Source organism: Paenibacillus sp. GCM10027626 (genome assembly GCF_042676285.1).
GTDB lineage: Bacteria > Bacillota > Bacilli > Paenibacillales > Paenibacillaceae > Paenibacillus_Z.
Map to the genome: position 1 here is coordinate 115,344 of NZ_JBHTHC010000017.1, position 57,671 is coordinate 173,014.

Consider the following 57,671-nt stretch of genomic DNA (forward strand, 5'->3'; position numbering starts at 1 on the left):
AGACGTTATAGAAGCTCATATAGACGGTTCGATACAGCGGATAAGCGACAAAGGCCAAAAACCCGATAATCCAAGGGCTGATAAACAGCACGCCGGTCCACGCTTGCTTGTTCCTCATAGTATCACAAACCCTTTTGCTTTAATTTTCACATTCCCGTCGCTGTACGACTCGTTATTGTAATTGATCACAATCGTTTTGCCGTTCGCATATTCGACCCGAACGACCCCCTCCGCCAAAATCGTGTGATGGATCATTTCGCTGTTGGACACTTCATGCAAAGCTTCGTTGACCCCGGCATACATATAGTCGATGCGATCCTGCAAATAAGGATATTCGGAGGCGTAGACGTCGTTCGATGCCGTCCGCTTAATGTCATAAGTCGATTCCCCCGTCAAAATGAAGGATGGAAATACCCCGAACTCGATCATTCTCAGCATGACGTCAGTGTCATTAGACGAAAAATTCATATACGGTGAGAACATGTCGACATAACCGCTTAGAATAAGCGGAATGAGCGGTACGGTCGCGTCGATAAAGATCAGATCCGAAGAAACGATCGGCGTATCGTAATACTCGCCGGCGTATTTATAAAGATAGGCGTCAGGCAAATAAATGCCCGTTCTGATGCCGTTATCGTTCAAATCCTGCAAAGCTTGTTCCATATAAGCCATTCCCTCGTTCGCATAACCGATCATTCCCTGATCGTAATGGGTAAACAACGTTTCCGTTAAGCCGCCCAAAGCAAGCGAGCCGATATTGTACTTTTTGAGCGCGTCCAAATCCCGCTCCGCCAAATACTGCACATATTTCGGATTGTTGGGGTAGTTGTACAACAATTTGCTGTCGTTCATCACCTGCATATCCTGCCGGTTCAATTTGCTTGCCGTATACTTCGTTTTTTCATAATACGATTGGGCATAGTCGATATAATAGCTGAACCTCACGTTGCGGGAATGGAAATCGGCGATCGCTTCTTTAAAAGCGTCTTCTCCCCCCAGCTGATCCATGACCTTGAACCGGTAGCCAGAATCTTCTTTCACAAATGTTTTAAAAGTAACGTTCAAATTCTGGTAGCCTTTCTCAATCAGCGTCTTGACCAGTTCCTGCGCCTGCCTGTACTTCGTCGCCGGCACATTTTCCGTACCGAGTGTTCCCATTGTCACTTCGTTATTGATAAAATCGATTTTCAGCGGAATTTGCTTACGGTCGGCTTCCGTTTTTTTGCTGAGGCCGTCTTTTTTGGCTAAATAATCGCGAAAGCCTTTGGCAACGCCAACGTAATCCGCTTTTGCGCCGCTCAAGAAAACATAACGCTGAACGAGATCGAATTGATTCGGAAGCTGCTGAAAACCGAGCACATATTGATCCTTATTGACCCGGCTTTGCATCTGGGCGTAGGCCTTGCGGTAATTGTAGGTAAAATACGACTGATAATCGCTTGTCTGCAAATTTTTCGACACATAATTGTAGGTCGCATAGCTGGCCCCGTCTTCCGCGATCACGAGCATGCCGACGCGGCCTTCATCATGAATCATGCCGTAAATCGGCAGGGATACCCTTTCCAGCGGTTTGACCGCCATATGCTTGGGGCCAAGCGCGCCGGTTGTTTCATAACCATAATCCTGGCCGTAAACGGGAGCCGAGTATCCGGTTGCATATTTCGGGGTTTCATCCAGCCTGACGATCGCTCCCGAGCCGTCAGGAATGACAATATAGCCGTTTTCCTTCTGCGGCACGCTTCCGAAAAAAGGGTAAACAATCATTTCGCTGAGCAGAATATCGTTGTTCCCCGGCTTCCACAAAGCCGGATTGTATTCCTGAATGCTCTCGCGGGGGATTTCGATGATTAAGTCCCCCTGCTTCAGCGTAACCACGACGTCGAACTTAAGCTGGACTTTCGTAAAGTCAATTGTCGCGGTAAAGCCGTCATCACGAAATTGAAACGTCTTTTTCGCTTGATCGCCCAGTATTGTACGCCGGCCTGGCTTGAATTTATCGTAGGTTACGATGGAAACCCCCGATTTGATGTACCCGATGATGTCTGGGCTGTACCCGGCCTTCTGCATATCCAAATCAACATTGTAGGAGAACCAGGCATAGCCGTTGCACTTGTCTTTGACCGCTATGGCGACGCTCTCTTCTTCCAGATAGAGCTCCAGCTGTCCGCTTTCGGCCGCCTTTTTGAACGAAGACGGTATCGCCGCCGTGCCGGCAGCCGGCTCGGTACATGGGCCCGATCCATCGTTCACGACGATATCTTTAGCGCTGCCTTGCGCTGCGGCCATGCTGAACTCCGCCTTCTCCGACTGATTGAACAACATATATAAGCCTAATGCGGCAAGGAGCAGCAAGCCAACTGCAATTTTCAATCTTTTTACGACCATCTTTTCCCCGCCTCCGTCACGACATCATACCCGAATCCAAGCAGCCCGGAGCCGATCGAATAGAGGACGAACAGGAACAACGCGATGATCAGCATCGTAAACACGCTTCTGACAATAACGCCAACCGTCTCGCCCACCTCGTAATTTTGGATGTCCTTGATTTTAAAAAACATTAAAACGGCGATCCAGAGCGCCATCGCCTGAACCGGCAAATGGTAAAACACCGCTTGCTCCAATGTTAGCGCGTTGCTGAATATGATAAGCGGCGGCATGATGACAATCATCGGGCTCAAGGAATAGGCTGTTGCGTTGTACACATCCCGGAACCTGCCTTCTCCGTCGGCGATGGAACAGACCAGGTAGTTGGACAGCACCCATAACACGGCGAATCCGACGATGATCGATAGTTCAAACAGAAAATATCCTTGCCCGGAAACAAACAGCCGGCTTGTGTATTCATATTGCAAGATCAGCATCACGACAACCAAAATATAGATGACCGTAGATGATAGCCTTGAAACCCGGTTCTCATACTGGATTTGATAAAAGCCCTCCAGCGGGCGCCGCAGAAAAGTAAACATATAAAGCAAATCGTCGATGATTTTAACCTTTCTGACGACAGCGAGCTTCCTTTTGACAATGACCCCGTATCCGAACTTTTCGCTCAGCCGCTTATACAAATAACCGATAACAATCAGCGCGAGGAAAACCGGAAAAATAATGTCCAAGTTGCCGGTCAGCCAGTTTTGGCGAATTTCCCAATAGGCTTCCGACATGCCGGATTTATAACGGGCATCCTTATACTCTTCATAAGCGTCCGCAGCGTCTCCGTCCCGTAGCAAGGCGTCGCCCAAACCGATATGCGCTTTGTCAAAGATCGAATTATATTTCAGCGTATATTCCCACAACTTTTGGCTTTTATCGTAATCGCCGTCCTGATACGCATCCATCGCCTGGTGAACCGTGTCCGCAAATTCGGTGGAACGGTACGTCTGGATCAGCTTCATCCCTTGATCGACGACGAGCAGCTCGTCAGCCGAGTTGGAGGCGATACTGACAGGACGGTTCAGCAGGCCGAGACGGCTGGAGTTGAAGTCTTTGCCCCCGAATAAAAACAATAAATTGCCATTCGCGTCGTACTCGAAGATCCAGCCGTCGGTATTGACGGCATACACATTGTTATGCTTCCCGCACCATACACTCTCCATGGCGAATGTCCCCACGATCGTGTCCGGGAAATAATTCGTCCCCGACACGTTAAACTTCTTGATCGGATTCGTCTCTACGGATGACGTCACGGTATAAATAAAGCCTTTTTTATCGATCGCGATATTGCTCGGGACATCGGGCATAACCTTCTCCATTTTCGCCTGCTGCGTCTCGGTCAAAAAAACGGAGCGCAATTGGTCGATCAACGGAACCTTCATCGGGTTGGCGCCAAAGAACGTAATAAATTCCCCTTCCCGGTTCAGCATGATCAAGCCGTTGATGGACCCCGTGCTGCGGACATACATGTTGCCCCGCACATCAACCGCAAGATGCGTCGGGCTAAATTCATAGCCTTCGGCAAAAATCGGCGCATCCGGCTTGCCGACCGTCTGTACCGGCTCGTAGGTCGATTTGTCAAAGACGTAAATCTCATTTTTGGACCCATCCGCTACATAAATAAATTGATCCGTGACAAACGTGCTTTTGATGGAGGAAAACTGGTCGCTCGCCAGCTCGTTCACAAAGCGGTAATTCCGGTCCAGCACAAAAACCTTGTTTAAGTCGCTGTCCGTAATGTACACGTAGTCCTGCTCATCGACGAAGACATGCTCGGGCGTACTTAGCTTTTGACCGTTAATCGCATTGATTTGCCCAGCCGGAATGTAAGAGGTTTGCGTCCTGATCGTCTTTCCTTCGCTGTCGCTCGTATAGGTGAAATAAGGCGTCTCAGCCTCCGCCACAGCGTGCGAAGCAAGGAAATACAGCAGCACCAAAGCCGCAAAACAGCGGAGCGGATTCGGTATTCCCCATTTTTTCATATCATTTGATCCCCGTATGAGCCATGGAGTCCATGACTTTATTTTGTAAAATAACAAATAAAATCAAATTTGGAACAAACATGATCAAGCCTACGACCGCGGATAATCCCGCTCCGGCTACAATGTTCCCCGATTGTCCGATGAGTGTATTCATGTAAAAAGGCAGCGTCCTGAGCGACTCGTCATCCATAAAGATGGAGGAGCTTTCGGTATTGCCCCAGCTGGCCTGAAACGTCAATATCGCAACCGTCGCGAGCGCCGGCCTGACGAGCGGCAGCATCACATTCCAATACACCCGCCAGTTGCCGCCTCCATCCATTTTCGACGCTTCGATCAAATCGTCCGGAATTTGGTCCATAAATTGCTTTAGCAGGAAGATACCGACCGGCATCGCCAGCATCGGAATAATATGGGCGAGATAGGTGTTGTAGATGCCCAACTGCTCAATAATGAGAAACCGCGGAATCATTACGGCGATCGGCACGAACATCAGGGCGAGTGTATTAATTTTATTGAAGGTATGCTTGCCCTTAAATTGCAATTTCGACAAGGCGAACGCCGCTAGTGAGCTAATGAACAGCATAAGCAAAATAACAGCGGTTGTTGTGAACAAGCTGTTAAACAAATATCTCGACATCGGAATTCCCGACTCCGAAGAAAATTGAAACAGCATGCGAAAATTTTCTAAAGTGGGCGTTTTCACGAAAAATGTCGGCGGATACGCAAACAGCTCCGTAAACGGCTTAAACGCATGGTTCACGATAAACAGGATTGGCAAGGTCAAAAACAGTGACATAATCAGCAATATGAGATGGAAACCGAGCTGATCCTTATGAAATTTCATCGGGTTGAATTTAACCAATCATCTCACCACACGGTATAAAAGTGCGGAGACTATTTGTCTCCGAATAATTTGTAGCTGATCTTGTTGAATAATACAACGACATACAACAGGACAACGGTTACCGCGGACGCATACCCCATTTCGTACCGGACAAACCCGAAATCGTTGGCATGGTCGACGATCAGCCAGCCGGCGTATTGGGGCGGAGGCGACCCTCCGCTGAGCGCAGCCGCCACGCCCGATGCATTAAAGGTGCCGATGATCGCCATGACGGCTCCGAACAGCATCTGGGGTTTCATGGAAGGGATCGTAATATAGAATATCTCCTGCCACCGGTTGCGAATGCCGTCGATACAGGCTGCCTCGTACATCGTCCGGTCAATGTTCAGCAGCCCCGCCAGCATCGCCAAAAACCCTACGCCCATGCTTCCCCACAATGCAATAAAGATCATAATCGGCACAAGCAGGCTTGGCGACTGCAGCCATTGCAGCGGCTCCTGGATAATGCCCATATTCATCAGCCAATAGTTTAAATAGCCTTTGCGGTCTCCGCTGAACAACACCTTCCACACGACAGTCATCATAATGGCTCCCGTTATCGAAGGCGAATAAATGATGACCGTGTAGATGGTTCTGATTTTATGGGGCACTTGCGACAGCATCCAGGCCAGGAAAAACGCGAGCATGTAGCCGATAGGCCCTACGGCGATCGCGTATAACAGCGTATTGGATACCGCGTACTGCAAAAACACGGCATCCCCCGTAAATAAATCGATATAATTTTGAAAGCCGATAAACCTCGGAAACTCAACCGTATTAAAGTAAGTAAAAGACAGCGCCATCGCGACCATGACCGGCAGTACGATTAATAAGGAAAACATCGCCGCATAAGGCAATATGAATAAATACGGAGAATCCGCCAACCTTTTCATTTTATGCTTCAGCTGCCGACTGCCTGTGCCGCTAGTTTCCATCCGTTTTCACCCAATTCTCCACATTTTCGATCGTTGGCACGACATACGGTTTGACCGGCTTCCCGTCCTTCACGTAACCGAACTCCTTTAACTTCCGTTCCAATTCCCTGTTCGTTGTTTTCACCGCATTTTCAATGGCAACCCGCGGATTTTCCTTGCCGAACACGACCTTGTTCCAAGCATTGCTGATTTCGCGCTCCAGCACGTAATCTCCGGGCACTCTTCCGCTTGCCTGAATCCATTTCCACTGCTCCAGAATGGCGTCTTTGGAATCGGAAGGCCAGGCGCTCTTCTTGAATCCTTCGAGATTTGCCGTCATGTACAAAAATTTGTCGCCCAAAGCCGCTTTAATATTGTACGAAAATACGCTTTGCGTCTCGGCGCTTGCCCACCACTTAATGAATGCCCACGCTTTGTCTTTTTTGGCGCTGTTCTTGAAGATGACGCTGGAGCTTCCGTAGGTCGGGTCCCACCGTTCGATGGTGCCGTCCTGATTGGCAACGCCGGGAATCGGAAGAATGCCCCATTGGCCGGCCAGTTCAGGCGCAGCGTATTTTAATTGGATATAGGTGTTGGCATCGCTGATCCCTACCGGCGTCGTGCCGTTGCGGAAGCTCTGGTAAAATTCCGAAGTCGTGATCGGCACATTATATACGGTGAAGAGATCAGTCATAAATTCGAACGCCTTGTATGCACCGTCGGTATTCACGACAGCCTTGGTTCCTGTCTCGTCGTATAACCGGCCGCCGAACTGGTAAATAAACGGCGTGGTGTTGTCAAAGCCTTTGAACGCATTGTTGGACCCGAGCGGTGTATAGAAATTCATGTCGTACCGCTGCAGCATCGGCACAAGGCCTATGACATCGTCCCACGTCTGCGGCGGGTCTTCCCCCAGAAACTTCAAAATGTCCTTGCGGTAAAACAGCAATTTGACGTCTTGCGTTTCCGGAAAGCCGTAGATGCCCTTGTCATAAATGACGGATATGAACGAACCGGGATTGTACTCTTTCGTGAGTTCATGGAACCCGTCGTACGGTTCAAGATTTTCAACGATTCCCCTAAGCGCAAGCTCAAACGGCTTGCCGTAGCCGATTCCCATGGCTGCATCCGGCGTACTGCCCGCTGCGTTCGATAACACAATTTTGTTTTCATCAGGCAGAACCGACAAATTGATTTTGATGCCCGTTGCCGGCGTAAACTTCTCATCGATCATCCGCTGCATCACATCGACATATAGCCGGGATTGATTCACCCACACCTCGACCGCATCCGAGTCCGTGTCATCTGACCGGCTGTATCTTTTATTGAAAAAGGAGTACATGAACGCCTTGGAGCTTTCTACGGCGCCCGTGATGAAGCCGGCTTTGGGGGCCGGCAGATCGCTGCCCTGGTGCACGTATATTTTGTCGAGATGCATCGGATTATAGATGAGCATCGGCAGCACCGATTTGATTTTCCCGTAGGCGGAATGCTCCCCTTCACTGAATTTGCTCCTATAGTGCGGCAATTTCTCCGGGTCTGCAATAAATTCGCGTACCAATTGCTCGGCTGCTTCCAGCTCGCCGATTGCCGGCAAATCTTCGTTCCGGGTTTGTACGATCAAGGCATTTTTCTGTTCCGCAAGCTTGCTGGCAATTCCGGATAAATAGACCTTGATGTCCGGGATATATTTTTCGATGCGCCACTTCCGTTTCTTGTCAACGAGACCGCCGGTCAGCTGGTTTATATCCTGAGCGATAGAATCGATTGCTTTCGTCGTCGCCAACAGCTCATGGTAAATATCCCGCATATTGGAATTGTCAACGGAAAGCGTGAGCGTGTGGCTGCCTTTCTCCAAATAAATCTCATATGGCACGCTGGCCGAATCGCCCAGCGTCTCATTCGTCCACCCGCCGGAGTAGTCGAAATTGTAGCACTCCATCTCCTGAAAAGGGACTTCCCCGTCGATTTCGATTCTCCGGTGCGTTGGCATGCCGTTATTGGTATCCTGCGAATATTTGAAAGTGAGGTGATAGAAGCCGCTTTCCGCGACGTCGAATGAATAGGAGACGCTGTCTCCGCTCTCCCCGAAGGAGTAACCGTCCAACACATTCAGCACCCTATGCTTGTAATCATACGGCGTTACTTGCGGATCCCTCATATATTTCGCGCGAATGCTTTGCCTGCTCTTCACAGAAACACGCTCGGCTTCAAGCGTAATGATCCGGCTGCCTGAGCCTGCTTGCGACGATCCCTTACTGTTCTTTCGGTAAGTCTCGTAAGGCAGAGCGGAGCTGGCGCTATTGGAAAGCCCGATCTTTCCGATCAGCACGGCGCCTTCACGCAGCGTGATGCGGACCTGGTTGTTTCCTTTCTTCATGTAAAACTTCAACGGGTCGGTAAAAAAGAAATTCGGATCGGTGAGGCCCGACTTCTTCCAGATAGACAGAATCTCCGATCTTTGCGCCAATTCGTCGCCAAAACGGTCCACCTTGCGGCCCTCCTCGACCTTCCAATCGACCGCAAGCCTTAATTCGTCCATTTCATTGTATTGCTTCGTACCGTTGATTTCGATGGCAAGCTCCGGGTTGATTGCCGATTGCGGCAAAACACAATAATCCAGCCAGATTTCATAGAGGCCCTCATCGTCGACGTTCAGCTCGAAGGAAAACGGGTCCTTCGGTTCCAGATAGATGACATCGCTTCCATAGCCGCCGCTTTGCAGCTGATCATAAACTTTGCCACCGTCAAGCTGCGCAAGCGGGATCGTATACTGCCGTTTCGGAACAGGTACCTTCGCCGCTTCCCACTTCTTCCTGACACGATAGTAGCTGCTGTCCTCGTCGTAGCTTTTCGTGTAAGCCTCCAGCTTCGCTATATGAAGCTCCTGCTCGGCTTTGGACAATGCCTGTACGGGGACGCTGCCCGGGCGCTGGCTTATGACGAGCAGGCAGGCAGCAGCCGCGATTGCGAAAATACCGGCAATTAGTTTCTTGTTTGCCGTCACTTGACCACAACCTTATATCTCCAAATTTCGCCCAACAATCAGCAGCATCCGGCTGCAAGCCGGCTGTTGATTGTTGGGCTTAAGATTTGTTTATTTTTTATTGTACTCGCGCATATAGTCATCGAGCGTTTTGTTCATGAGCGCATCCCATTCCGGCGCGATATCGCTATATTTTTTGCCTTCGTCCCGAATTTGATTGCGGATTTTCCACGGATCGAGCGTTTCATAAGCTTTGGCTACAGCCGGGATATTTCTCGGGAAAGGAACCGGGTTTGAGAGCATCTGCTGGAATTCAACGTTTTGGAACGCCGGGAAGTTAAAAATCGCCAGCTCGCTGTCTTCTTTAAATCCTTTCACAAGCGGATGGTTTTTGAGCACCTCGGGATCGGTCGTGACCGGCCAGCCTTGAATGAAGTCCATCAGCCGATCCTCTGCCCGTAACGGCGCGTCCTCCGGCAGTCCGGTATACTCGTCGATCAGCGCCCAGCGGGATTTCAGTCCTTCCACGCCGTAAGTCAGCCATTTCAGCAATTGAAACGCCGCTTCCGCTTTCACCGGATCATCGGACAATGCGCTCGACAAGCTTAACGTGTCATAATAACCGTGCAAGCTGGTCGTGCCGCCATCCGGCGCTTGCGGCATCGGGTAAATATCAATATTCATTTTCCGTTTTTTGATTAATTCATTGACGTCCGAGCTTAAAGCGTACATCCAAACATTGCTGACAGCCTCCAAGCCGTCGCCCCATGGCCATGCCAGGTTGCCGACTTTTTTCTTCCGGTCCCCTTCCTTCATGTCCCAGAAGTGCAGCCCTTCTTTCCCTTCTTTGGAAACAAGGTCAAGCCATTCGCCGAATTTTTTGCTGTCCGTGAAATCGAATTTGCGCGTATCGACGTTAAAGCCTTTCCAGCCGTTCGGGATACTGTCGAAATAATGCGGACCAAAATCAATAAATTCGATCATGCCTGGGAAAATCGGATTATTCGGCGTGAGCTTCGCCACTTCCTTGCGCAAATGCTCGTAATCTTCATACGTCCAGTTATACGGCGGGATCGCGATGTTGTTTTCCTTAAGCAGCCCCAGGTTCAGCGCCGGGAATTGCGATACGGACATCCACGGAATCCCGTAAATTTCTTTGCCGTCATACGTGGTCATAAAGCTTCTTGCATGTTCGGAAATCCATTTCGATTCCGGGTCAGCCTCGAGAAAAGGCGTCAAGTCGAGCGTCAATTCCCTATCGTAGGCTTCGGCCGATAACGGGGAATAGAAGATGTCCGGCAGTTTTCCTTCCATCGCCTTTGCCGTAAGAATTTCAAGCTCATCCGTATCGGATTGCTCAACGGCGAATTGGCGGTCGCGGACGACTTTAATATTCGGATACTTCTCCGTAAACTTTTTAATATTCAAATAGATCGGGTTCGTGTCGTCATTTTCGCCATAGAAGCGCAGTGCAAAAGTCAGCTCGATCGGCTTCGTCTGCCATTCGGGGACCTCGTTGCTCTCTGGATCAGTTCCTTTCTCCTCGGAAACCTGTCCGGGTTCATTCCTCGGCTCCGTATTGCCCGATTCTGTGGAGCATGCGGCAAGCAGCAGTGAAAGCAGCAACGAAATCGAAATGAGTAATGCAATCCTCTTTTTCATTTGACCCTCCATCGTCTTTTTCTAATTATAAGAAAGTATAAGTTTCACCTTATACACAGTCTATAGTATACAGGCAAACAGCATCCCGCCAAGATAGAAAGCGGTCTTCTCTTATGGGGGAGAAATGTTCGATGCCGGAATACATCTCTCCCCTTCATTGCCGGTCATTTGTACCCCCTTGGCAGAATCGACAGGGTCTCCCTAGTTTTGGTAGAGCTGGACATCGTCGATCTGCACGGACGTCGAGCCCGGGGAATCGACATAAAAGCCGATATCAAGCTGGCCGTTGGTTACTTCAATCGTTGAACTGTACTGCCTCCACACGCCATCGGCTATCATATCGCTATACATATCGGTACCGCCGAAATTGGTTGCTTCCATCCTGACCGTCTCGGGAACGCCGCCGTAAGCTGTCGCCTTCACCCAAGCCTTGATCGTGTATGAACCGTCCACAAGACCGGTTTTCGTCTGGCGCACCCTTTGCTGATATGCACTGTCGTTCCAGAAATAAAGCTTGTTGTACCCGCTGTGATTGTCATTATAATCTACGCCGTAGGAAGGCTCCTGATCCGCCGGATGCCATTCCGTCCATCCGTTGATGTTACCGCTCTCAAATCCCGGGTTTACCAGATCGATCAATGCGGGCGAAGCCACTTTGCCGATGTAAACCATATCCCAGTATGATAGTTTCGGGAGCGTAAACGATACGTAATTTCCGTCCGTATCCGAGCCTGTCGTATAGCTGAGCGGGAAGCTGCTGCCGTTCGCGTAGTCGGGAGAAGCCCATGTCACCGAGCTCACCTCGCCCTGATAGTAGTATTTTACGGCTATGTTGGTCTGCTCGAGCGGAGCCGGATAATCGGCGTTCGTATCCCGCCAGTTGTTCGAGCTTTCCCCCAGCAAATTGATGAGGTGAAGCACATCGAATCCGTTTCCTGTTTTGGCAAACGTCCACACTTTATCGGGCTCCGCCGCTTCACTCGCTTCAATGCCGACAAGCTCAGTCTTGTTCCAAATATTGTCCAGACCGCCGCGCAATAAATTTTCATAGGCAACGAGGAAGTCGTAATAGCTGCGCAGCTGTCTTTTTAATGCGCCGGTCATCACCAAATTGCGGTTCGGAAAATACTCCTGACTGAGCATGCGGACATCCTCGCCAAGCTCGATATGGGAGCCGCCGCCGGCAAAAATCGCCGCATTCGCCAGCAGCACGCCGGGCAGGTTAAAGCTGCCGGGAATCTGTGCGGACTTTGTTTTGGAGTAATCATAGTTCATGTAGCCCGCAAGGATGACAGGCTTTGTGCCGTTCGTGTTCGCAGCCCCGGCGTCAATCACCCTTTTGATATCGTAGTAGGTTCGCTGCCCGTTGCCTTCCCACATTTCGGTATACAAGCCGTCCGTATCGGCTCCCGCAGTCTCGATTTGCCCGTAATTTCCTACATTGTTGAACACGATTGTTTTGTTGAGCGCCGCCTTGGCGCTGTTCAGAAAACCGGCAAACGTATCTTTCACCTTTATTGCGGTGCCGTTATAATCGTACATTGTCCCCCAATCCCCAAGCTGGTCGATGTGCCAGCCGTCAAAAGGATATGCCGCGAATACGTCGCTTTCTTTGGCGTTGATATAATTTTGCCAGCCTGGATCACCGGGATTGAACATAAAAAGATTTGAGGCCGCCCAGCCCCATGGCAACCCGACATTCCACTGATGGCTATGATTGTTGTCGGTAAACAGCCCCCACTCGGGAGTTACGCCGCTGCCATCCTCGCCATAACCGTTATAGGCGCCGTACAGCAGGTTATAGTTCATGGCCACCATATTTTTGCCATGCCCTGCCGCAATATAGTCGAGTATGGTCTGACGGGAAACAGGCCTGGCCGCGATATCGTTCCATGAAGCAGCCGGGTTCTGCACCGTCCCTGCAAGAGGTACATGATGCTTCCACTGCCAGTCATAATATTGCATCGCATTGAGGTGGTACTTGCTTAGCTCGCCTATATTTTTGCCGGAGACTCCACTCGGCTGTTCTGGGAAATCGCCCAAATATCCGTAACGCGGAAACCTGGTCCAGGTCGAAGACACATCCACTGCGGTGTTCATATTGTCCAATGTAACGCCCGATGCGTCTTTGACTGCCGCTTCTACCATATATCCGGTGAAATCCGTTGCTGGCGGCGTCCATGTAAAGGTAAGCGTTGACTTGGCGCCTTTTTTTAGTGTGAAGGTTTGGGTTGAAGGCGCGCCGGCCGTTGTCGTCAAATACTTATAGGTCAAAGTGATCGTTGCTTTGTTCATGTTGAATGCCGTATTGTTCTCTAGCTCGGCATAGATCGTAACGGCCTCTCCCGGGCTGTACATGGCCTTATCCGTATACAAATCCGCGATGGCGACGCTGCCTTTGCCGGCGGCGTTGGCAGCTTGGGGCGTTATGGCGAGCGATGATAATAATAGCATCACTAGCGCAACCATAAGAAGTCTTCCTCTTCGCATAAAATTGCCTCCCTTCAATTATTCGGCCAGATCGATCATGACCATATCCCAATATTTCAACTTCGGAAGCTTGAAGGTCACTTTTCCGTCCTTCTGCTCCAGCGGCACGGACACCATAGAACCGTTGTAATAATCGGGAGAAGCGAACTGAATCCCGTTTACTTTCTGGTCCGTATGGAAAGAGACGGCGACGTCCTTAAGCTCCTGCGGCTCGGCCTGATTTCCTTCATTGTCGTTCCAGTTCATCGTCGTCGCATCAGTGAAATTAATAAAGTGAACGATATAGCTGTTATTTTTCTTTTTGGCAAAAGACCAAATATGCCCCTGTTTCGCCTCGGCTGAAATGCTTGGCCCGCCGGCCTCGGACTCCATCTTTAATTGCGCCGGCTGCAGACCATCCCGCAAAACATTCTGATAAGCGGCGAGGAAATCGTAGTAGCCAATCAGCTGTTTCTCCAAATCCGGCGAAACGGACAGCTTTTTATGCGGAAAATACTCTTTGGAGAGCATATTTTCCCCAAGCTCCAAATGGGCGCCGCCCGAGGCGAAGATGACCGCATCCGCCAGCAAAACGCCCGGCGCGTTAAACATGGCGCCGTAATTGGAGTAATCGTAATTGACATAAGCGGCGAGCACCGTATTGAGCCGGTTCCCGCTAAAGTCGCCGTTGCGGTCAATAATTTCCTTCAGGCTGCTGTACTCCGGAAAGTCCGACCATACTTCGGTATACAGGAAATCAAGCGGCGCCAGCGCTGCAAGCAATCCCTGCCCGAATTGACTGACCGCATTCATCACATAGTGGACGTCCAGCTGCTGTTTGGCGGACTTGAGAAACGAAACATAAGCTTGCGGCAGCTCCACAGCCTTCCCCGCTGCGTTCCATAGTGTCCCCCGGCCGCCCAGCTGATCGACATGCCACCCGTCGAAAGGCAGGTGCTGGAATACACCTTTTTCTTTCCCGATCAAGTAATTTTGCCAATCCGGGTTTGCCGGGTCGTACAGCATAATATCGCTGGCCCATCCCGGCAGCGGATGATTGTCCTGCTCTGTTTGATCGCGGTCCTTAAACAATCCCCACTCCTTGCTTACACCGTCTTTTTCCGCATCCGCATATGCGCCGAACAGAAGATTGTAATTCATCGCCTTCATATTTTTGCTGTGGGCCAGATCGATATAGCCCTTCACCGTATCAAACGACACCGGCCGATTGGCGATATCCGCCCACTCTGCCGCCGGCTTGCCGCCTTCCAGCTTTAACGGATCGTGATGCTTGTACTGCCAATCGTAAAATTGAATGCCATTAATATGGAACCGGTTCAGACGTTCAATCACGTTCTCCATTTGCTCCCGGCCCAGCTTCGGAAAATCGGCCAAATATCCGTAGCGGGGAAATTTACTCCAATCCGAGGAAACGTCGACGGCAATATTGAGGTGGTCCACGACGGTTTCCTTATTCGCTACAAACACTTCCGCCATATAACCTTTAAAATCGTCCGCAGGCGGCGTCCACTCCCATTCCGCTTTATCACCGGCCGCTTGCAATTGCTGATCTCCAATGACTTCGCCAAGATGCCGATATTGAACGCGTATGGTCATATCGCCTGCCGCTTCTTTTAACCGCAACGAAAATTTAACGGTTTCGCCTGGACGATATGCAGCTTTGTCGGTTGCAAGAAATTCCGCAACGCCAAGGCTTGTTACCTGATCCGCTTGTATCTCCTGTTTGTCTTGGCATCCGGCAGCAAAAACGGTCATCCAGCTGCTCAGCACAATGGCCATGCATTTCATTTTCGTCAGATGAATCCCCCCTCTGTGATTCGATGGCTGTAATAACAAACCTACAACGTTTGTACACCGGTTTGGGATAGGGAGCGGTTGCGAGTTTGGGTAGACATTTGACCTCTGTTGTATGCCAGAGACGACATTTCTCTCCGTCGCCCCCGTACAACTCTCTACCCTACACAAAAACAACCGGATCCCGAAACGGGAAACGGTTGTTTTTTCGGGAGGCTGAGCGGTTAGCTTCCGCTGCCAGTCTCCTTATTGAGTTGCTTCGTAACTTCAGCCGTAATTTGCTCGCCGCCTTGCTCTTTCCAGGAGACGACCCATTCATCAAAAGCTTCGATCGGTGCAATTCCCATGATGATTTGCGTAAAGACATCGTTTTCTGTGTCCTTCAGATGCTTCCATCCGCTTTCCATCGCGGGTGTAAATGAATGATAGAGGCTGTATATGCGATTAAGATGCGGATCGAGCAAATTCCTCCCGCCTACCATAAGCGAATAGGCCCTTTTGAAGTTTTTATCTCTTGCTTTCCAATACGTAATATCGGTGTTATCGTAGGGAGGCAGCTTCGCATCGCGAATGGCGGCCAGATCATTGGCGAGCAGCGGGTATTCATCCATACCGGAAAAATCTTCGAGCTTCCGGGTTCCTGCCAGCACGTCAACTATCGCTTTCGCCGAAACCGATATCTCATCCCGCGGAGCGAGCGGATTGCGCAACGGCTGAAATTCCGTCCCATATTTGTACTCGTCCCGCAAAATTAAATTCGCCACTTGAATGACGGCTTCCGGATGTTCATATCCTTTGCGGACGACAATAAACGATTGCGTTCGGTTAAAAACTTTGGCATTAAACTTGCCCTTCTCATCAAGCGGCAGCGCGTAAGCCTGCCAGTTGGCCCTTGGATTGTTCTTCAGCGCCTCCGGCACCGGCCAATATCCTCCGGAATACGGCGCGAAAAATATGCCGGCTTTTCCGTTGATTACGACTTCGGCGGCCGATTCACGAATCCCCATTTCCTGATCGATTAATCCTTTAGCATAAAGATCGCGAAGCTTCGCCAGCGCAGCTTTAACTTCCGGCTGGATGGAGCCATATACCGCTTTTCCATCGCTGCCCTTGAGCCAAAACCCCGGATAAGCGTCATAAGCGGAAAATATCGGATTAAAATTAAAGCTTCCGGGACCGGATTGAAAATCGTCATAAAGCGAGGCGTCCGCCGCTATACCGATCGTGTCCGCCCGGCCGTTGCCGTCGGGATCGCGTTCGACAAACGCCTTCGCCGTCAGCTCCAATTCCTCCATCGAAGCCGGCGGCCGCAAACCAAGCCGATCCAGCCAATCTTTGCGGATCCACATCATACTGACGTCCTCCGCACCAACCGACGGAAGCGCCAGCATTTTCCCATCGACAACAGCTTCCTCAAGCGCCTCTCCGTGCGTTCCTTCAATAATGCGTTTCATGACGGGCGATGCATAGTCGCGATACACGCCGGTCAAATCGGCAAGCTCATCTGCCCGGATCATTTGTTTCAGCTGGAACAGCGACACCACCATCGCATCGGGCAGCGTATTGCTCGTAATGGCCAAATCCATTTTTTGATCCATATTTTGGTTGGCGACAATCCAGGCAATCTTGATATCCACATTCAATTGCTCTTTTATCGCCTGTACCCAAGGATTATTCGCAGGGGTTTCGCCTGTATACGTCTTGAAATTGGGGTCCACTCCCATGCCGACTCTTAATGCGACTGGCTGCTTAAATTTGCCGAACGGAGCCGGTTCGTCCCGCTCCCGGGCGGAATCAGTATCAAGCATACTGACTCGCCAACCTGCGGCGATCAGAAGCAATACTGCGGCAATCGAAAGAATTATCCTTTTGTTCAACATGCCTTCTCCTCGTTTGATCGGCTATTATGATTGCTCTGTCCGTTTACGCAGCCGGTACTCACTGGGCAGTATACCGGTTTGGAGGCGAAACGTGCGGCTGAAGTACTTTTCATCCATATACCCGATATTTTCCGCAATCCATTGGATCGTCTTATTCGTACTGAGCAAGTATTGCTTTGCCTTGTCCATGCGAATTTTTCGGATATATTCGTTGAACGTGATGCCGATAATATCTTTGAAGCATTGGCTAAAGTAGCTTCGGCTCATATTCATCCTTGCCGCTACTTCAGCTGCCGTCAGCTGCCGTTCCATTTCGGCATGCATCAATTTTTCCGCTCGCAAAATGCAGTGAATGATTTCTTCTGAATATTGGGCTTTTTCAGCGGAAAGCCGCGCCATTCCGCGAACATCCTCCTTCATCCACCGCTCAATTTGAAACCATGAATATATGGGCTGGATCAGCTTGATTTCCCCCAGCATCGTTTGCGTGAAGATGTTGTTCCACTCATTGACAAAAGCATACAGCAACCCGAAAAGCCTTGTTTGCGGCATTCGCAGCCATTTTAATTCCCGGACAAGCCGTATAAACAATAAATCGTTATACAGCCACTCCGCGGACATCAAGAAATCTTTGAGCGGACCTATTTTTTCTTCGGCCGGCTCAAACGGGGCGTGATATTCCCGATGAATGCATACCGAGATGAATTTGTCGTCCGGCTGAAAATCATAAAACAACTCTCTTTCCATATAATCCCTCATCCACCGCCGTATGTCATTCAGCGTTAACCCTTCTAAATCCGACAGCTTGACCAGCACGCTGTTCGGCAATTCGTTCACTTTCCCGGTAAGCTCCTGCAGGAGATCGCTATCATCGTCGGCTTCGAAAAAAATTAAACAACCGCTGCGATCGACTTCAACGACTTCGACATATGCAGGCAGCTTTAAATTCCGACCCCAATCGCTATAGGAAGCCTCATCGAGGCATATGACGGCGTAGCCTTGCTTCAATTCAGTCGCATGATGCAGAGTGCGCTGAACCGGGTTTTCCTTCGTCCTCTCCCGAATCCGTGCGGCAATCCTTGCGAGCACTTCCTCCATCTGGTCTTTCTCAAGCTCCACCTTGGCGATATAGTCGATCGCTCCCAAGCGAAGCGCCTCCTGTATGTATGCAAAATCCTGGTGTAAAGTAAGAACGACAATATGAAGCTCCGGAAAGCGCTCGCGTGCAAGACGCATCAGTTCAATGCCGGACATGACCGGCATCGCGAGATCGGTAAGCAGCAAATCGACGTCATGCGCGGCCAGCAGCTCCAGCGCTTTTTCCCCATTGTTCGCTTCGCCGACAACCTGCATATCAAATTGCTGCCAAGGCAATACGGAAATAATGCCTTTCCTCACCAATTTATCATCATCGACGACAAGCACGTTAATCATCACTTGTTCCCTCCTCTTCGATCGGCAATGTTAAATATATGCTCGTCCCCTGTCCAATCTTGCTTTGGATTTCAAGCTTCGCCCTGTCGCCGTAACGCGATTCCAGCGTGCGCTTGACATAATTCATGCCGATGCCCATACCGATCTTCCGCTGGTCGCTCCCCTTGTTATGAAGCAGCTCCTGAATGGCTTCCTCCGAAATTCCGGAACCGTTGTCGTAAACCGCGATCTCGAGCCCCTGCTTCAATTTGACCTCCACCAAGATGTATCCTTCATCACTCAATCCGTGGTACAACGAGTTTTCTACTAGCGGCTGCAGAATGAAACGCGGGACCTCGCTTTTCAGTACACCATCATCAACATCAATTCGCACGTCAAAATGATAATCATAACGAATTTGCTGCAGGATCAAATATTGCCTTGTCGCTTCAATCTCTTCCTCAACAGTTGATGGACGGCCCAGTTTTCCCAAATTATAATACAATAATTTATTGAGCGATTGCACAAGACGGTCGATTTCGTGCTGTCCGTTCATGACAGCCAGCCAGTGCGCGGTATCGAGCGTATTCATCAGAAAGTGAGGGTTAATCTGGTACAGCAGCTTCTCCACCTCGAGATCGACCCGCTGCTTCTCCTTTTCGCTGATTTCGTCAAACAAGTCCCAAATTTGTTTTTTCATCTGCTGGAAACGAAACAGCAAATAATCAAATTCCGGAATGTTTGTCCGTTCCGGGTGCGCTTTCGTCTGCGTATTCGTAATCATTTTGATCTCGGTTTGGAACTGATTGAGAGGCTTGTACACCATCTTCCACAACAGCCACGCCAGCAGCAAGGTCAGGCCTACAAAAAATAAGGAAAAAAGCGAAATTTGCAGAAACCACTGGTTCTTTTCCTTGTTAAAATCCGCCTCCGCGATGACGGACACCATGCTCCATCCTTGGCTGCTCGTATGCTTGAACCAGTAATAGCCTGAAGTGTAGCCGGAGGTGGCCTCCCCCGAAAATTCGGCGGGAATTGCGCCGTTGCGGAAACGTGAAACTTCACTGTAGGCGATCCTGCCGTTATTGTCCAGTATGATATGGGAAAGGTTGCTTTCGGGTCGATCGCTGCCCAGCATATTTTGGACCAATTGAAATTCGGATTCCATATACACATATACATCGTCGCGGCCCGGAAAATTTACTTTTCGTAATGCTGAGAACACAAGCTTGTTGTCCAGACGGTTAAAGCTCTCATGCGGCCCATAATAGGAAATCCCATAATATTGCGCAAAAAGCGGAAGTTTATCGGGTGAAAAGCTGTATTTCACCGGCAAATTTTCGAAGCGGTACGTTTGATCTTTATTAAAATAATACAGCGTAAGTCCAATATCCGGGTTCGTAAAGGTGATTAGATTTAGCGTGCCTTTGAACTGATGCTGCAATTTCATCCGGCTAAACGGATCCTTGGCCTTCATAAGCTCATCGAGCTCTCTCACGATACTCCCTTCATATGCCAATTGTTGGGAAATGTGATTGAGATTGCTAATGGAATTTTCCAAAGAAAAATTGACTTGCTTGAGGTTGCTGCGAATGCCATTTTCGATTTTGTTGGACAAAATAGAGTTGATCGTATAGTACGATATAATGCCGATACAAGTAACTGGAACGAGCGAGCTAAATAAAAAGATAATAAATATTCTTTTTTTCAAAGTCATCGATAATTACCTCATGATTGTGTAACCGTTTTAATATATTCTATCTGTCCACAAGGTGAACCGCAATCAATAAAGATATTATAAGTGTAAACTTTATCACTCGATATATATTTTTTGTCCTGCTGTAATGACAATAATCCCATCCGCCGCGGCGCGCTAAAGCCCTGGTTTTTAGGAGTTTTCATCACCATGCTTTTGGAAATACATTGAATCCGATAGATCATTTAGTGCACTGCTCAACCTTAGAATCTGTGCTTGACTTCCTTTCCCCCAAAACTAACTGGATTTTATGTAGGTAAATACCCGGAACAGAACGATTTTTGCGGTCTAACTGGAAATCATCCAGCTAGTTGGGGCCAAATCGAGCCTATCCTTCTCTATCTCCCATTCTAACTGTAGGTTTTCCATCTAGTCCGACGATCTAGCGAACAAAACAAAAAATGAACTGTAGAAAATCCATTTAGTCGGCCAATATAAATATATTTCTAGCCAAATGGGGCTATTCTACAAGTTTCCGGTCCATATTGTGGTAAATCAACAGACCTACGTTCAGTGTATCTATTCATCACCTTAAAAAGCCCCCTTATAGGCAATTAAGCGAATATGCGTTAATATATTTGATGCCAAACGAAGCAAGTTATAGGCAAACACACCATCTTCCAGTTGCTCCAGTACACAGCTCCACCAATGGTTTGCTTGCGAAACAAGGTACTTGACGGTCAACTTGCCGCTGCGGATAATAGGAATAATCATTCCCATACAACGAAAATAAAGGAGAATCCTGTTGCTGAACGATCTATATCAAATGGAGACGATAGAACAATTGACCGCAAGTATTCAGGAAGAGCCTTCGCCGGACTTACTGCGTCAGACGTTGTTTGCAGAGTATGACCGCTATTTCCAATATGCGAACATAGAGGAATGGAACAAGCTGGTTCGTGTTTGTGAGGCGCTGCGCATTGTAGGGTGGGGGGATCGTGAGCCTGTGGAGGCGATTGCCGAAAAATGGATCAACGGCTCCTATTATTCCGGTTTGCGTACCCGAACCTTTACGACAGTGGAAGGCACATCCAAGGGCTGGAACAAGCGCGGCAATACGTTTGTCATAGACGGAGGAGACGATCGCGCTGACTATGGAATCGCTGCTTTGGCTACGCAACGCAATCCATTGCCCAAAAATCCTGTTCGCCTGGTCACATCGGGCAATTATCAGCGATCTGCACAACCGTTTGTAGACAGCTTGGAGGAGCTTAGAGAGCGGCTTGACTGCGATATGCGGCAGGACATGTACGGCGACGGTTTTGGCTATCTGGGCATTTGCTGCTGGTTTAGTCATCACGACGATCCTTCCCCCAGTGTACGTTACGAATATTTTCATGCGGAGCAGGACGTCCCGCCTGGTTTCGCTGGCGGTTTCTATATTCGTCCCCGGTTGGAGATCGGCAAACTGGCAAAACGCCGCGGAGAGCTGAAGCTGGAAATCACCCGGCATTTTACCCGGCAGGAGGGAGAGCTTCCACTTGAGACACAGAAGGAGATGTTTAAGCAGGACCTGCTGGAAATGGTCGCGATCTTAGACGAGAAACTGAAAAAGAAGAAGACGCCCTACCAGACAGATAGGTTAAAAGAAGATTTGGCGGCTGTCCTGGCAGAGTGGTGAACAGGAACCGGAGAGCACCGGCTCCAATACACGTCTCGGGATGCTAGCCCCTTACCCCGACCGGACTTTCACCGGCTAGAAGATTCGTACTTGGCTGGGTACGCGCTGCAGTAAGAAGAAACGGATGACGCCGTCCTTGGTGCGAGGCAAGTTTCTTCCCCTAAAATTTTATAGAATTTATCAGGTAAAACATATAAATGCTATAAAATCAAAAAAGAGGCGTGATGACACACGTCTCTTTTCAGTTCTGGCGTTTTGGCATGTTGCGGACGAATCGATCATCTCCTGGTCGAACCCTGCACAAGCATTAGCTGGAATAGAGCGAACAGTATGTACGGTCAAACCGTCCTGCCAGCAAATCTTCTTTACGAATAAAATAATGCAGAACGCCCGCATCCCACCAGCAAAATCCGACGTCGTTATCGGTATCGATCTCGAGCAGCATCACGATATCGCCGATCTCCTGCTTCGCCTTGTCCTTATCCCCGCCGAGCTTCTTCGCGATTTGGTTCAAAGCAGAGTCCATTTTGTAATCGTAGTTTTTTCCGGTGAGAAGCATCAAGGCCGCTTCGTATTCCGCATCGTCATGTTGGGATGTGGGATAGCCGAACAACTGCAAAATATCTTGTTCGCCCTCGTCCCGGATGTCCTGGTAAACCGCCTCAAATTCGTCGTAACCGACGTCATCCGTCTCGATCCGGTCATAATCGATATACGCATAGTTCGGCGGTTCCAGCGTTGCGCGTGCGCTCAACGCAAACCCTTCAAACGTTTCTTCCATCGTCGTCTCTTCCGGGGAGGGACGATGCACAGCTGCAGCAAGCTGCTCCGCCGTCATAACCAGCACCCGGTGCTCAATATGGTATGCTGGCTCATCCACACCTACGAAAAACGACAGCATCCCTTCCTTTGGCAGCAAGGAAGATTCGTCATGCTGTGCCAGCTCCTGCAAATTCAATTGGGCAAGAAACGTCATCGCTTCTCCATCGGAGGTCATCGGCCATTCCCAATCCGGCGGCAGATCCGGATCTCCTCCTACACGGGAGCGGCCAGGCTTGCTGTAATCTGCCGGACCTGTCTTGGCGCAGCGAATGCCAAATTTCGTCGTTTCCAACAAATACGGAATCGCATGTGCAAATTGGTTGTCACGCAGTTTCGTCTCCAAATCGTTTCGTTTCTGTCCGGTCCATTGCATCGTTGTTTCCTCCTTGAAATGCGCTGTCTCGATGACGAGTTTCGTTTGATAAAATTGGCCGTTGCTGTTCGTTATTTCTGGCCCCAATTTCTCTATCGGGTTTCGTACTCGACCCTTGCAAGAAGAATGGTCGAAGAACCTGTCGGTAAGTCTGCTTCGACGATTTGGAACAATTCATCGTTTATGGCTCCATAAGGTGAATCGTTACCGTACAGGAGAATAATCGAATTATAAGCTCGGATAGACTCATCGATCGTTGCCGGCAGTTGTTTAACGAACGAATCGTGCGGCGAATATTCCGACCTCAAATATTGTATAAAGGCTATATGTTCTTCCGCATTGTTGAAAAAATGCATCTCTAAAAAATCTTCATCGATCCAGGAATACCCTGTGCTTACTAGAAAGGCAGAAGGCAGTGCACCTCCGTCATCGTCGTAAACGGTCTCGACAAACGCTTCCAGTTCTTCTTCGGAAGAGAAGTTGGCCCCCCATATCCTTACGATATGTTTCATCGTAAACTCACCTACCCTATTCAGCTTCAGAGATAAGGCACCATAATGATCACGTCTTATTTGCCATGTATTTACGGAGCAGACGAAAGGAAACTAACATATTTTTCTTATTCGACATTGTATTCTCATATTCCTTGCTGTCGAAATGGCGAAGCGCACCAAAAACTGCCGACAATGACTATGTCGACAGTCTGTAAACCCGAATTCTCAAGCTCATGAGGTGGCACATTTGTTCGTCATTAATGTCATGTAGGCAGCTACCGTTCAGCTTTAATTACCTTCAGTAAGCTGCCGCAGGTCGAGAGATGCAGCCCTTCATGAATAAGTCCGAAGTTGAACAATTCGCCCGCAAGATTGAAAGTAAAGGGCCCAAATTGCTGCGGCGGTGTGAGAGGATTTTTCAGGCTATGAGGATCAATCTTGTCAAAAAGCCCCATCTGCCGGGTGAGCTCCCCAATTAATTCTTCTTTGGACGGCGGTGCTTCTGTCCAGTCTGACGGCTTTGTCCCCGAATCGAAGAATGCTTTAAACGATGCTGGAATTGCAGATTCCATCTGGAAGCAAAGCGACATATAGGCATCCATCCAAAAAACGATATGGCCGACATTCCAGCGAATGGTATTGTTGAACGCATCCGGCTTTATGTCGTACAGCTCCTCAGGGATCGCTTGAACCTGTTGCAAAACGATTTGACGCAAAGTTTGCGCAGTGTGGATGATGATCTCGGACATGGAAAACTCCTCCTTTTCATAGGGAAACCTTGATATGTGTCCAGAATAAGCCGATCGGAAGTTCCGGTCAATGCAACGTTCATTACCATTACGTTAAGTGTGACTTAACAATAACACTTGTTTTGAGGGGGCTTCCCAGTATAATAAAGCTTGAGAGAAGAATCGTCCAAAATGGAGGTGCGTGATGGAACTGAAACAGTTACAGTATTTCTTGGCGATATGCGAGGAGCTTCATTTCTCTAGAGCTGCCAATAAGATGGGGGTCAGTGCGCCCAACATCAGTCAGCAAATGAGAGGATTGGAGGAAGAGCTTGGGGTTCTACTCTTTGATCGGAGCGGAAAAAAAATCACGCTCACCGATGCAGGGGAAATCCTCCGCGCGCACGCTGCGGCCGTATTTGGACATCTTCAGCAAGCAAACGACGCCATCTCTGACCTAAAAAAGACGAAAGGCGGATCGTTCTCCATCGGCGTTCTGCCTGGAGACGCTGACCTATTGTTTAATTTGTTGATATTAAGATTTCACCAGACCTATCCGCAAATTGCCCTCTCCCTTTTGGAAACGACCAAAGTGACAGAACAGGTTCTGGATCGCAGCATCGATGTCGGCGTGACAATTGAGCCGATCTCCGATGAACGGCTTACGAAAATCCCACTATTTCACGAGGAATTTTCATTAGCGGTAAACGTTCACGATCCAGTTTCAAAGGAGTCTTCCGTTTCATTGAGGATGTTGCAGAACATGAAGACCGTCCTATTTCCGCCAGACCACCACTGTCGCAAAGTAATCGACCAATTTTGCATGGAACAGGGCTTCCGTTTGAAGCCACAGATGGAAGCCACGACGCTGTCCTCACTCATTCACATGGTTGAAAGTGGAGTCGGTGTCAGTATACTTCCACGTATGTTACTGGATAATTTGGGCAGTAAAGAAATTAGGACAATACCCCTGATCAATCCCATACCCAGTCAAGACATTTGCCTTATCTACCGCAGTGACAGATTTGTCGGATACGCCATACGCGCATTCATCAGGATGCTTCGAGAATATATCGAGGCAGCTACCCTGAACGTGAAGTCTCCCAGCCACGGCCATTCTTGAAGACACCTCCAGCTATCGGCCAACACTCGTCAACACAATGGTTGGAAGGCGGCATGGGCCAAGTCCCACCGGCCGCCCGCGGCGGGGCACCCCCTCAACCTCATCGCTGCCAGCGATGCGCTCTACCGCCGCGGTCGGTTTCAATGCCGTTTTGCTTTTTTCCAGCGGCAGACGAGCATCAACTTTTCACCGTTCAGTTCGGCCGTCAGCGTGCCGCCCATGTTGTTCATCAGGCTTTTGGCGATAGGAAGGCCAAGCCCGGATGTTTGGGAGGATCGAGCACGGTCTGCCGTGTAGAACCGATCAAACAAAAGGTTAACGTCACTTCCGGCCAGTTCCCTCGCATCGTTATTAATGGTCAAGTCTACTGTCTCCTGCTGCTGTTCCAACCAGATTTCAACCTGACCGGAAGCATACTTTACCGTGTTGACAAGCAAGTTCTCAACTACTCTCCGCACAGCCGATTCGTCGGCGTATACGGACACATTTTCCTCCGGCAGCCGTATGTCAGGTATGATGCCGCGTTCGTTGAACGAATCGTAAAATTCGACCACAATGTCGGAGATTAAGGCGGTCAATCCAAGCTTTTCGGTTGTAAGCGGGTAATCTGGCGATTCGATCACGGATAGCTCGAAAAAATCGTTCAATAATGCCTGCAAGCGTTTGGTTCGATTTTTCACGACAGCGATGTATTCTTGTTTCTCTACAGGCGTTATGTTCTCCGCCTCCAACAACTGGATATAACCGAAGATAGAGGTTAACGGAGTACGGATATCATGGGAAATGTTCGCGGCCGCCTGCCGAAATTCGTTTTCGATTCGTTTTCGATGTGCTTCCGCTTCGACGATTAAATGAGACTGACGATTGATTTGCCCAGCAAGCGCTTCGAGCTTCGGATCGAATAGGGAGATGTCGATTTTTTTGCCCGTTACTCCTTCGTTGTAGCTTCGCAATTGCTCCGTCATCCGTCCTAATTCCCGCCTCAGCATCAGTAGATGGACAAGCAGGAAAGCTGCTGCCGCCATTGATAAGATCGTCAGGACAAGCAACACTTTCCTCGCTCCCATCATTATTTAATATCTTTTCGCCGGAATACGAAAATGCCTGGCATAGCACATAAGACAATTGTCAACAACGGCACAAGCAGGAGCGCTGGCCAATCTCCGCTATCGATGCTCGGTTTGCTGATATCCCCAACTAGCTTGAAAATGGAATAATCGTACAGCTTGCCAAAGAATTCAACCTTCGAACCTATGCCGGCCAAAACGATATCAATCATCAGAAAGAAAATGATCGAAACCCCGATCGTTTTGCCGCTGTCAGTCAGGATTACAGCAAACAGCGCCCCAATGGCTGCGTAGGCCGCCGTATACAGCATCGTCAGACCCAGCACTCTAGGTATGAAAAACCCGCTACTTTCCGCCGGCAAATGACCAAAGCCCGACAGAAACGTAACTTCCACCGTGCTGACGATTGGAAAAACAAGAGAAACCAACATGGCACCGACTGCGAATCCGATTAGCTTGGCCGCATACAGCCGCCCTCTTGTGTTGCCTGACGAAGCGATCGTTTTCATAATACCTGTAGCATACTCGTTGCAAATGAAGAACCCGGCTAACACAGCTACGCCGAATTTGATAGCGTAGGAATTGCTTGCAATAAAGGTGCTCAGAAACTGTGCTCCCGTGAATTGCGGCTCTCCACTGGATTGATGATCAAAATAATATAACAAGGGGTAAGCAAGCGAGACTGCTGCAAATGCAATCAGCAATGTCCAGAACGATCTGTTCTTGCGAAGCTTGAAAAACTCGGCTCTGATCAGATTATACATGCGGATTACCCCCAATCCGCTTTGTGAAATAACTTTCCAAGTCTTCCCCCATAGGCATAAACTTCTCAACTTCCAGGCCCGCGGAGAAAAGCGCAGAAGAAATTTTACTTGGCTGCTCAATACGGTTATACAATTTGATGGCTCCATCCTGCATCACTTCGAAATCGGTTGTGCCCAACTCGTTCTGAATAACGGCTGTGGCCGTGCCAGGATCATTTACTTTAATATACACATACTGCCGGCATTTTCCGTCCAACTCTTCGGCAGTAAGCTGCTCCAGCAGCTGGCCGCCATGAATGATGCCATAATGACTTGCCATCAAATGCAACTCGCTTAAAATATGGCTTGAGATTAGGATCGTAATGCCGAGCTCCCGATTTAATTTCTTGAGCAGCTCCCGCATTTCAATAACGCCCATCGGATCCAATCCATTGGTCGGCTCATCCAAAATGAGGAATTCCGGATCGCCCAGCAAGGCGATTGCCAGACCCAGCCTCTGCTTCATGCCGAGTGAAAAATTTTTCGCTTTTTTCTTCCCGGTTCCTTCCAGCCCCACCTGCTTGAGCATTCTGGGAACACAATCTTTACCGGGAATACCGCGCAGAATCCGGTTCGCTTCCAGATTCTCGCTGGCGGTCATATGAAGAAATAAAGCAGGGTTCTCAATGCTAGAGCCGATTCGTTTGCGAGCCTGGATTAATGCCTTCTCTTCGCTGGCTCCGAAAAGCTCAATCGACCCCTCGGTCGGAAAGGCAAGTCCCGTCACAAGGCGGATCAACGTTGATTTTCCCGCTCCGTTTTGCCCAATGAATCCATAAATTGAGCCTTTGCGGATGGACAAATTGACTTTGTCCAGCGCTCTATGGCCTTTGAACTTTTTGGAGAGCTGATTAGTTTTTAATACATACTCCTGCATCTTCTTGGCCTCCTTTATGTGATAGACCAAGTATAGAAATCAAAGCATAAGTAGAACTTAAGCCAAAACTTAAGAATGTCTTAAGGCTTTAGCCGATAGCCCATGCCCCATACCGTCTCGATAAAATCGCTTTCTGGAGCGGCTTTTGACAGCTTGCTTCGCAAATTGCTCATATGAACATTGATGATGTTATCGTCGCCATAGAATGGTTCCTGCCAAACTCTTTCGTACAGATTGGATTTCGTGAATACCTTCTTCGGTGCCGACAATAGCAACGAAAGAATCTCAAATTCTCGAGCTGTGAGAGTCAGTTCAGCCCCATCTGCTGTAACCGACATGGCGTCTCGATCAAGTACAATCCCTTTATGCTGCAGCATATTAGGAAAAACCGGTTGTGCAATTCGCGCATACATGCGTAGATGGGAATCGATTCGCGCAGATACTTCCTCAACATCGAATGGTTTCGTAATGAAATCGTCCGCTCCCCCGCGCAGTGCAGATACTTTGGTCTTTGGCTCACCTTTGGCCGAAATGATAATAACCGGCATATCGTCACGTCTGTCGATCCGATCGAGCAGTTCTTCTCCTGTCATACCCGGCAGCATCAAATCGAGAAGCAACATGCTCCACTCACGCTGCGCCAGGTAGAGAAGCGCCTCTGTTCCAGAGTAAGCTGGCTGGGGGATATAACCGCTTTTCTTAATAATGCTGCAAAGCAATCGATTGATATCATTATCATCCTCGGCAACGAGAATATGAATCGGATTGTTCATTGATTACTCCTTTGCTATCTATGAAAAAAAATCGGTCAGCCTCATGTTTTTATTGTATGAATCGATATTACCATCAGATCTCCACTAGTTCCAGAATATTTATAAATTAAAAGCAAACAAACGGCATCTCTGCCGTTTGTGTTAGATTTTGGTGGATCCAAGGGAATGTATGAATCTTCATCTTTTATAGATAGTGTCATTACATATCGCTTTGCACTAACTTAACTTTTTCTAAAGTTCGAACGAGAGTAGCCGCTGCTTCTGAACGGGTAGCGCTTTTTTGAGGCTGGAAACTGCCATCCGGATGGCCCAGAATGATTCCCTGCTCCGATAGTGCAGCTACCGCCTCCTGCGCCCATGAGGAAATGTTCCCTTGATCGTTAAACGTTATCGTTTTTTTCCCTGCAGGTAGTTCCGCGGCTCGCATGAGCATCACTGCCATTTGCTCTCGGGTAATCGGATCATTCGCTCCAAACAATGTATTCGTATACCCGGTGATGATTCCGTGAGCCTGAGCCGTGGCAATCACGTCTTGTGCCCAGTGATCTTTTGTATCAGAATAGATCACTCCGCTCCTCTCTTTCAGGTTCAGGACACGGACAAGAATGGAGACAAATTCCGCTCTCGTAATGGGATGGTTGGGCTTAAAGGTACCGTCCGAGTAGCCGCTGATCACTCCCATTCTCACTAGCTGCTGAATGCTCTCCTTCGCCCAATGCCCATCGATGTCAGTTAACTCAACCTCGTGCTTCGTATCTTCCGCCAACTTTTCATAATTTTCTTTCTTGCTGGCAATTACTGCAAACCTGGTGAGATGGTCGATGTTACCACTCACTGTTCCTTTCTCCCAGTCAACTCTGATGTTCTTTAACTCGACCCATTTGTTCGTTTCTTCGTTTAGCCCGTAAAGACTTACAGTTGCCTCTTCTTCTCTGACCTCATCCATTCTAAAATGCAGGATGACTGTGACTTCTTTTAGAAAAGACCCTGTTTGATTCTTCGTGAAGCCAATCCCCTGGCTAACAAGCTTCTCTTTTTCAGCCAAAGGTAGGCTGCTCGTGTTTTCGATGACATTAATGGTTAGGGAAAATGAACCGTTCCACGCGCCTTTCGGAATGATGAGCTGACCGCCGGAAAAGGTAATCGTTCTTCCGCTACTTCCTACGACATACGTATAAGGTGAAAGATCATTCCCACCACCAATGCTTTCAAAACCTCCGCCTATAGGACTCTTTTCCAGAACGGTGACATGTATGTCTGCTGACAAGCCATCCGGATTGAGAACACCTTCTGGTAGTTCCAATTTACCTGTGAAGGTGTAGGCGCCTGCCTTCATCCCATCATATTTCGGGTTACCGTCGTCCCAAGTGATCCTTACTTCGGCTACATTTCCATTGTTTAACGTCACCTCGACCTCTTCAGGGAGACCAAGGGCTGAATGTTTCGTACCGTTGGCGACGTTGATATCGTCTAAGTCGGCGACTCCAGTGATAAACGGATTGTCCAATGTCACATTCGCAGTTGCTGTCAAACCGTTCGGATTCTCTACGTCTTCCGGTAAATTGACCAAAGTGCCGGTGAAGGTGTAGGTTCCAGGGACATTGGCGTGATACGGATTTTTTTCATCCGCATCCGCCCATTCTATTGAAATCTCGCGCGTGCCGTCCCCGGGACTTAATGTCACCTCTATTGTATTCGGTAAGCCAATCTCCTCTACCGTCGTTCCATTAGCAACGGTTATAGGATTGGGATGTTCTACGCTTTTTATTGTATACGGATGAACATTCACCTTCTTTGTGCTTACTTCACCATGTAGTGAGACGGTAATCACCGCTTCTCCAGGCGCTTTAGCAGTCACCTGCCCTTCTAGGTCAACCTCAACAATATCTTCTCCCTCGGTGACCGCATATTCAGCACTGAACGTCCCATTAAATGTACCCTGTTGATGACGGGCGGTAACCGTAATCTGAGCGGTCTCACCGATATTCAATGTTGTGGAGTCAAGTTGAACATCCACCATTTCCAATGGATCTTCCCACTGCAGAAACGGAAAAGTTTCTCCATTATATAGATACCATACATCTGTAAAATCCCAATCATTAAACGTTCCTCGTTGTTTCATTTCGTCTTCTGTCACAGGTGTTCCAACACCGTTGTCCGGGGGAATGGTATCATAGGCACTTATATTCCAATATGAGTTGTTCACGCGACCTGAAGACTCATTAACCCCAACCAGTCCGCCTGCGACACCCTCAGTATTATTAGCGGTCACTTCTCCTCCAGCATATGAATGATGGATCTCTCCCTCGTCATTATATCCTACCAATCCACCAGCTTTCCCAAAATTAACATTTGCAGTCACTCGGCTAGTCGAATATGTATGATGGATCTCCCCCGCATTGTGTCCTACTAAGCCGCCAACTTCATCAGCCCCTGTAACGGTTCCTTTTACGTAAGACTCGTTAATCTCCCCGTTGTTCTTTCCTGCCAGACCACCGATGCCGCGATCAAATACGTGAATATTCACCTCTTCCAAAGCAACATTCGAAATTTGTCCACCATTCCCCACTACTCCAAATAAACCTTGATCCTGTTCGTTGCGATTAATTGTCAAATGCTTTATTACGTAATTCTGACCGTCAAACATACCTTGAAACGGAGCGGTATCATTCCCGATGGGCTTCCAACCCTCTCCTGAGCTATAGCCCGATATATCGATGTCGCTTATCAACTGATAGTGAGCATTCAAGTCGTCCCTGACAGCGTTCAACTGCTTCGCCGTTTCGATCAAATAGGGATTCTCAAGGGAGCCATCTCCTCCTGCAAATTGATCGCCCACCACTACGTCTACAGTTGCTGTCAAGCCGTGCAGTATAACGGTAATCTCCGCTTCTCCAGGGGCAATCGCCGTCACTTGTCCTTTTTCGTTAACTTCAACGAACTGTTCACCTCCAGTAACCGCATATTCAGCAGTAAGCGTTGCATGGTACGAATCTCGCAGATGCTGTGCGGTAACCTCAATCTGGGCGGTTTCACCGATATTCAATGTTGTGGAGTCAATTTGCACATCCACCATTTCCAATGGATCTTTCAATTGCAGAAATGGAAAAGTCTCACCATTATATAGATACCATGTGTCCGTAAAATCCCAATTTTCATACGTAACACGTTGTGTCATGTTCTCCTCAGTCACAGGTGTTCCAATCCCGTTGTCGGGAGGGTTGGAAGCATATGCACTTACATTCCAATAAGAGTTTTTAATCGTTGAGGGACGGATTATTGCTCCTATTAAACCTCCCACTGCCGCTTGGCCTGATACTTGCCCAGAGAAATACACATCTCTGACAAGGTCCAGGTTCTCGATCATCCCCGCCAGGCCGCCGACACTATAATTACCTGTTGCTGTACCTACAGCGTACGATTTCCTAATAGGGCCCCCATTAAGCCCAACCAGAACGCCGACAAAATTATCCCCAGACACGGTTCCGGTAGCATACGACTCTTCGACTGCACCATAGTTAACTCCTACCAGACCACCAACTTGATATTTACCAAGTATCCTCACCCCTTCCAGGCCGACATTCCTGATCATCCCGTCTCTGTCAACAATTCCAAACAGCCCTTGGTTTTCTCCGCTACTACGATTGATGCTCAATCCGGTGATCACGTTTCCTTGGCCATCAAAGCTGCCGTTGAACTCATTACCAAGACTTCCAATCGGCTCCCAGTTGTACCCCGATAGATCGATGTCGCTTATCAACTGATAGTCAGCATTCAAGTCGTCCCTGACAGCGTTCAACTGCTCTGCTGTTTCGATCAAATAGGGATTCTCAAGGGAGCCATCTCCTCCTGCAAACGCAACGCTCGATGTCCATTGATCTTCGCTTGTCTCAACACCGCTTAAATCATCTGCCGCGTTGACAGTCGTCGCACGGCTTGTTGAAATGGAATAACCGCTTGTAGCGTAGGCTTTTCCCCCTGTCAGCTCTGGCATCACTGTTGTGATCAACAAAAAAGCCAGCATACTGGCCATTAACCTTTTTATCTGCTTAAAAATGTTTTCTCTCTCCCTTTAAAGTTTTTTTCGGCTATAGCTATTGCAGTCCTAATGTCATGCCTCCTCAAGAACCAGACCATGACTCCGTTTAGCACTTACTTTCCAAGCCCATCATCTCGTTTTATTGTATAAAATTATGATTGCATTGGTATCTCATTTCTGTCTCAAGTTCGTCTCAAGTATACTTTAGAAGGGAATTCTGGCGGGCAAGCGCGACGCCGTGCGATCCAATTCTTACCTATCATGAAGCGGTACAAGTTTTGTTGACCAAATCCTCGATCTGATTAATTTTTGCTCCCAACTATGAAAGCAAGATTGAAAGTTTCGAGCTGACGGAAAAAGTCAAAGCAGCGATTGCTTTAATCAACGATCCTGCGTCACTGGCTACCGTATCCGCAAGGAGACGCTGCTTAATTTGAGGGATGTGCTTACCAGAAAAATAAATTGATTCAACATACTGATATTAAGTTAAATGCAAAAACCCACCGAAGGATCAACATTACGCGGTGGGTTTTGCTTATCTTTACAAAAAAACGGCATCTCTGCCGTTTCAGTCGTCATATTTATGGTAGAGAATAGGGGGATCGAACCCCTGACCTCGCTACCAGCGATGAGGTCTTCTAGATAACGTCGGCAAATCTTTCATGACCTGCAATCAGGGAGCAAAGACTTCCGGATTATCGTCTCGCCAAGCGCCTATGCAGCCAATTAAACAGGCCGTGTAGCTTCTCATCACGCTATTACTGTCACTGTCCGCATATTCAATTACGATATTGATGCCCGGCTTGCGCCATGCCAAAATTCGGCCGGAAAATCCTGGCCACCAACATTCCTCATCCAGTTCAGGTTGACCATATGCCTTTATCGACTCATCCGGTGTTGAGCTCATCGCGATTTCCTTGGGAAGCTTTCCGGGAAACGGAGCTCTAATTCTGTCATCCGACCCGGGCGCAAGAAAATGTATGGCGCCAATGATCCATTCATCTTGATTTGTATATTTGAGTCCAGTCAGATCATTTATTTTTGGTATGCGATAAATATCGATGCGTACCGATGTTTTCACAGACCAGATAATATCGTCGTTGAAATAGCTGTTCGGGGGCGGCATCCGCTTGACGCCGAATGATTGCAGCAAAGCTTGAACATGCTTGGGATTATACGGATGCCCAAGCATTTCAATGAGCTGTTCAGATGGTTCTTTCATGCTTATACCCATTCCTTTCGCTTCGCTCAATGCACACAACGCGATGAAATCGTTGTGCGTTTCCGGGCCGTCACACGTAGCCGCGCTGCTTCAGCAACGCCCAGGATTCAGCGTCGAGGCCGGACTTCATCGCCTTCAGCGGGTTCACCTCACCGGTATTGTCGGCATAGGCCACGACGAAATCGTCGGTAAGCGGCAGTCCGGCCTGCTTTGCCATTCGGTGAATCTGTGGCGCCAGTTGTTTCAGCACACGCATCGCCGATGCGTTGCTTTGCTTCATGTTCATCAGTTGAGCATGAAGCAGGCAAGCTTCCCGGAGTTCCCGGTCATCGAACCAGTATTCGTGGCCTTCGCCCTGCACGTCTCGGATTTCATCCGGCGCCCACAAGTAGTAGGGCACGTCTTCGCCGCGCTCGACAACCGATTGCCGATAGGATTCCCGGCCCCAGACCAGGAACGGCGGCCACGCGGCGCCCAGATCCTCATGGGTGTAGCACAGCAGCAGGCAGTAGAGCTTCTCATCCTGCGGAATGTTATCTAGTGTGGTCGGAATGGCCTGAATGAACAGCGATTGCACCCTGGCCTCGACGGTGGCAAGCGTTTCTCCCTTGGGCAGGCGCAAATAGGTGAGCCGTTCCTGACCTGTCGGTTGGCCTTGCGCGTCAGTGTACTGCAACACGATCCGTTCCAACTGGTCTTGCGTATCGTAGCTGAAGACGTATTGGCTGAACCACGGCTCATCCCCTTCCTGCCAGTGGCGGCTGAAACTGCGCAGCAGGCGGCCATCCTCATACTCCATGCACGTATCCGAACCGCGATAGCCCATGTGCAAGTGATCCGCAGCCAGTCGCCCATCCTGATAGCAATATTGCGTTACCGATCCGATATTCACGTCATCGTTGTGAACGTACAACTGCACGCCTGTGCGCCGCTCCGGCTCATGCAGCCAGACCGTTTCCCTTGTGCCGGGTCCGCACTCGATCACGATGCGGTCTTGCGCATCCAAGCCATGGCGGACGTGCGATTTCGGGTTGGCACGGTCGTCGGCCAGCCATCGCGGAATGGAGCCGCCGTACAACTCGCGGGCGAAGGGCGTTTCAAAGGCCATCGATTCGGTCGCCCAGCGCCATGTAACGGCTTGACTACGTGCTTCCTCCCTCAGTTTTTCCCATGAATTCTTTTTATCAAAAAACGAATTCAGAAAAATTGCTTCATCGTTTATCATGCAATTTGCGTGTTCCATTGGCTCTGAGCCTCCTTACTGCATCATCTTATTTGTTATACTGACTAATATCCATTAATCGCAAATCACAGCGCCAATATCGAAATGGAGAACGACACCCTCTCCACTCACAAAATAGGTCGTATCAAGATTCCTCCGCACATTCGGCCGCCAAGTTATCTTGTCCCTCGAAAGCTGATCGACCAAAGGAGGATAAACGCTGCTGTGTCCCAAATATTCAATATAATCCAGAGGGTTCGTTACTTCCACTTCCTTCCTGCTTTTTTAGTTCTAATTATCCCGGTTTTTCGTTCAAGGGTCAATGTCACATTCGATACGCTTTGGTGATCTTGAATCGTCGGGAGAGCAGGCGAAGGAAAAGTTAATGTTTCTTCATTTTTACAGCGGGTAGGGTATTATCGACGAATTGTAGGGGCGGCATTATAGAAGGCGCAAATAAGAACGCATACGCAAAATTGTCCGCTGCTTCGGCCTAATTCCGTGGCGTTCAGACTCGAACACGTCTCTTTATCGAAAGAAGAGGCCGCTCCATCATCTAAAATGATATAAAGAGCCGCCTCAATATATTTACCAGGTATACGGAACCGTACCTGTTTCGTCCAGGTTGTATCCGTGTTTCTCGATATAGAAGGTGCCGTGGAGAAAATCGTCCTTTCTTCTCCGTAGCCGTTCCGTCAATCGCAAGTCAAGCTCGGCGAGCAAGTCGCGGTACGCTTCCTCCTGGCACAGATTGTTCATCTGATGCGGGTCGGCAGCGTTATCGAATAACAGCCACGGGCCGTTCAAATCACGAACATAGGTGTAACGCTCTGTGCGCAAGCCCCGATATTCTTTGCCGCCGATGTCACGGTACCATTCTCCAAACGGATGGATGCATTCGAGGATGGCCGCATCCTCCGGCGGAGCCTGCTCACCTCTCAGAAAAGGGGAATAATCCGCCCCTTCGACCGTAGACGGGATATTCAGGCCGCATAGACCAAGCAGCGTCGGCATAATGTCCGGCGTATTAATGGGAGCACTCACTTTTCGCCCCTCCGTTCCAAACAAGGACGGATAGCGGAGCAGAAAAGGTACGAGGATGGACTCGTCCCATGGCTTTTGCTTATGCCTTTCGCCGTGTGACCCGAGCATGTCTCCGTGATCAGATGTATAGATGAAAATCGTGTCGCCGGTCAATCCTTCCTCATCCAGCACACGCATCAATTCTCCCAGACAACTGTCCAATGCAGAGATGTGCGCGTAATAGCCCGCCAACTCCTCTCTGGCCAGCGCTTCGCAATGCTCAGGGACATTCGGCCGGAGAGTAAGTACAGCCGGATCGTAAAGATCCTTGAACTGCTGTGGCGCGGTATCATACGGGCTGTGCGGCGGCCCCCAGGAGAGAGCCATCAAGAAGGGACGATTTTGCTGCTTATGCGAACGAATATACGCTATGGCACAATCGGTTTGAGCTTTTGCGTCATAGCCATCCCAGGTCAGCTTCTCCGGAGAATCGCCGTAATAGTCGGAATGAAGATAATTATGGGTGCATTCCAACACCCGCCAAAACTCGAAGCCTTGCCTGCGTTCCGGAGGAATCCAATTGCTTCGTCCGTTGCCGTCCAAATGCCATTTTCCGATATAGGCGGTATCGTATCCATTCTCCTTGAACGCTTCGGCCAGCGGAACGGCCTCGCCGCCCAGGCTCACATCATTGACAAACACCCCGTGAGTCAGCGCATACTGGCCAGTCATCAGGCAGGCACGCGACGGACAGCATACGGGAAAACCGGCTACGGCAGTTGTAAAATCAATGCTTTCCCGGGCCAGCCGATCCATGTTAGGCGTTTTGAGGTCCGGGTTTCCCCGATAACCGACCGCATCGGCCCGGTGCTGGTCACTGAACACATAAATGACATTTGGTTGTTTTCTCACCGCAATCCCCTCTTCCTTGTTTATACTGGTTTTGGAAGCAAACCGCCAACAGAAATCCATCAAGTCTTCGGATAAACAAGGCTCACCGCCCCGGATTTACTTGTGCAGATGCGGCTGCCTTCAAAGGCAAGCACTTCATTGCCCTTCACTTCGAACGGGTATGCAGTCCCTCTATACGTAATAGCTCCCTTGACAGGCTGAGCGGGCATCCCGATAAGTGAAAGCAGCGCGCCATCCCGATCTGTAACTACCCGGACACCCCGCGGAAACTCACACCACAGGGAGCGCCTTTTTAAATGCTCCTGGGAGTTTCACCCCAAGAACCGTTGCCGTCACTTATGGTATGGTTTACCACGCTGTCTGTAACGGCAAGTTTTAAAGGAATAATTTCGAAGGAAAAGCTGTGGATCGTTGAGAAATGAGCGGGCGGCAAATAAGGAAAAAGCGCTGGAAGCGCTGCTTCATATCCGCCGCTGAGACCCTGCTAAAGGTAAGCGCCTTAATGCGCAGGACTAACCCGCTTCTCTTCTATAAGATAGCCGATTCTCATAACCATCGTTGTTGTTTTGCCAGAGCCGGGGGAAGCAAGCAAAAGCATCGGCCCATCAATCGATACGACAGCCCGCCTTTGCACATCATTAAGCTCTATGCCTGTTTCCGCCTGCTTGCGCGCAAAAAACGATTGCGCTTGTTCAGTCATATAGGTGTTCGATTCATTATGATCCATTGTTTTTTTCTGTTCTAGTTGTATTGCGTGTTTCATCCTTCTCACCTTTCCAGCTTTTCAGCTGTTTCCGATCCAGCTTGCCTACAGCAGTATAAGGCAGCTGCTCCACAAATGTAAACCGAGCAGGCATTTGATACCTTGCCACCCTGCTGCGCAGCCATTCCTTCAGCTGCTCCTCTGCCAGGTCCGCCTTTTTTACAGGTACGATCCAGGCGTGCAGACGCTGACCGTACAGCTCATCCACTGCGCCCACAACTGCTGCAGATTGGATCAGAGGATGGCGCAAAAGCACCCGTTCCACATCGATCGGAAAAACATTCTCTCCTGCCGACACGATTCTATCGTCTACTCTGCCGCATAAGTAATATCGGCCCTGCTGGTCCTGATAGCCCATATCCCCGGAATAGATCCAGCGCTTCCTTGACCTCATACGAAATAAATCATGGGAAATACTAAGCTGTCCTATCATGCCTGCTTGCACAGGCTTATTGCTTTCATCCATAACCGCTAATCGAATGCCGAATATTTTACGTCCGATCGTTGCTGGGTTGCAGCTTAAATCTCTCGGAGCCGCAATTGTATTTAACCCAGCCTCTGAGGTGCCGTACAAATTGTACAGAACAGGGCCAAGCTGCTCTAATACGTGCTCAGCAAATGCCGGCTGAAGCTCCGCTCCTCCAGAAGCGACGCAACACAGCGTGACCAGGCTTTCCTTGGAATGTGCCAGCATGCGGTGAAGCATTGACGGCACAACCGAAACCATCTCTATTTGATGCTTCTTTATGATCGTACAAGCCTGCTCGGCAGAGAAGCGGCGGCAAATCTCCATCTCTCCCCCCATCGCCGTCATAACGAACAGCAGAGCAATGCCATAACCATGAAAAATCGGCGTGGCGATATAAGCCCGCTGGTAAACGGCTAATTTCAGTCTGGTCATAATTGACACAAATGGGCCTATATATTGAGATAACGAAGGCTTATGAGCAGCAGTCTTGAAATGGCCTGTCGTTCCTCCTGTTAAAAGCATTAATTTTCCTGCACTTGCCCTTGCCAGCTTTATTCTCTCAGGTGCGGCCATATGAGCGAGCCTATAGACCGAATCAGCTTCGTCATGATAGCTCAGCAGCTTGCTTCCAGAATAGCCAGACGCAATAAGAAACTCGGCAAACTCCTCATCATAAATGACAAAGTTGAATTGATATTGGGCTGCCAGCTGCTGCCACTGCTCCTTGCTCATCTCAATATTGATAAAATACAAATCAACACCAAGACCGGAGCCTGCAAAAATGGATTGGACAAGGCTGGTATGATTTCTGCACAAAATTGCAACACGATCTTTTTTTTGCAAACCGTATTTGGCACGAAGCCAATAGGCCAATGTTAACGATTGATCAAATAATTGCTTATAGTTGAATGCTTGCTGCTCATCTCTTATCGCGGGCTGGCTGCCATAAGACTGACCGGCGTAGCAGAGCAGCGCCATAACGTTGATGCCATACTGACGCATGGCTCTAATCAGTCTTAGCCAGCCGATCGGTGTATGTAATTTCAGCCTACGAATAACGCGAAGCAGCTCTGAAAAGTCCATCAGCGCTCCCCCTTCATCCATCTTGGTGCCAGCCTCCCAAGCGCGGCGCATAAAAAAAGACAGCCACTCTTGCTGGCCAAATCCACCAAGGCTTGAAAACTCGCTTATGTGTGTACATAGCCTTTCCAATATGCGCCGCCACATGCTCGGGTGACATCGCAGGCATCGACTTATATGCAGCAGTTGGCTCAATCATTGGCGTACGTACTAAAGGCAAATAAAAAGTCGTTACTTTCACACCTCTGGTACGAAGCTCGGGAGCGGCCGCACGCAGCCATTGGTCGAAGGCCGATTTGGAGGCTTGATAAGCAGACCAATGCGGAAACGGCTGCATAAGCATATTAATGGTGGAAACGTTGATGATCTGCCCCTTTCTTTGCTCCAGTATAGGAATGAGGGCAAGCAGCAGCTGCACAGGGGCCAAGTAATTAATGGCCATCGTTCTTGTAAAATCATGATACCGGTCAAGGCTGGAAAATATTGAGCGCTTGATCGACTTGCCTGCGTTGCTTACGATAATATCAATACCGCCAGGCAAAGCCTTGAGCCAAGACAGCAAAGCTTCCATCTCTTCAGCTTGACGAAGATCTGCAGCGTAAACGGACACCTGCGCCTTTCCCTTTGCAGCAATGCTGTTTTTAAGCTCAATCAGCTTCTGTTCCCTACGAGCGATCAAGACAAGACGAACAGGCATATTGGACAACCTTACAGCAAGCGCTTCGCCGATTCCTGAGCTGGCTCCTGTAATGATAATCGTTTTGCCTGATAAATGCTGAAGCAGCTTTTGTTCCTTTACGCGCACTTGAGGAAATAATACGGTTTCCAGCCAGCTGTAGGTCGGCATAGTCGCTCCTTTCGATCAGCCCGTGGTTTAATCAAGCTTACTGTTTTCAACATTGTCAAAATAACAAGGTTTATATAAAAATAATATACGTTATAATAGGTTAAGATTAACATCATTCGCACCAAACTTGGGGTTATATTATGTTTCGTCATCCAATCGGCATACTGCGGGCTGCAGGATTGCTGGATGGTTTATTCGTTGCTAATATTGCTGCTTATCGCGATGCCGCTTAAATATATGGGCAGTATTGGAAACGCGGCCATTCAAATTATTGTACGCTCCACCTTTTGACGGCTCCGAGCAACGAAGTGAATCATGATTTCGTTCCCAGTTAAAAATGATTTGCCCTCTACCATACTTGAGCCTGATATTGCTAGAATCCGTCCGGGCAACCACTTCTATCCTGACGGGCACCTTATATGCTTTAGGTGTTAGAACGTATGTGTTGTCAAGCTTATGCTCACTGTACAACGTTAAACTATCCGTCGTGCCAGTTACGAAGTTTTCAATGTTAGCTACCAATTCTGATAATTTTTCATCCAATATTAAAGTCATTCTTATCCCCCTTCCTTTAATAGTTCCTTAGTACATCGTTATAGGAAAGTATTCGAAATGACATCAATAGTTCCCTTCTTTTTCCTGTAGGTTAGTTTATATCCGCTTCCTATTCACCGCCCAATGGCCCATCCCAAACCCTTCGAGCCAAAGAATCTTTCCAAGCCCGCTGCGAGATTTTCCGAAAAAACTTGCCGTTACTTGTGATACGGTTCTCCTCATATCACTCACTGGTAAAGCAAAATTTGAGGGTATTCACGTTCATTCTGAGTCCATCCTTTCGTATGCTCGATGGATTCATTCTGACGGATTGGCTCTGCTATGTACAGGTGGGAAGAATTTGACGCTTACGAAAAGAACCCAACATAAGCTTCTACGCATGTAGGCACAGTTTTGGTGTTATCTCTTACTTTACCTCTATTCCGAAAGTACTAGCAAACGCTCATATTGATGCATTCGTTGTTAATGCCCACACAACTTGTACATGATTGCACTATTATATCTATATGATGCACTACACAAACAAGCACAAATTTGAACATTGGGTTGGTGATATGCCTATGATCTATACAGCTCTTGGGGATTCCATTACATTTGGGAAAAATGCCTCCTCCATGGTAAATGCTTATCCCCAATTGATAGTATCTGCATTAAACACACGCTCCCGTAAGGTTACTGGGTATGTTCTGGCTCGGTCTGGTTGGAGCAGCACTAATTTATTAAATGCAGTGTTATCGCGCGGCGCCTCAATGATTCATCAATCGGATGTGGTTTCTATATGGATCGGAGGAGTAGATTTAGCGACTGCCGCGATTTCTTCCCTTAGAAGTCAATCCCCCTTACCTGCCAAACAACTTACAACCAACTATAGTCGAAATTTATGCGCACTTCTCACTCTGATCAAAAAAAGAAGCCGTGCCCGAATCATTTGCTGTACGCAGTACAATCCATTTCCGAACAGCTCTCTTTCAGTCGAGTCGATCAGCCAATTTAATCGTATTATAGAAGACTCAGCCCGTCGTTATGATGCCACAGTAGCCCCTGCTCATATGTGGTTTGAAGGAAAACAGGCCAATCTTATCTATGGATATCGCAACGGAAAAATTGAAGATGCGTTAAGCGGATCTCTGCCCATTCACCCAAATGATCGGGGGCATCGCCTGATTGCAACGGGATTGAGCCCGTATCTTATCCACAGAAAGTAATCACTATCCGCCTTTTAGTGCCTCAAACGATGCTTCCCATCGTCAGATTCAATGATCTAAGAATCTTGAGAGCTGAAGAAAATCCCGGTAAAACAAAATTTACGGAAGATACTCGCCTCAATTGGGAGATCCAGAAAGGGTAGCATATGCATATCTCCATCTTACTTGCTCACGATGCCTATCCGCTCCCGAACGCCGCGTTCCTTGATCGCTCCGCTCCAATTGCCATCTCGATCAAAAAAAGGCGCCGAGTTTCGATAAACCAGTTCGAAAATGTGCTTCCTTCTCTGCCGCTGTTCTTCGACTCCATACAGTTTGCTATCCATGAGCCTTTCCCTCCTGATCTTGCAATTTCTTGTCTTTCAGAAGGTATCTCGGCCTGGCATTACAGGCAATGATCATTTTTTTGCACAATTTTATGAGCTTATCGGCAAGTTTTTAACGGTTTCTTAGGCGCTAGGCTATACACGCTCCCCCCTTCATGAATAACCTAGCAAATAACACTATTCTTCACATTTTCTCTTGAAAGAAGCGATGTTGCCCATGGTAAATGCCTATACCAAAAGCCGAATACGCAAAATTGTCCGCCGCTTCGGCCTAAGTCCGTTGCGTTCAGACTCGATCGCGTCTCTTTATCGAAAGAACGCCATCGTCCGAGTACGGACAGAAAGCGGAACCTATGCGATGAAGCCCTTCTTCCGGAGCACTTTGCTCCACTCAGGTACAATTGATCAAATAAAAACAACTGCAGACTATATACAGCATTTGATGAATAATGGCTTCAATTCTATGCCTCAATGGCTTGCGAGCAATTCGGGAAAATTATGGATTTTAAACCGAGGAAGACCCTTCTATATAACCACATGGATAAATGGGAGAAGAATGGAAAATCAAGAGGATTTTGAAAAGCTTGGACGAGCTCTTGCCTCCTTGCATACAACATCCAGTCGTTCCTTCCCCATTAAAGGTCCCTTTTTCAATCATATTCGATTATGGCAGAACAAAGATCGTCTCTTTCGCAGACGGATGACAAAAGTAAACCAAATGAATAAATGGACCCGCAGATGGTATAAACGGTTCGGAGAAGCCTGTAACCAGTTTTCTGATCGGTCCTGGACCGAATTAATGAGCCCGGGAATTGCAGACCTTTTCGTGAAGGAAATGATTCGTCCCGCATTGATACACAGCGATATTACTTCACAGAATGTCATTATTGCCGATGACGGCCAGCTTTTCATTATTGATTGGGATCGCATTAAGTTAGGATCGACCTATGTTGAAGTAGCAACAGCCCTCATGAACACGACTCACTTTAATCCCGTCCTCATTCATTCGTTGTTAAAGGGGTACGAAGAACTCCGTCCTTTAGACCGGGCCGAACGTAAAATGATTTCTTCCTTGTACCGCTTACCTCGAGAAGCTTGGTTTGCCGCTCAGTTCCCTAAAAGCCCGAGAAGCCGCAACATGATAGATATTATGGAGCATACATGGCCTCTCCGATTAAAGGCAATGGATTTATTAGATGAATGGGCGGATCAGCAGGGCGAGGAATGATGTCGTATAAAAACCTTTTTAGGAAAAAAATTGCCGTTACTTATGGTACGGTTCAGTTTAACGAGTCTATCGGCGAAAAAATCCGCCGCGGCCGTAATCACGAACACTGAAGGCCGCCGAAAATACTCGGCGGCCTGGATGTCTGCGGGCAGTGCGTTTTTGTACTTTGTTTAAGATCATGTCTTTACTGCGACCGATTGCCTTATTACTTTTTATGATCATCTCTTCATACAATTTATCCACATCAGATTCAGATTTTGCAAGAATCATCTCTGCATTTAATTTACTGGTATAATCATCAATTTTCAATCAAGGCCACCGAAGTAATCAACGGCCTGGTTGCAGGTGATGCAATTATCGTACCTGTTAGCGTAACGGCTTGTTCAGTTGAATATCATGTTCCTCAACATAATTGCGGTAATGTTCTCCGCAAAAGTAATCAACAATATCCTTATTAATCTCTGGGTATAGTTGAATGGAATGCAACTCCGAAATAGGAATCCATTTGACGCCTACCTGGTGGGGGTCTGGATTTTGAGGTAGTTTGGGAACCGATCCTGGTTTCAACTTACATTCAAATGTAACTCCTATTGAGTGAGTATCTCCGTAAATGCAGTTATTTTTCGCTGGTTGATATTCGTAAACAAAAGCGACTCGGCCCACCTCTACCTCGGCGCAAGCCTCTTCTTTTGCTTCCCGTTGCGCAGCTTCAATCAAGGTTTCGCCTGGTTCAAGGCCACCTGCTGGAAGATTATAATGTACGCCGTCATCATGATCATTTTTGAACTCAACTAGCAGGATGGCCTCGTTTTCAATGATTAACGCGCAAGCGCGAAGTCTTATCTTTTCCATCTTCTCTATCACATCCTATTTCAACGGATTTACCTCTTTTTCAATTTTGCTCCTCTGCTTTCCTGCTTGAGTGGTATTTTTCCGCAATTTTACGGGATTCGCAAACGAGATCAACTTAATTTACTACGCTCCCGATCCAAATGTTCATACAACGTCATCAAACTTTCGGCCACAGATTGATGAGCTGTGTCGATGATGATGTGATCTCGGTCCCAAACATCGTACTGTCGGTTTCTGACCTTCTCCCAAGTGGGTAGAACAAAGCCGGGTATATCGGCTGCAAGCGTTTCGACTCGATGCCTGTGTTCACGCTCGTCAGAGCAGATCACTTCAATTTCCAAAAACGGAGTTTCAAGAGATTCCGCCACGTTGCGCCAAGCTTGACGTGTTTCTTGGATAGGATTGACCGTATCTGCTATCACGTCGAGGCCCAACCGGATATTCTGCGATGCAACCGCATAACACACGATGTAACCCGCAGGTCCATCGACCCACGTTCCAGCAGCCTGCATAGCCTGCTCCACGACATCGACCCGGAGATACGTGGCCTGTAACTTTCTAGCCAAAGCTGATGATAACGTGGACTTCCCGGTGCCTGGCAACCCGCTAAATATATAAAGCATAAACCCGCCTCCTGTGCAAAATAACACATAACTGTCCATGTAGCTTTAAATCTGTTCCAAACATATTTTGGGCATAGATTATATTCGTGTCCTATTACCAAGACCCCTTTTTCAAAGGGTTATTTTAAAGCGGGAGACATGTCGCGACCCTGGATACCTCGAGCTGACCTCCACTGCAAAAGTCTTAGCCCCTCAACATTATTTTTCGCCGTCTGCTTGCCATCCAGACTTGCGCCTATAGGGGAACATGATTCTCAAGTATATCCTGTTTGCGAAGCAGTTCAGTCGGGGTCATATTGGCATACTTGCGGAACTCCCGATACAAATGGGATTGATCATAATATCCGCTGGATAGAGCGAAATCAATATTCGGGTTTATCCGCCCTTGCCTGATCATTCGAAGTGCCAACTGGAATCGCATAATACTTCCATAATTTTTTGGCGTCAGTCCTACCTCTTCCTTGAATACACGAATAAAACGTTCCGTACTAAGATTAGCCCGGTCTGCGATTTCGGCAATGGAAGGTGCAGCCGCGGGGAAATGCTCAAACATTTGCAGCGCATAAGCTACGGCTGGATGTCCTGTCGGAACTATAATTTTCTTCTCCAGTAAGCGCAGCAAGTAATGCTCGACTAATTGAAACCGTTCCTCCGCCACAGAAGTCTCCTGCAGCCTTCCCCGTAAATCATCCACACGGGAATGACGACCCAGACCATCCCCAAGAGGCATGTCAACATCCTTTAGTTTGCCTACCAAATTATCGAGAAATGGCAGCGCTCCTCCTGGTTTGAATTGAATGCCCATACATGATTCTTGACATATCGTGTCCAGATAGTAGTAGGATGACCGTGGACCAGCGATAATACTGCCGGGCAGAGCCATAAGACGATCCATCCGATTACCCTCAAACACTCGGATCTGATCCTCTTTGAGATTTATAATCCATGCTAAAGAGGCATCGGGAAGTTTAAATTCAAGCCGATGGCTTGGGTGGTAGCCTTCACATATCCACAACTTATCAATCCATCTTGCTAAAGCATGTCCAGGTTTGCGAGCATGGAAATTCAAGCAATCTCCCCCTTAATTTAAACGAATCCCGATTTCAAAATTATACCATCTAATAAAACGAAATGAAGATCAATTTTATACAATACGGTTTGATTTAATATAGCTATACTAATGAGGTAACTATAATTCACAAAACTTAAGGAGGACTAGTTATGACAACAACTTTTAAACCGCAAGGATATTCCGCTGTCACACCGTATTTCATTGTCGCAGGAGCAGAGCGATTTATTGACTTTCTTAACAATTGCTTTGATGCTGAGGAACTTGAAAGGCATACCCGGCCTGACGGAAGCATTCAGCATGCTGCATGTCGAATCGGAGATTCCATCATAGAGATCGGTGGAGGAACGAATAAAGATTTTCCGCCGATGAAAAATGCAATCCATCTGTTTGTGAAAGACGCAGATGATGTGTACAACCGGGCTTTGAAAGCGGGAGCGCGTTCCCTCTATGAACCGCAGAATCATGATTATGGGGAACGCTCAGGAGGTGTGGAAGACCCTTTTGGAAACCATTGGTATATCGCCACGAATATCAGCAGGTAATTGTTTAACAAACAATAAAGGGTCAAGCTAATACAGCCTGGCCCTTTATTAAATGCTCGTAAATGCGGCTTCAAAATATCGAAGCATCGACCTTCAACGCGACATGCAGGACACTTTGTAGTCCTGCGCCGCGGCATATAATTGCCGGCTTCCTGATCCATTGAATCACGTCTATCGTAAGTCTTCTTTCAATTTATACTTTATCGCAATGATGCTGAATAACAGAATTGAAATAATCGCGACACTGGAGATGTGGACAAGATCACGCCTATTATTGAAATCGAGTATGGTAGTGATCGTGTTCACTAACCAGTATTTAGATACATCTATTTTGCCGATTAGCGATTCTATAGCGCCAACCACCATGCCTAACACATTCAGCAGTAAAATCATCCCGATAATTAAACTTGCTAGCATGCTTCTTGTTATGATGGTCATACACAGTATTAAGATGGAAAATGCCCAGTGAAGCGCAAACTGCCCGATCAATAATTTTGCAAAATACCCTACATCACCTATTGATATGGTATCGAAGAAAAATACCTCTGCCGATCAAAACGGAACTAATCAAAACGATAAACATCAATAGTGTAAATAAGCCCTGGATCAACATTTTGGGTAGCACAGAATGAACTCGTGCGTTCTTCATTGTAATATAAAAACAACTCCCTTTCAGGAGGCTTGGAGAAATGAGGCTCATCAGGACACAGCAGAACTTTGACGCTATGCGTCGCGTCGGAACACTTCCCTAGGAACTCCTCGGTCAGATCGAGGACTACTTCTGCAACTGAGGCAGCCTTATGCCGCAATTTATCGAACTTCTTGTACCCGTTAACGTTTTACGAGCACGGCTTATGGGCAGAATAAGCTTAATCTCTCCTGCAAAACTTCCCGGACTTCTTCTGGCACTTCCTTGACCTTAATATCCCCGCCTAGAAAAAGCAGCCAATTTGTGATTTCGGTCAATTCTTCGGGATTATGAACATTGATAAACGTCTTTAGTAGGGCTGTGGTTTGGTAAGGATTGGTATAAGAAATGGATACTTTAAAAGGATGGTATTTTTTAAATTGGGCAATCGCCTTTGGACCAAGTTCAAGGACAAGGTTCATTCGTTCTTCTTGCTTACTTAGCTTTTCACTAATCTTTTTCTGGCTTAACCTTTTTTTCGCAGGGTATGGTTTGACATCGGTGAGCGTGTCGGCTGGGAAAATCCGCTTTATTTCATCCTTTAAGTCAAAGCCTTCAATCATCCAAAGGCCTTTTTCATGATAAAGGTGCAAAAGATAAATTGGATAAGACTTGATCACCTTCTTTTCTGTGATGGTAATCAATAAATGGCGATCCAAGAGAAGGATTTGGATAAGTTTTTCTAACATCGGATGAGGCAGGTCGGACAGATCAAGCAAGTCGGGATTATAGGGGTTGGTCCCTTCAAAAAGCAAGATTTGATTTAAAAGGACAAGGTCATCTTGCTGGTTTTCAGAGATGAGGCCCAGTAATTTCTCCGCTAAAGACTGACGGCTCTTTAGATAAGGGAGCTGTTGATTTCTTGTGGCCATAAAGGCAATAAAAAGAGCTTTAATCTCATTATCGGTAAAGCGGACCGTGGGCAGAACGGAGTTGTTCATGACAAAATAACCCCCATCCCTGCCAACTTCCGCGACAAGCGGCATCCCCATGGCTTCAATTTCTCGAATATCCCGAACAGCCGTCGAACGAGAGATGTTAAACTCCCGCATAATTTCAGAAATGGTAAAGTGGGCGCGGTTGTTGATATATCGCATGATGATATTAATCCGTTCAACTTTTTTCATCGGGCCCTCCTAAACAGTATCATTTTTTGACATGATTTAAGGTTATTATAAACCCATCAAGTGAAAAGACAAACCATTTGATAAAATTTAAAAAAAGGAAGGTTTTGAATATGGCAAATTATACGCTTGAGGAAAAAGACAGCTTTATCGTTTTGGGGATTGGAACTGAGCTAAAGAGCGATTACACAGACTATGCCGGCATAAACAAGGAAAAGGCAGACTTTTGGGAGGCAGTGAAACAAGATGGAACGCTTGACACTTTAAAAGCCATCGCTTCGAATGACTACATTTTTGCCGTGAACGAAGCGGTGAATAACAAGATGATGCATTATGCCGGCGTCATGACGGAAGCATCGCTGCCCGAAGCAACCAGAGTAATTCAATTTCCTAAAGGGAAATATCTCGTTGTTAAAGGGGAAGGAAGAACCTCCGATGAGTTGAGCAATAAGCTGGCCGGTATTGCCTTTGGTCAAGCCTTGGCGGAAGTACAGGATTTTGCCTATGTTGGCGGACCAAATGCGGCAGTTGAAATGGGACAGCGGGACGGCATGGTTTTTGGTGAAATGTGGATTCCTGTTGTTCAAAAATAAAACGATCCGTATTGATGCGAGTGTTGCTCGAAGCAGGCTGCAACGATGCAACGCTCGCTAAACTTTTTGGGAGGGATAGAATTGTCCTATATCGTTGATTTTAAAAATGTGTCTACGGTTGGTTTAGAGTCTTCACCTGCAGCAGAAGCGCTTGCCGGTTTGCGTGCGAATGAAGCCCGTTACTTTATGAACAAGTACAAGCATGAATTTACGGTCGTACCCGCTAGCGAAAGCCAGGAGACCATTGATTATGTGAACCGAATTTTGAAAGAAGAACGTGATATTGAGTTTGCGGCCAAACCTTTAGAAACGTCGCATTTTCAAGTGGAAAACATCCAATTCACCTATGTTTTTTATGAGGATGGTCTTGGGCTCAATGTCATGTATACGGTTGATGACCCGAAAAAGCGGGCTGTTGGCTTTAAGCTTTCTGAGGGGATGGAGGTACCACAGGAGTTGGAAGGGAAATTTAAGTTTGCCAGGCAGAAGTCTAAATTAGCCGGAACCATTCGGGGTTCATTTTTTGTAATTAAAGGAGAATATTAATCATCGCATGAGTAAAAACTACCTTTCATGCAGCCAATATTCCTCCAGGCATTTAACTAACAAAACAGCACCTTTCCATCAATATTGGAGGGTGCTGTTGCTTTTCTTCGCAAAAACCTCATTTACTTATGATACGGTTCACCGCGGCGAACAAATTAGCTCTGCTTCACCCGGCGGCTATGCATCAATTGCATACAATCTTCCTTCGCCCGGCGCAAAGCTAGCTGTCAAAGCGCCTGTCAAACTGTTGTAATTGGTATCCTCTTCAGCGCCAGTAACCTTAGAAATCTCTTTAACCAAGCCGGGTTTAGTCGATAAGGTGAAAGATGAGGTCCGGGAATGATCCATGTCCCGGTTTACAACCATGATATATGTTCGATCGCTGTCATCCTTGAATGAACTAATAATAAACGGTTCGTCCATATCATCCGGCTGCCAAAAGTATGAACTTGGAAGCGCTGTTGTTGAAGCCGGCAGCGTCCCCGTATGATAAACCGATTCTGTAGTTAAACGGTTTAAGGTAGGGCCCAATTTTAACACTTCTGCATTAAGATCTCTTGCCCAGCCATAGGAAGGATTCTGCGAACCGTCAGCATTTATAATCGAGCCGTCAAAACCAGGATAAATCGGTTGAGAATAAGTGAAATAGATTAATCCTTTGGAGCCGTATGCCAAATTTGTATAAATGTTGTATCGCATATCATCCTGTGAAGGGGAACGCTTCCAATTGTCGATTCCAACCGATTGAACAAATGTCCAGAAATCAATGGAACCCGCTAAAGCTTGACGTCGAATAATTTCCAAATTATCGTAGTATTCATCCGAAAACTCATCGTTCACCAGGAACGGATAGTAATCAAACAATAGAACATCAGGGCTTGTATAAACCCAACGATACACATAATCCTCATACGTAAAGGCAGCAATATTTTGGTTGATCGTAAACCAAAAGTCAGCGTTTATAGCCGCCCCTCCTGTATACGCAGTAGAATGATTATACCAATTAACGCCTTCTGCTGAACGATAAATGCCAACATAGTTATCTCCGCCGCCATTATGCGTCAGTTCCATATAATAGTCTGTATTGGGCAAAACGTCGGCATCAAGCATGAATTGCGGATTGTTATTGCCTGCAATAGGACTTGTGAGCGTATAGGAAGCAATATTGGTTGTTTTCGCCGGTGAATCCCATAAGGTTAAGGTGATATGCTCCCCGGACTGCATCTGATCCCACGGTACATACCATTGAACCGTTGAAATTCTCGTCTCATGTGCTCGCGTCCTAAAACTTTGTCCTAATGGAGAGGTAGCAGATAAGACGCTTCCATCCTTGTTCTCGTTAATGCCGAGCATATTCATTGGTGCATCGCTTGGAAGCAGATTAACGAGCGACATATGGTTGGGATCAAGAGCTTTAAGTGAATGAACCATATCTCCCAATCTAGTAAATAGTGCGGAGGAAGGCTCATCGTACAGGTTATAGCCCATAAGCCCCGGGTGATTCCAATAGTTGTTAACAACATCCGCCAAAGCTGCCGGCTGCGGTTGAGCGCCATTATAGAAAGCCGATTGCGAGAATAACACTTTAAACCATAAATCCTTAGCGCTGACAACCGCGTTGTTGTGGTAAGCCTGACCTTCCGTGTAAACATCCGAGCTGCTGGCAGTCAAGCCAATATTCTCACTGCCGTTGCTCGTTAGCTCCAAGTAATACTCTGTATTGGCTTGAATGCCGGCATTAAGCCGGAACCGTACGGCTTCGCTATTGATCGTTCCCGGGCCAGTCAAGGAGGCCGCGCCTAATGTTGTTGTTTTAGCCGGACTATCATATAAAGTTACAGTTAAGGTTGTGGTCGCAGGCCAACTGTTCTTATCAATAAGCAGATCAATTGTATTTAACCCCCATTCGGTTCCCCTGTCCGGCGATAAAATTGTCTGCCCCCATGCGCTCGTGTTGCTCACTGTGATTACAGAATCTCCCGAAGTCTGATGAAGTTCTGGTTCAACCCAGCCAAATTTGGTGTCGGCCACCAGTATTTTCAATCCATTCTGTGCTGCCAGATTTAATGCCGTACCGTTTACATCATACGTATAGTGGCTATTTCCGCCAACGATAAAATTCACATTCATCCCGGCGATCTCTGCGTAGGATTGTGCATTCGTCCCCTCTGGAGGAGGAGGATTGAAGATTCCGATATGAAAGGGTTCATTCGACGAGAGAGCTGCCATACTCGTTGATGGCAATGCAATCATGATAGAGAGAAATAGCGCAATAACAAGCTTTCGTTTAGCCATAATAACGTTCATCTCCTTCGTTTATTAGCCATGATTACCGGCATAATTTCAAACTTATTTCCTTGCAGGCGGAGCGAAGCTTGATCCAATTGGCCGGCCGAATTTCAGTTGAATCAAGTGCTGAGCTATTTGATTCACTCCTGTTCATTTCGAGACTTTCGCAGCCAGTTATACTTGCGGCATAGCGATGTCCGTGGAAGCATAAGGCAATTTCGCCTTTTGAGACCGTTTCAAGTCCAGGCTGCTCTTGAGTGTTTCCCCACTCCATCATTAAACCCCAATTTATTAGCTCGCTCTGGAATGTAACAGCTTCATCTGAGCACCTGATTTTAATGACGTCGCCTTCACCTTCCATATGTAAAACAATGGACAGCTCGCCTGCAACCGTTTCATCCGTTTCTAACGCCTTTACTGTAATACGAGCAGCATTACCCGCCTCATCGAAAATGACAGGATAGATTCCTGCTTGTGTATACTCGTCACTCCATCTTGAACCATCGATAACAGGCAGCGTATCATAACGGCAATTTTCCGTCGTGCATACCTCCCTTAGATAGCGCTCTTCATAACATTCATCGAACATATGAATATCGCGAATACGTATATTGCCGTCTTGCCTAAGGAAATTGATCCGATAATTGCGATTGTAATACCATAACGATTGACGGCCTTCATCCTTCCAATCCGTTAGAGCGCATATCGCCGAGGCGGGTGTAAGCGGATATTGCTGTTTAAACCATTTGCCGGTCTCCGCCAGCGTTTCCACGACCAGCACACCTTCGGCCTGCTTCTGAACCAGCAGTTCCACCTGATCGGTCAGGCCCTCTTTTATCCGCTTCCAGCCAAAGGAGTTTTCCTGTCCTACCTGGGCATAGCCGAAAGTAAGCTGGCTGGGGCGGAAGTTAACATCAAAGAACCAACGTACCCACGCAGGGATGCCTCCCCCGCCCCCAGTTCCCGTATAGACGGGCTCCAGGGTAACGACACATTGCCCATCGCCATGATCGGCTGCATCATATTGATAAATAGGATCGCTCCCAAGCATGCGAAACACGGGCACCGGAATTTGGTTTTCTGCCGTCTGAGCGGGCATGAATCCATTCAATCGGCTAGGATAATAAGCCTGGTTGTAATAGCCGCCCCAAAGTGTATAGCCATCCGTTCCCCACTGATCCTTGCAGTTGCAGGAAGCTTGAATGCCGTAGCGATCCGACAAGTAAGCGAGCAAATGCGCATCCATAAACCACGAGCCTACCGATTGCGGATAATAGCCGAATTGCCGCTTGAACTCCTCCATAAATACATCTGCAAGCCGCTCTCTTTCCTGTGGTGTATAGCCAATTGAAAACCCGACATGGGCATGCCAATCCCATGAATATCGACCTCTCCACGGTATTCCTGCCTTTTCCGTCATCGGCTGCACAACCTCAAACCAGGCGCCAATTTCTTGGGCTTCATTTGTTTCCCGCTTAAGAAGCTCTGTAAATTTCGCATCAATAAGTGCATCGTATTGGATAAGCCAGGTTGCCTTTAGTTGATGCTTTCGAATTAATGCCAACTGCTCTCTTAATGCCTCTAGCAAATCTATAGGCAGCCGCGGTTCTGCTCCGCGAATAAAGTTAATGATATGAACACGATTGGGGTAAACATGCTGCTCCATTGTCATTCAGGCTCTCCTCTTATATGAGTGCTATAATCTTTATTGACCGATAATTTCCGCCTTATCGCTGTACACATTGCGAGGCAGCGATCTTTTAACCTCAACTGCAATTTTTCCGGCAGGGGTATTGGCATAGGCTTTGTACTGCTCATTAAACTCCGCAATCGTTTCCTCATCATGCCCGCGAACCTTCATTTCTTTCAGAAATTGCTCATAAGCCGATTCAAATTCCTTGTCATTTTTGGCGAGCAGCAGTTTAGCATAATATTGCAGCCTAATATCATTTTGCACAGGACTATATTTCTCTACGCTCCCTCCAACCACTGGCTTAACGCGATTGGCAACAGGAATTAAGCCAAATGTGCCCTGCTCATGATTGATCTCCTCAGCCTTATACAGCATCGCATTCGTAGCTGGCCAAGGCGGCTCCATCGTCTTGATATGCGTATTTAAGGCACCGCCCAGATTCTTCCACCACCAGAACCCTTTCTCCGTCACATTATTCATGCCGCCTGCGTCACCGCCCCAAAATTCAGGCCCCCGGAATACAGAATCATCAACAACGACAACTCCGTCTTCCATTTTGTAGGCGCCTAGCTCCTGTGGACCATACTCCATCAGAATAAATGCCTCTTCTGTATGCAGCCAATCCAATCCTTTCATCAGAATGTCAGGATTTTCGGTTTTCGCACTAATACCGGTTCCCAAGCCGCCGAACGGACTGAAATTGGCATATTGGGCAAATGGAACCCCATCATTAGCCGGCAGATAAACAGGAGAGAACCAGCCCTTAGGAAACCCTCGTTTTTCCAGTTCTTTATACGTAATTGAATCCGGTACGCCATTATTCTTCAACGTTGCAATATTCGGATTATCCCATCCGTTGGAAAGCGTAGCGCCAAAACGCAAATTATTAACTTTTTCCATAAATAAATCACGTTTATGAAAGGCGGTTTCAGGGTCGAGCAATCCTTTCAATTGCAGCTTATGAAGCCATTGGAAGCCTTTTTTAAAGCCTGGCGTTTTATAATCTGGAATAACCGCGCCGTCTGCCTGCTCATTCCAGCCTGTTCCGCCTGATAACGTTTTTACGCCAAACATCGACATCACCACTTCAAGTCCGGCAAAGTTTTCACCGCCTAGAGAAAGCGGAATCATGTTGCGCCCTTGACTGTCTTTCATCGTTTTAACTGCTTCCAAATAGTTTTCAAAGCCTGCTACAGTTTTTAAACTATCCTTCGAAACTCCCGACTTCTTCAAGATGTCATCTTGAATCCATAGTCCCTGCGCATTGCCTTGCCATGCAGAAGGCTCGTCAATTATCGGCTCATAACCAGTAGGCACAAAGTAAATATGGCCATCTGCCGCTCGCCAATAATCAAGAATTCGCTTATCTATTTTGGCGAGGTTCGGGTACTCCTCAGCGTTGTCAAAATATTTATCCAGCGGAAGCAAACGTTTCTCATCGATAAGCCGCGACCACATAATATGATCGGCATTCAAAATAATTGCATCAGGCAAATCGCCGCCTACAAGCTTTAAATTAATTTGCTGTGCCACATCCCCTCCATTTCCAATCTCTACTTTATCCCATACAACGCCCATTTTCTCCATGACCGCTTTCGTAACGGCCCCGTCCAAATTAATTGGAGTTGTCTGCAGCGGGTGATACAAAGTAAAATGATTCGATTTTTCTGTCCCGGAAGGAGTTTCGGTACTGCTGTCTTCACCTGTTGTTGCCGGATTTTTCTCTTTCGTATTCGCGCAAGCCGCAAATAACGAAACCATTAGCGTTAATACCATTGCAAGCACTGCCTGCCTGGTTAAACGATTATACATTTGAAAAACCTCCCCTAATGTTTTTAAGCCGCTGCCAAAATTGATCAATCAAACTCTCCAATATTACTCTTTCACTGATCCTATTAACACCCCTTTAACGAAATATCTTTGCAGAAACGGATATACAAACAGAATCGGCAAAGTTGTGACCATAATCGTTGCCATCCTTACTGACTTCGAGGTGATGGCCTGCGGATTATACATGCCTGCTGATCTGGAGTTAGTCATCTGGCTGGAGCTAATCATATTACTTGCTTCAACAGTGCTCAAGACACGCTGCAAATACGTCGGCAGCGGCTGAAGCTTAAGCTCATTTATGAAGAAGGCACCCGTAAACCAATCATTCCAATGGAATACCGCTGTGAACAATCCAATTGCCGCAAGTAAAGGCATGGAGAAAGGCAAGATGATGCTCCAATAAATTCGCGCATAGCCGGCTCCATCGATTCTGATCGATTCTATAATCCCCTCCGGAATATTATTTTGAAAGGAAGATTTCATCACAAGCATATTCCACACACTAAAAAGATTTGGAATGATATACACCCAAAAATTATTTATTAATCCCAGATTCATGAGCTGTATATAGAGAGGAATAAGTCCACCGTTAAAAATCATAATAAACAAAAAGATAAGCGTTAAATATTTTCTGCCCGGAAGCTCTCTTCTGGACAAGCCGAAAGCAACCATCGATGTCACAAGTATAGAGCCAAATGTGCCAATACTTGTTCGCAGCACTGAAATCCAGAACGCTTGAATAATCGTTTCATTGGACAATAGCACCAAATAATTGCCCAGCGTAAAAGCTCTCGGCCACCAGTAAATCCCGCCCATGCTTGCATCTTGCCCTTCATTGAACGAAAGGATAAGAATATACCATAATGGGTATGCGCATAAAAAGACAAAGACAATCATTAAAACAGTGTTTATTGCCGTGAATGCTCTGTCGCTTACAGTCATTCTCGTTACCATAACAATAGCACCTCTATTACCATATGCCCTCTCCGCCAATACGCTTCGAAATCATATTGCTTAGTATTAATAGAATTGTCGTCATTAAGCTCATAACAAGCCCTATCGCAGTCGTCATCGAATATTGCGCCTGTCCGATTCCCAGCCGGAGCACATAAGTATCTATAACCTCCGCCACGCCGATATTAGCAGGATTGATCATTGCGTAGATCTGGTCAATCCCTACACTCAGCAGACTCGGAATAGTAAGTATGAATACGATAAAGATAATTGGCAATATGCTGGGAATTGTAATATAGCGCATTTGGGCAAACCGCCCCGCGCCGTCGATAACGGCAGCTTCATAAATAACAGGGTTAATGCTGGAAATAGCGGCAAGGTACAAAATAGTCCCCCAGCCTATCTCCTTCCACATGCTGCTGAGGAGAAATATCGGGCGGAACCAGCTTTCCGATCCCATAAAGGGAATCGCTTCAAATCCCAGGCTCCGAAGCAGCGAATTTGCTCCCCCCCCATCCAGTGAAAGGAAAGCATCAAGAAATCCTACGACAACAATCCATGAAATAAAATGCGGCAAATAACTCATGGATTGAACGAGGCGTTTGAACGATTTTGCTCTAATTTCGTTAATTAATAAGGCAAACAGAATCGTTGTCGGGAATATACATGCAAGCCTCAGTCCTGTCAGCAGAAAAGTATTGCCCAGCGCTCTCCAAAAATCGGTGCTCGCTGTAAATTCATTAAAATTCCTTAGTCCAACCCAAGTGCTTCCCCAAATACCTTCGCTGAAGCTGTAATCCCGAAAAGCCATTTGCAGCCCAAGCATCGGGATATAGTTGAACAAAATTACGAGTACAAGCCCAGGTACAATAAATAAGTATAAGGGAAGCAATCCCTTCCACTTTGCTGCCGAGTAGCGCACCACCTTACATCCTCCTTTTGATTGCTCTTGCCTCTTTGCTGCCCAGGTCACAGCATCTGATTCAAGTATAGAAATTCAATGAAACGCTTACAATATTCCAAAGACACTATTACTGCTGCTCTCGCACTATCTTGTTTAAGTACAAAAAAGAACGGCCTATATTAGCCGTTCTTTAGCAGCC

At 47.6% G+C, this 57,671-nt stretch carries 44 protein-coding genes and 1 pseudogene (1 of these 45 only partly in view); 7 read left to right on the top strand and 38 right to left on the bottom strand.

All coding sequences use genetic code 11. The features are described 5' to 3' along the window. The 13 genes from ACFQ0N_RS27130 to ACFQ0N_RS27190 all read right to left on the bottom strand — a co-directional run. On the bottom strand, positions 1 to 118 hold the beginning of the coding sequence (locus tag ACFQ0N_RS27130; protein WP_379332278.1) for a carbohydrate ABC transporter permease. 731 nt of this gene lie to the left of the window's left edge; the window shows 118 of its 849 coding nt (coding positions 1–118); its start codon is at positions 116 to 118; its stop codon lies beyond the left edge, outside the window. Then, positions 115 to 2,385 carry a DUF5696 domain-containing protein gene (locus ACFQ0N_RS27135; RefSeq protein WP_379332280.1) on the bottom strand — a complete coding sequence of 757 codons (2,271 nt, stop codon included), beginning with the start codon at positions 2,383 to 2,385 and terminating at the stop codon, positions 115 to 117. Before ACFQ0N_RS27135 ends, ACFQ0N_RS27130 begins: the two co-directional genes overlap by 4 nt. Beyond that, the gene (locus ACFQ0N_RS27140; RefSeq protein WP_379332282.1) at positions 2,376 to 4,412 is read right to left on the bottom strand and encodes a YIP1 family protein; all 2,037 of its coding nucleotides are present in this window, start codon (positions 4,410 to 4,412) and stop codon (positions 2,376 to 2,378) included. The genes ACFQ0N_RS27135 and ACFQ0N_RS27140 overlap by 10 nt, the downstream gene beginning before the upstream one ends. Before the next feature lies 1 nt (position 4,413). Continuing rightward, positions 4,414 to 5,256 (bottom strand): carbohydrate ABC transporter permease, encoded by an 843-nt coding sequence (locus ACFQ0N_RS27145; RefSeq protein WP_379332284.1) that lies wholly within the window; start codon positions 5,254 to 5,256, stop codon positions 4,414 to 4,416. A gap of 50 nt (positions 5,257 to 5,306) precedes the next feature. Further along, a complete protein-coding gene (locus tag ACFQ0N_RS27150) occupies positions 5,307 to 6,230 on the bottom strand; it encodes a carbohydrate ABC transporter permease (RefSeq protein ID WP_379332286.1) in 924 nt (307 codons plus the stop codon). Further along, positions 6,220 to 9,216: an extracellular solute-binding protein gene (locus tag ACFQ0N_RS27155; RefSeq protein ID WP_379332288.1), complete on the bottom strand. Its 2,997-nt coding sequence runs from the start codon at positions 9,214 to 9,216 to the stop codon at positions 6,220 to 6,222. Before ACFQ0N_RS27155 ends, ACFQ0N_RS27150 begins: the two co-directional genes overlap by 11 nt. A 90-nt stretch (positions 9,217 to 9,306) precedes the next feature. Continuing rightward, entirely contained in the window at positions 9,307 to 10,857 is a 1,551-nt protein-coding gene (locus ACFQ0N_RS27160; RefSeq protein WP_379332290.1) for an ABC transporter substrate-binding protein, read from the bottom strand. Positions 10,858 to 11,058: 201 nt separating this feature from the next. Then, positions 11,059 to 13,347 carry a glycoside hydrolase family 66 protein gene (locus ACFQ0N_RS27165; RefSeq protein WP_379332292.1) on the bottom strand — a complete coding sequence of 763 codons (2,289 nt, stop codon included), beginning with the start codon at positions 13,345 to 13,347 and terminating at the stop codon, positions 11,059 to 11,061. A gap of 18 nt (positions 13,348 to 13,365) precedes the next feature. Next, entirely contained in the window at positions 13,366 to 15,135 is a 1,770-nt protein-coding gene (locus tag ACFQ0N_RS27170) for a glycoside hydrolase family 66 protein (RefSeq protein WP_379332294.1), read from the bottom strand. Positions 15,136 to 15,365: 230 nt separating this feature from the next. Continuing rightward, a complete protein-coding gene (locus ACFQ0N_RS27175) occupies positions 15,366 to 17,018 on the bottom strand; it encodes an extracellular solute-binding protein (RefSeq protein ID WP_379332296.1) in 1,653 nt (550 codons plus the stop codon). Between the two features lie 27 nt (positions 17,019 to 17,045). Next, positions 17,046 to 18,455 (bottom strand): response regulator, encoded by a 1,410-nt coding sequence (locus tag ACFQ0N_RS27180; protein WP_379332298.1) that lies wholly within the window; start codon positions 18,453 to 18,455, stop codon positions 17,046 to 17,048. Then, the gene (locus ACFQ0N_RS27185; protein ID WP_379332300.1) at positions 18,448 to 20,151 is read right to left on the bottom strand and encodes a sensor histidine kinase; all 1,704 of its coding nucleotides are present in this window, start codon (positions 20,149 to 20,151) and stop codon (positions 18,448 to 18,450) included. The genes ACFQ0N_RS27180 and ACFQ0N_RS27185 overlap by 8 nt, the downstream gene beginning before the upstream one ends. Positions 20,152 to 20,721: 570 nt before the next feature. Continuing rightward, positions 20,722 to 20,904, bottom strand: a complete 183-nt coding sequence (locus ACFQ0N_RS27190; RefSeq protein ID WP_379332302.1) for a hypothetical protein — start codon at positions 20,902 to 20,904, stop codon at positions 20,722 to 20,724. Between the two features lie 31 nt (positions 20,905 to 20,935). Between ACFQ0N_RS27190 and ACFQ0N_RS27195 the strand changes: the two genes are divergently transcribed. After that, on the top strand, positions 20,936 to 21,811 hold the full coding sequence (locus ACFQ0N_RS27195; protein WP_379332304.1) for a hypothetical protein: 876 nt from the start codon (positions 20,936 to 20,938) through the stop codon (positions 21,809 to 21,811). 307 nt (positions 21,812 to 22,118) lie between these two features. Here ACFQ0N_RS27195 and ACFQ0N_RS27200 read toward each other — a convergent pair whose 3' ends face one another. The 3 genes from ACFQ0N_RS27200 to ACFQ0N_RS27210 form a co-directional block, all read right to left on the bottom strand. Next, positions 22,119 to 23,006: a YwqG family protein gene (locus ACFQ0N_RS27200; RefSeq protein WP_379332306.1), complete on the bottom strand. Its 888-nt coding sequence runs from the start codon at positions 23,004 to 23,006 to the stop codon at positions 22,119 to 22,121. Between the two features lie 92 nt (positions 23,007 to 23,098). Beyond that, positions 23,099 to 23,518, bottom strand: a complete 420-nt coding sequence (locus ACFQ0N_RS27205; protein WP_379332308.1) for an immunity 22 family protein — start codon at positions 23,516 to 23,518, stop codon at positions 23,099 to 23,101. Positions 23,519 to 23,775: 257 nt separating this feature from the next. Beyond that, positions 23,776 to 24,249, bottom strand: coding sequence for a DinB family protein (locus ACFQ0N_RS27210; RefSeq protein WP_379332310.1), 474 nt, complete (start codon positions 24,247 to 24,249; stop codon positions 23,776 to 23,778). A gap of 184 nt (positions 24,250 to 24,433) precedes the next feature. On the opposite strand from ACFQ0N_RS27210, the gene ACFQ0N_RS27215 reads away from it, so the two are divergent. Next, on the top strand, positions 24,434 to 25,351 hold the full coding sequence (locus tag ACFQ0N_RS27215) for a LysR family transcriptional regulator (RefSeq protein ID WP_379332312.1): 918 nt from the start codon (positions 24,434 to 24,436) through the stop codon (positions 25,349 to 25,351). A gap of 140 nt (positions 25,352 to 25,491) precedes the next feature. Here ACFQ0N_RS27215 and ACFQ0N_RS27220 read toward each other — a convergent pair whose 3' ends face one another. The 11 genes and pseudogenes from ACFQ0N_RS27220 to ACFQ0N_RS27270 all read right to left on the bottom strand — a co-directional run bounded on the left by ACFQ0N_RS27220 (position 25,492) and on the right by ACFQ0N_RS27270 (position 40,448). After that, on the bottom strand, positions 25,492 to 26,403 hold the full coding sequence (locus tag ACFQ0N_RS27220; protein WP_379332314.1) for a sensor histidine kinase: 912 nt from the start codon (positions 26,401 to 26,403) through the stop codon (positions 25,492 to 25,494). Between the two features lie 17 nt (positions 26,404 to 26,420). Continuing rightward, entirely contained in the window at positions 26,421 to 27,182 is a 762-nt protein-coding gene (locus ACFQ0N_RS27225; protein WP_379332316.1) for an ABC transporter permease, read from the bottom strand. Beyond that, on the bottom strand, positions 27,175 to 28,098 hold the full coding sequence (locus ACFQ0N_RS27230) for an ATP-binding cassette domain-containing protein (RefSeq protein ID WP_379332318.1): 924 nt from the start codon (positions 28,096 to 28,098) through the stop codon (positions 27,175 to 27,177). Before ACFQ0N_RS27230 ends, ACFQ0N_RS27225 begins: the two co-directional genes overlap by 8 nt. 80 nt (positions 28,099 to 28,178) lie before the next feature. Beyond that, a complete protein-coding gene (locus tag ACFQ0N_RS27235) occupies positions 28,179 to 28,871 on the bottom strand; it encodes a response regulator transcription factor (RefSeq protein ID WP_379332320.1) in 693 nt (230 codons plus the stop codon). A 199-nt stretch (positions 28,872 to 29,070) separates the two neighbouring features. Beyond that, the gene (locus ACFQ0N_RS27240) at positions 29,071 to 32,904 is read right to left on the bottom strand and encodes an S-layer homology domain-containing protein (RefSeq protein ID WP_379332322.1); all 3,834 of its coding nucleotides are present in this window, start codon (positions 32,902 to 32,904) and stop codon (positions 29,071 to 29,073) included. Between the two features lie 679 nt (positions 32,905 to 33,583). Beyond that, positions 33,584 to 34,132 carry a hypothetical protein gene (locus tag ACFQ0N_RS27245; protein ID WP_379332324.1) on the bottom strand — a complete coding sequence of 183 codons (549 nt, stop codon included), beginning with the start codon at positions 34,130 to 34,132 and terminating at the stop codon, positions 33,584 to 33,586. A gap of 70 nt (positions 34,133 to 34,202) precedes the next feature. Beyond that, a complete protein-coding gene (locus ACFQ0N_RS27250) occupies positions 34,203 to 35,375 on the bottom strand; it encodes a hypothetical protein (protein WP_379332326.1) in 1,173 nt (390 codons plus the stop codon). Between the two features lie 567 nt (positions 35,376 to 35,942). After that, the gene (locus ACFQ0N_RS27255; RefSeq protein WP_379332328.1) at positions 35,943 to 37,289 is read right to left on the bottom strand and encodes a sulfatase family protein; all 1,347 of its coding nucleotides are present in this window, start codon (positions 37,287 to 37,289) and stop codon (positions 35,943 to 35,945) included. A gap of 382 nt (positions 37,290 to 37,671) precedes the next feature. Beyond that, a pseudogene (locus ACFQ0N_RS27260) lies at positions 37,672 to 37,989 on the bottom strand (UvrD-helicase domain-containing protein); the annotation flags it as partial. A 16-nt stretch (positions 37,990 to 38,005) separates the two neighbouring features. Further along, a complete protein-coding gene (locus tag ACFQ0N_RS27265; protein ID WP_379332330.1) occupies positions 38,006 to 39,625 on the bottom strand; it encodes an AMP-binding protein in 1,620 nt (539 codons plus the stop codon). Then, on the bottom strand, positions 39,618 to 40,448 hold the full coding sequence (locus tag ACFQ0N_RS27270) for an SDR family NAD(P)-dependent oxidoreductase (RefSeq protein WP_379332331.1): 831 nt from the start codon (positions 40,446 to 40,448) through the stop codon (positions 39,618 to 39,620). The genes ACFQ0N_RS27265 and ACFQ0N_RS27270 overlap by 8 nt, the downstream gene beginning before the upstream one ends. 1,115 nt (positions 40,449 to 41,563) lie before the next feature. Between ACFQ0N_RS27270 and ACFQ0N_RS27275 the strand changes: the two genes are divergently transcribed. Beyond that, positions 41,564 to 42,208, top strand: a complete 645-nt coding sequence (locus ACFQ0N_RS27275; RefSeq protein WP_379332333.1) for an SGNH/GDSL hydrolase family protein — start codon at positions 41,564 to 41,566, stop codon at positions 42,206 to 42,208. A gap of 161 nt (positions 42,209 to 42,369) precedes the next feature. Here ACFQ0N_RS27275 and ACFQ0N_RS27280 read toward each other — a convergent pair whose 3' ends face one another. Next, complete coding sequence (locus ACFQ0N_RS27280; protein ID WP_379332335.1) at positions 42,370 to 42,534, bottom strand: hypothetical protein; 165 nt, start codon at positions 42,532 to 42,534, stop codon at positions 42,370 to 42,372. Between the two features lie 217 nt (positions 42,535 to 42,751). Between ACFQ0N_RS27280 and ACFQ0N_RS27285 the strand changes: the two genes are divergently transcribed. Then, complete coding sequence (locus tag ACFQ0N_RS27285; protein WP_379332337.1) at positions 42,752 to 43,762, top strand: phosphotransferase; 1,011 nt, start codon at positions 42,752 to 42,754, stop codon at positions 43,760 to 43,762. A gap of 66 nt (positions 43,763 to 43,828) precedes the next feature. Here ACFQ0N_RS27285 and ACFQ0N_RS27290 read toward each other — a convergent pair whose 3' ends face one another. From ACFQ0N_RS27290 to ACFQ0N_RS27305, 4 genes are all read right to left on the bottom strand, one after another. After that, positions 43,829 to 44,071: a hypothetical protein gene (locus tag ACFQ0N_RS27290; protein WP_379332339.1), complete on the bottom strand. Its 243-nt coding sequence runs from the start codon at positions 44,069 to 44,071 to the stop codon at positions 43,829 to 43,831. A gap of 57 nt (positions 44,072 to 44,128) precedes the next feature. Then, positions 44,129 to 44,614 (bottom strand): NUDIX domain-containing protein, encoded by a 486-nt coding sequence (locus ACFQ0N_RS27295; RefSeq protein WP_379332341.1) that lies wholly within the window; start codon positions 44,612 to 44,614, stop codon positions 44,129 to 44,131. Between the two features lie 110 nt (positions 44,615 to 44,724). Next, positions 44,725 to 45,237: a P-loop nucleotide/nucleoside kinase family protein gene (locus tag ACFQ0N_RS27300; RefSeq protein WP_379332343.1), complete on the bottom strand. Its 513-nt coding sequence runs from the start codon at positions 45,235 to 45,237 to the stop codon at positions 44,725 to 44,727. A gap of 235 nt (positions 45,238 to 45,472) precedes the next feature. Continuing rightward, positions 45,473 to 46,306: a helix-turn-helix domain-containing protein gene (locus ACFQ0N_RS27305; RefSeq protein WP_379332345.1), complete on the bottom strand. Its 834-nt coding sequence runs from the start codon at positions 46,304 to 46,306 to the stop codon at positions 45,473 to 45,475. Positions 46,307 to 46,458: 152 nt separating this feature from the next. Between ACFQ0N_RS27305 and ACFQ0N_RS27310 the strand changes: the two genes are divergently transcribed. Next, a complete protein-coding gene (locus ACFQ0N_RS27310) occupies positions 46,459 to 46,851 on the top strand; it encodes a VOC family protein (protein WP_379332347.1) in 393 nt (130 codons plus the stop codon). An 852-nt stretch (positions 46,852 to 47,703) separates the two neighbouring features. Here ACFQ0N_RS27310 and ACFQ0N_RS27315 read toward each other — a convergent pair. Beyond that, entirely contained in the window at positions 47,704 to 48,666 is a 963-nt protein-coding gene (locus ACFQ0N_RS27315) for a helix-turn-helix transcriptional regulator (RefSeq protein ID WP_379332349.1), read from the bottom strand. Between the two features lie 110 nt (positions 48,667 to 48,776). On the opposite strand from ACFQ0N_RS27315, the gene ACFQ0N_RS27320 reads away from it, so the two are divergent. Further along, positions 48,777 to 49,256, top strand: coding sequence for a GyrI-like domain-containing protein (locus ACFQ0N_RS27320; RefSeq protein WP_379332351.1), 480 nt, complete (start codon positions 48,777 to 48,779; stop codon positions 49,254 to 49,256). A gap of 81 nt (positions 49,257 to 49,337) precedes the next feature. Then, on the top strand, positions 49,338 to 49,802 hold the full coding sequence (locus ACFQ0N_RS27325; RefSeq protein WP_379332353.1) for a phage tail protein: 465 nt from the start codon (positions 49,338 to 49,340) through the stop codon (positions 49,800 to 49,802). Positions 49,803 to 49,979: 177 nt separating this feature from the next. On the opposite strand, the gene ACFQ0N_RS27330 is transcribed toward ACFQ0N_RS27325, so the two are convergent. The 5 genes from ACFQ0N_RS27330 to ACFQ0N_RS27350 form a co-directional block, all read right to left on the bottom strand. Then, on the bottom strand, positions 49,980 to 52,097 hold the full coding sequence (locus tag ACFQ0N_RS27330) for a hypothetical protein (protein WP_379332355.1): 2,118 nt from the start codon (positions 52,095 to 52,097) through the stop codon (positions 49,980 to 49,982). 34 nt (positions 52,098 to 52,131) lie between these two features. Further along, positions 52,132 to 53,763 (bottom strand): hypothetical protein, encoded by a 1,632-nt coding sequence (locus ACFQ0N_RS27335; RefSeq protein ID WP_379332357.1) that lies wholly within the window; start codon positions 53,761 to 53,763, stop codon positions 52,132 to 52,134. 33 nt (positions 53,764 to 53,796) lie between these two features. Further along, complete coding sequence (locus ACFQ0N_RS27340; RefSeq protein WP_379332359.1) at positions 53,797 to 55,596, bottom strand: extracellular solute-binding protein; 1,800 nt, start codon at positions 55,594 to 55,596, stop codon at positions 53,797 to 53,799. Between the two features lie 63 nt (positions 55,597 to 55,659). Then, positions 55,660 to 56,568: a carbohydrate ABC transporter permease gene (locus ACFQ0N_RS27345; protein WP_379332361.1), complete on the bottom strand. Its 909-nt coding sequence runs from the start codon at positions 56,566 to 56,568 to the stop codon at positions 55,660 to 55,662. 16 nt (positions 56,569 to 56,584) lie between these two features. Next, a complete protein-coding gene (locus ACFQ0N_RS27350) occupies positions 56,585 to 57,493 on the bottom strand; it encodes an ABC transporter permease (RefSeq protein ID WP_379332363.1) in 909 nt (302 codons plus the stop codon). Between the last annotated feature and the right edge of the window lie 178 nt (positions 57,494 to 57,671).

Bases quoted from the DNA above. Each gene is read 5' to 3' on its own strand.
- ACFQ0N_RS27135 (WP_379332280.1), bottom strand. From the start codon at position 2,385: ATGGTCGTAAAAAGATTGAAAATTGCAGTTGGCTTGCTGCTCCTTGCC.
- ACFQ0N_RS27140 (WP_379332282.1), bottom strand. From the start codon at position 4,412: ATGAAAAAATGGGGAATACCGAATCCGCTCCGCTGTTTTGCGGCTTTG.
- ACFQ0N_RS27145 (WP_379332284.1), bottom strand. From the start codon at position 5,256: ATGAAATTTCATAAGGATCAGCTCGGTTTCCATCTCATATTGCTGATT.
- ACFQ0N_RS27150 (WP_379332286.1), bottom strand. From the start codon at position 6,230: ATGGAAACTAGCGGCACAGGCAGTCGGCAGCTGAAGCATAAAATGAAA.
- ACFQ0N_RS27160 (WP_379332290.1), bottom strand. From the start codon at position 10,857: ATGAAAAAGAGGATTGCATTACTCATTTCGATTTCGTTGCTGCTTTCA.
- ACFQ0N_RS27165 (WP_379332292.1), bottom strand. From the start codon at position 13,347: ATGCGAAGAGGAAGACTTCTTATGGTTGCGCTAGTGATGCTATTATTA.
- ACFQ0N_RS27170 (WP_379332294.1), bottom strand. From the start codon at position 15,135: ATGAAATGCATGGCCATTGTGCTGAGCAGCTGGATGACCGTTTTTGCT.
- ACFQ0N_RS27180 (WP_379332298.1), bottom strand. From the start codon at position 18,455: ATGATTAACGTGCTTGTCGTCGATGATGATAAATTGGTGAGGAAAGGC.
- ACFQ0N_RS27185 (WP_379332300.1), bottom strand. From the start codon at position 20,151: ATGACTTTGAAAAAAAGAATATTTATTATCTTTTTATTTAGCTCGCTC.
- ACFQ0N_RS27190 (WP_379332302.1), bottom strand. From the start codon at position 20,904: ATGATTATTCCTATTATCCGCAGCGGCAAGTTGACCGTCAAGTACCTT.
- ACFQ0N_RS27200 (WP_379332306.1), bottom strand. From the start codon at position 23,006: ATGCAATGGACCGGACAGAAACGAAACGATTTGGAGACGAAACTGCGT.
- ACFQ0N_RS27205 (WP_379332308.1), bottom strand. From the start codon at position 23,518: ATGAAACATATCGTAAGGATATGGGGGGCCAACTTCTCTTCCGAAGAA.
- ACFQ0N_RS27210 (WP_379332310.1), bottom strand. From the start codon at position 24,249: ATGTCCGAGATCATCATCCACACTGCGCAAACTTTGCGTCAAATCGTT.
- ACFQ0N_RS27215 (WP_379332312.1), top strand. From the start codon at position 24,434: ATGGAACTGAAACAGTTACAGTATTTCTTGGCGATATGCGAGGAGCTT.
- ACFQ0N_RS27225 (WP_379332316.1), bottom strand. From the start codon at position 27,182: ATGTATAATCTGATCAGAGCCGAGTTTTTCAAGCTTCGCAAGAACAGA.
- ACFQ0N_RS27230 (WP_379332318.1), bottom strand. From the start codon at position 28,098: ATGCAGGAGTATGTATTAAAAACTAATCAGCTCTCCAAAAAGTTCAAA.
- ACFQ0N_RS27235 (WP_379332320.1), bottom strand. From the start codon at position 28,871: ATGAACAATCCGATTCATATTCTCGTTGCCGAGGATGATAATGATATC.
- ACFQ0N_RS27240 (WP_379332322.1), bottom strand. From the start codon at position 32,904: ATGGCCAGTATGCTGGCTTTTTTGTTGATCACAACAGTGATGCCAGAG.
- ACFQ0N_RS27245 (WP_379332324.1), bottom strand. From the start codon at position 34,132: ATGAAAGAACCATCTGAACAGCTCATTGAAATGCTTGGGCATCCGTAT.
- ACFQ0N_RS27250 (WP_379332326.1), bottom strand. From the start codon at position 35,375: ATGGAACACGCAAATTGCATGATAAACGATGAAGCAATTTTTCTGAAT.
- ACFQ0N_RS27265 (WP_379332330.1), bottom strand. From the start codon at position 39,625: ATGGATGAAGGGGGAGCGCTGATGGACTTTTCAGAGCTGCTTCGCGTT.
- ACFQ0N_RS27270 (WP_379332331.1), bottom strand. From the start codon at position 40,448: ATGCCGACCTACAGCTGGCTGGAAACCGTATTATTTCCTCAAGTGCGC.
- ACFQ0N_RS27275 (WP_379332333.1), top strand. From the start codon at position 41,564: ATGATCTATACAGCTCTTGGGGATTCCATTACATTTGGGAAAAATGCC.
- ACFQ0N_RS27280 (WP_379332335.1), bottom strand. From the start codon at position 42,534: ATGGATAGCAAACTGTATGGAGTCGAAGAACAGCGGCAGAGAAGGAAG.
- ACFQ0N_RS27285 (WP_379332337.1), top strand. From the start codon at position 42,752: ATGGTAAATGCCTATACCAAAAGCCGAATACGCAAAATTGTCCGCCGC.
- ACFQ0N_RS27295 (WP_379332341.1), bottom strand. From the start codon at position 44,614: ATGGAAAAGATAAGACTTCGCGCTTGCGCGTTAATCATTGAAAACGAG.
- ACFQ0N_RS27300 (WP_379332343.1), bottom strand. From the start codon at position 45,237: ATGCTTTATATATTTAGCGGGTTGCCAGGCACCGGGAAGTCCACGTTA.
- ACFQ0N_RS27310 (WP_379332347.1), top strand. From the start codon at position 46,459: ATGACAACAACTTTTAAACCGCAAGGATATTCCGCTGTCACACCGTAT.
- ACFQ0N_RS27315 (WP_379332349.1), bottom strand. From the start codon at position 48,666: ATGAAAAAAGTTGAACGGATTAATATCATCATGCGATATATCAACAAC.
- ACFQ0N_RS27320 (WP_379332351.1), top strand. From the start codon at position 48,777: ATGGCAAATTATACGCTTGAGGAAAAAGACAGCTTTATCGTTTTGGGG.
- ACFQ0N_RS27330 (WP_379332355.1), bottom strand. From the start codon at position 52,097: ATGGCTAAACGAAAGCTTGTTATTGCGCTATTTCTCTCTATCATGATT.
- ACFQ0N_RS27335 (WP_379332357.1), bottom strand. From the start codon at position 53,763: ATGACAATGGAGCAGCATGTTTACCCCAATCGTGTTCATATCATTAAC.
- ACFQ0N_RS27340 (WP_379332359.1), bottom strand. From the start codon at position 55,596: ATGTATAATCGTTTAACCAGGCAGGCAGTGCTTGCAATGGTATTAACG.
- ACFQ0N_RS27345 (WP_379332361.1), bottom strand. From the start codon at position 56,568: ATGGTAACGAGAATGACTGTAAGCGACAGAGCATTCACGGCAATAAAC.